The following is a 57,671-nucleotide window of genomic DNA, read 5'->3' as shown; positions in this document are numbered from 1 at the left end:
AGGAATCATTGACCTGATCGTTATACGAGACCGTCAGGCCGGTATGGCTTCCATTATTGAAATCTTTTACGGCCTTGAAGTCATAATGAAACTTCTCCGCCTGCCCTGCTCCGCGATACTGGTTCGCTTTTGTATGGCTGAAAGCGAACATGGCCCGAATACCGCTGTTTCCGATATAGCCGGAATTCAGGCGTAGAAATTCGCGGAACGTATCGAACGATCCGAAAGAGACATCCAGAAGTCCTCCCGCACGCGTCGTCGGATTTGTCATGACCATACTGGTCAGACCGGCGGACGCATTCACCACGGGGCTGTTAAGATCAACCGAACCCGGCTGGAGCGAAACACTTTCCAGATCTTCGGATTCCAGCACTTCGTTCGCATAGAACTGGCCGCCGCCAATATCGTTCAGAGGCGCGCCGTCGAGCATCCAGCCCACTTCGCTCTGGTCAAATCCCCGGACATTGACCTGCCCGGAATACAGTCCCGCCGGATCCTGCTGTGCAACATTCACGCTCGGCAGCATGGCAATCAGCTGCTGAACATTCGCAGAAGGCATCTGCTTGGCAATAAAATCGCGCGTGACCGTCTGAACGGCCTTTGCCGCTGTCTCGACCCGCATCAGACCGCCGCCGGGAGAACGCGTCCGCGTGCTGCGTCCGGCAACGCTGATTTCCTCAACCCGCCCGGACGCCGTCATGTCGTGTGCAGGGCTTTTCGCGGCTGGTGCGGGCGAGGTTGCGGCCTTGACCGTCCCCGATGTCGGCCTGCTACCGGAAGGCGCGGCACGAGACGGCGTATGAGACTTATGGCCTGAAGACGCCGCATGGGCGGCCACGCTGGCCAATGCTGTACCCGCCAGAAGCGTTACATAACAGGTTCGGATAAAAGGAAGCGACATGGAAACGCGTTTTCCTTCAAAGGACATATCCTGCAACGTTCTGCTGCGGATGAACGGAACTGAAACATTACGAAGCTGACTAAACAGTCAAATTAGTAGCAAGCCTGACGGCAGGACACAATGATTCGAGTCCGCAACAGATAATTTTTACACCAAATTGTCACACAACACGGTTCAGACCCAGATACAGCCCGAACCCGATCAAAACCCCTGCAAACCAGGACACATCTCCCAATGCATGCAGGGCCGGGACCACCTGCCCTGCAGATGCGACAGCGCCCCCAACCGCCAGAGTGATAAGTGCCGGCACATGCCAGCCCGCCCGACCATCATAAACATCGCCATGTCGGTACAGCGCACCAACATCCAAAGCCTGCCGCCGGACAATATAATAATCAGCCAACATAATGCCCGTCACGGGCCCCAAAGTTCCACCGATAATATCAAGCATCCGGTAAATATTGTCCGCATGATCGAACCAGAGCCAAGGCATGAAGAAAACGCCCAACCCAAGAACAAGCCGACTGGCCCGATTGAAATCGAGATACCGGGGAAAGAGATTGATCAGATCGTAAGACGCGGGAAGAATATTAGCGACTACATTGACAGACAATGTCGCCAGAATGAGCGTCGCCCCGCCAATTACCGTCACAAGCGGCTGATTGAGCGCAAGAAGAAGCTCCGTCGGATTCCAGATCGGCCGCCCGAACAGCAAAACCGTCGCCGATGTGGTGATGATGGCCATCGGTGTGAAAACAAGCGCCGTCAGAGGCAGCCCGATGGCCTGCCCGACAACCTGATCGCGCTGCGACCGGACAAACCGCGAGAGATCTGGAATATTCACGGCAAACGTCGCCCACATCCCGATCATCCCCGTTACGCCCAGCGCAAACGTCGCCAGAAAGGCCAACCCGTGGAGCCGGGAGGGAACGGAAAACAGCGGCCCCAAACCGTGCCCCACCCGTAGTCCCCAGACCGTCGCCACAAGCCCTACGACAATGACCAGCGGCCCCGCGACCAGTTCGAAATTCTTGATACGATGAACCCCATGGCTCGAAATCCAGGCATGGAACGCCCAGATAATCGCCATCGCTGCCCAGCGCTTTTCCGGCATTCCCAGAACAAGCGTGCTGAAAGACGCCCATGTCGTACTTAACGTGGAGAGGATGGCATCCATCGCCTGTGTCGCGGCATAAGCCTGAACGGAAAACCAGAAAATCGCGCAGAACCCCCGTAAAACAACCGGAATCTGCGCCCCTTTCGGCCCGAAGGCGGAACGGATCAGAACACAGAACGGAATCCCGTATTGTGTTCCGGGCCGCGCATTGAACCACATCGTGACAAACAGGATCGCATAAGCAACGGCCACGACCTCCAGACATTCCCATGCCGAAAGGCCAAGCGCCATAAGACCCGCCGCCGCTTCGTAGGCCACGATGTTATGGACCATCCCCATCCAGACCGTGGCCATGTTCAGCCACGACCAGGTCCGTTTCTCCGGCGCAACCGGGGCGAGTTCCTCATTATAGAGATCTGCTGCAAAACCCGCCGTCATCAACGCTCCTCTCCCAGTCTGAAAAATCCGCCCCCGCGCCTGTCAGAGACGGCTATCCGTCTCCAGCACAGCCCGAAGAAGCACATTTGCCCCCGCCGTCACATCGTCAGGCTCAGCGCTTTCCTCTTCGTTATGGCTCAGCCCTCCGGCGCACGGTACAAAGATCATCGCGGTCGGGGCAACCTGCGCCATATAGGTCGCATCATGCCCCGCCCCCGAAACAATCTGCTGCGCCGGATAACCCAGCGTCTCCGCCGCACGCACAACAGACCCAATGCATTCGGGGTCGAACTGAACCGCAGGCGTATCCCACACCCGCACGATCTCCAACGTCAGTCCGGCCTTTTCCGCCAGCTCCGACGCCTGTGCGTAAAACGCCTCTTCCATTTTCTGAACGATGCGATCATCAGGGTCGCGGAAATCGACCGTAAAAAACACTTCTCCCGGAATGACGTTACGACTGTCCGGCCTGTTCTCGATCAGACCGACCGTCCCCACTGCATCCGGCCCATGCGCCAGCGCGATTGTCTGTATAGCATCAATCATGCGCGCAGCCGTCACCAGAGCATCAGCCCGCAATCGCATGGGCGTGCTCCCGGCATGGGCGTCCTGCCCCTTGAGCGTGACTTCATACCAGCGCATGCCCTGCACCCCCGTCACGATCCCGATCGTTTTATGCTCGACCTCAAGGATCGGCCCCTGCTCGATATGCAGTTCAAAATACGCCGCCACAGGATGTGCGCCACAGGATTCCGCCCCGCGATACCCGATGCCCTCAAGCGCGTCCCCAAAGCGCACGCCCTCCCGATCCTTCGTATCGAGCGCCTCCTGCTCCGTAAACACACCTGCAAACACACCGGACGACAGCATGGCGGGCGCAAAGCGCGACCCCTCCTCGTTCGTCCAGTTGATCAGTTCGATCGGATGACGGGTCTCCCGCCCCGTTTCATGCAACGTACGCAGAACCGCCAGACCACCGAGAACACCAACGATTCCGTCAAATTTCCCACCCGTCGGCTGCGTGTCGAGATGACTTCCCATCGTTATGGGCGGCAGCGTGTTCTCCATTCCCGGACGCCGCGCAAACTGGTTCCCCATGGAATCATGAGACACCGTACATCCCAACGCCTCACAGGCCCGGACAAACCAGTCCCGGACCTGACGGTCCTCCTCCGTCAGGGCAAGGCGCCTGATCCCGCCCTTCGGTGTCCCCCCAAACCGGGCCGTCTCCAGAATATCGTCCCAGAGCTTCGTGCCATTCACGGTAACATTGCCAACCGCGCCAGATGCATCCTGTGTGCTCATTGTCGTTCTCCGTTTTCGGGTTTTTGCGTACCGTGGCGATCAGCCCGCTTTTGCGGGGATCTTGCGCATTGGATTGTTGGGATGCTCGTTCCATGTCTGCACAGCTTCGACAGGCTGCGGCACCATCGTGATGCAGTCGTCAACCGGACAGACATGCGCGCAGAGGTTACACCCCACACACTCCTCATCAATGACTTCATAATGACGCTCACCATTCAGCAGCGTCTTGGAAATGGCCTGATGGGACGTATCCTCACACGCGATATGGCAAAGGCCACATTTGATGCAGGCCTCCTGATCAATCGCCGCAAGCGTTCTGAACTTCAGATTGAGCTGGTTCCAGTTGACGAAATTCGGAACTGCACGTCCCGTCACATCCGCGATCGTCTCAAAGCCCTTCTCGTCCATCCAGTTGGACAGACCATCGATCATGTCTTCCACGATCCGGAATCCGTAGTGCATCGCAGCCGTACACACCTGAAGGGACGTCGCCCCCATCACCAGAAATTCGGCAGCATCCCGCCAGTTCGAAATCCCCCCAATCCCTGAAATCGGCAGAACGGACGTATCGGGCGTCCGGGCAATCTCCCCCAGCATCCGCAAAGCGATCGGCTTCACCGCAGGCCCGCAATAGCCGCCATGCGTGCCCCGCCCGTCCACAACGGGCATAGGCGCCATCGCATCCAGATCGACCCCAACCACGGACTGGATGGTGTTGATCAGCGAAACCGCATCAGCCCCCCCACGCAGGGCCGCCCGAGCCGGATTGAGAATATTCGTGATATTGGGCGTCAGTTTCACAATCACCGGCATCCGCGTGTACTGCTTGCACCACCGCGTCACCATTTCCACATATTCCGGCACCTGCCCAACCGCAGAGCCCATGTTCCGTTCGGACATGCCGTGCGGACAGCCGAAGTTCAGCTCAATGCCATCCGCCCCCGTTTCCTCGACCAGCGGCAGAATGCGCTTCCAGCTTTCCTCCACACACGGAACCATGATGCTGACGATGATAGCCCGGTCAGGATAGTCCTTCTTGACAGCTTTGATCTCCGCCAGATTGACCGCCAACGGACGATCCGTGATGAGCTCAATGTTATTCAGCCCAGCCATACGCTGACCGTTATAACGCGTGGCCCCATAACGACTGCTGACATTCACAACCGGCGGGTCCTCGCCCAGCGTCTTCCACACCACGCCACCCCAGCCAGCTTCCAGCGCCCGGCGGACATTATATTCCTTGTCAGTCGGCGGCGCCGAGGCCAGCCAGAACGGATTAGGAGAACGGATACCAGCGAAATTGATGCTTAGATCGGCCATGTCTCAGTTCCCTGCCTTCATCAGATCCGCCGTGATGGCTTCAGCCGCATTGCGACCATCGCGAACAGCCGCCACAGTCAGATCCTCGCCCGCCGTGCAGTCTCCACCGGCATAAACGCCTTTCATGCTTGTCCGCCCCTCGGCATCCACCTTGATGCGTCCAGCTTCGATCACGATGTCGTCCCCCGCCAGAGGGTCCGGCAGGAATAGTTGTCCCACCGCCTTGAGAACCATGTCCGCCTCAAGCGTATAGTTTCCCTGATCGTAAGCCGCCCGCCCATCCTTCACGAAACCACGGGCGAAAGTGACGGACGCAACGCCGTCCTGAGTTCCATCAATTCGCACAGGGGCCGACCAGTACCGGATCGTAACGTCGTTCGTCTGCGCCCATTCCTGCTCCACCGTCGTCGCAGACATGTTTTCCGCAGCCCGACGATAAACCAGCGTAACCTCCTCTGCGCCCAGACGTTTTGCCTGCACAGCGGCATCAATGGCGGTGTTCCCACCCCCGATCACAACCACACGCCGCCCGACGGCAACATCCGATTTCGTTGGAGACGCCCGCAACTCTTCAATGAATGCCACGGCATTGTGCACGCCCGGAAAATACTCCCCGACAATCCCCAACGCCCTGACACCGGCATGACCAATCCCGAGGAACACGGCATCATACTCCGCCCCCAGAGTCGCCAGCGTCATATCCCGACCAAGCAGCATCCCGGTTTCGATCGTGATCCCACCGATGGACAGAACGAATGCCACTTCCTGCTGCGCAAATTCATCCGCCAGCTTGTAAGCCGCAACACCATATTCGTTCAGACCACCGGCTCTGGCGCGCGCATCGAACACCACAACATCATGCCCCTGCATCGCCAGCCGATGCGCGCAGGCCAGCCCCGCAGGCCCCGCCCCCACAACAGCAATCCGCCTGCCTGTCAGGGACGCCCGGCTGAACGGCTGCTTGCCCGTCCGCATCTGCCAGTCCGTGGCATAACGCTGAAGCGCCCCGATCTGGATTGGCCGGTCTTCCTGCGTATTACGGACACATTTGCCCTCACACAGGATTTCCGTCGGACATACCCGCGCACAGGCTCCGCCGAAAATATTCGACTCCAGAATGGTCCGTGCTGATCCTGGAATATTCCCTGTTGAAATCTTTTTGATAAACCCCGGAATATCAATCCCGGTCGGACACGCCTCAATACAGGGCGCGTCGTAACAGAAGTAGCACCGATCGGATTCGATGGTAGCCTGTCCCGCCGTCAAAGGCGGATGCGCGTCCGAGAAATTCCGTGCCAGCATGTCCGGAGGCAGGCGGTTTGCAGCGATATTCGGAGTCTGATCCACGAAGAAAACTCTCCATCATGTGCATTTCGTGACACACCATGACTGAATTCAGACCGATTCCGCAACGTAAACTTGACCACACGGTCAGGAAATTACACTCTCCTCAGGCAACATTCATTTCCCGACCGCCAAACAGGGAGACATTTCCTTGCTGAAATCACCCCAGATCCTCAATATCGTTGCAGAACCCCAGAATCAGGCGCAGGATCGTCTGCAAACCCGCCTCGAAATCGGCATCACGCAACACTACATGTCCCGTCAAAGCCGTCATCTGCGCGCTCATGTCCGCATAGGCCTGCGTCATTGACCAGATGGCAAACATCAGATGGGTCGGATCAATGGCTGGCATCTGGCGCTCCGTGTGCCAGACGTCAAATGTCCGTGCCCGTCTCGCCACATGCTCTCGCAGGGTTGTAGACAGATAATGGTGGATATTGCCCGCGCCCTGCAAAAGCTCGTAGGCAAAAATCCGCGATGCATCCGGGCGCTCGCGGGAAAACGCCATCTTGGCCCGGATATATCCTTCAAATCCTTCCCGCGCCCGCCGTTCGGGCACCAGCCAGTAATCAGCGTCCTGCAGCCAGAACGTCATGATATTTTCGAGAACGCTGCGATAAAGCTCCTCTTTCGTCCCGAAATAGTAATGGATATTCGGCTTGGGAACGCCAGCTTCGCGGGCAATTTCATTCATGCTCGCCCCGCGAAAACCATGTCGGCCAAACACACGCTCAGCGGCTGCGAGAATGGCCGCTTCAGCGGCCTGCCGCGGCGCGCCCGGTCCGGCCCTGTGAGGAGGAGAAAGAGTCTCTGTCATACCGACATCGTTCTCCCCTTTCCGCCCGCTGACAAGACCAGGCGCGTCCTGATGACAGGAAATTCCGCCCTCCCCTGTTCCGCAAAAGGATAAATCATGCTCCTCATCCGTGGTGGCACCGTCGTAACGGCCGAAACCTCCCACAGGGCGGATGTCCTGTGCGACGATACACGCAAGATCGTCGCCATCGGCCCTGATCTGGAAGCGCCCTCAGGCTGCGACATTCTGGATGCAGGAGGCCTGCTGGTCATGCCCGGCGGGATCGACCCGCACACCCATATGGAAATGCCCTTCATGGGCTCCATCGCAAGCGAAGATTTCTATACAGGCACCTCCGCAGGCGTCGCCGGTGGCACGACGACCATCATCGATTTCGTCATCCCTGAACCCGGACATTCCCTACTCGGCGCCTGGAAAGACTGGCGGCGCAAAGCGGAGAAATCAGTCTCCGATTACTCATTCCACGTTGCGGTGACGCATTGGGACGAGAAAGTCCACGAAGACATGGCTACCTTGACCCGGGACTGTGGCGTCAATTCCTTCAAGCACTTCATGGCCTATAAAAACGCCTTGATGGTAGACGATGACGTCCTGCTGCGCTCCATCAGCCGCGCACTCGAACTCGGCGCCTTATGCAACATCCATGCGGAAAACGGTGACGCCGTCGCCTATCTTCAGGCCGATCTCCTCAATCGCGGCATCACCGGCCCGCAGGCACATCCCCTCTCCCGACCGCCCGCCGTGGAAGGAGAAGCCGCCCAGCGCGTTATCGCCATCGCAGGACTGCTCGGCGCCCCGATCTACATCGTGCATGTCTCAACAGAAGAAGCCACCGCCGCCATTGCCGCGGCCCGCGCCCGCGGTCAGCGTGTCTATGGCGAAGTTCTGGCCCAGCATCTCGTAATCGACGACAGCGTCTATGAAAACCCGAACTGGCTCGGCGCGGCTCAACATGTCATGAGTCCGCCCTTCCGCCCCAAACACCATCAGAAAGCCCTCTGGGCCGGGCTGGCTTCCGGCCAGCTTCAGACCACTGCCACCGATCACTGCTGCTTTTGTGCAGGACAGAAGGAACAGGGTCTGAACGATTTTACGAAAATTCCGAATGGCACCCCCGGCATCGAAGACCGGATGAGCGTCCTGTGGCACCACGGCGTGCGGACCGGAAAACTGACCCCGCAGGAATTCGTGGCCATCACCTCCACCAACACGGCGAAGATCTTCAACATCCACCCCCGCAAGGGCAGCGTCTCCGTAGGCGCGGACGCCGATCTCGTCCTGTGGGACCCCCAAGCCAGCCGGACGGTCTCGGCAAAAACCCATCACCAGAATGTCGATTACAACATCTATGAGGGCATGACCCTGACCGGTCTGGCCCGATACACCATCAGCGGCGGCAAAATCGTCTGGGCCGATAACGACCTGCGCGTCACACGCGGCGCAGGCCAGTATGTGGAGCGGCCATGTTTCAGCCCGGACATGCAGGCCGCCCTCCACCGCAAAGAGACGCCCTGATCTCAAACCCGGATCAGGGTTTCCCTGATCCGGAAACGCCAAAGTCTCAGACGCTCAGTCAGGCTTCTTTCCGCCCAGTTCACCCGTCAGAAACTGGGCGCGGCCATAACCGAAAGACCAGTGGGCATCTTCGTTTTCAACAACGGAGATCATCACGTCTGAAGGCGCAATTCCACACTCTGCCTCCAGCCGCTTCACCAGCAGTCGATAAAACAGCGCATTGGCCTCTTCCCCGCGCGGCCGACTGAACACCTGCAACAGCACGACGTTTCCGGTCCTCGGAATATCCAGTCCCGTATCCTCCACAATCATGCGCGACGGCTTGTGCTCCGAAACGATCTGATAGCGGTCTCCCCGCGGCACCTTGAACGCCTCCAGCATGGCCTCATGGGCCGCATCGAGAAGCGTCTTGATTTCACCGTCGGAACGGCCTTCGACAAGATGGAAATGCAGAAGTGGCATGTCATGTCCTCACTGGGTATGGTGTTCAGGAAACGGACTGGATCAGACGGCGAACACCATCAATCATTCCGCGAAGCTGCTCTGGCGTCGAAATAAACGGCGGTCCAAAGGAAATCGTATCGCCCGTGCAGCGCAGAAGCAGCCCTTCGCGCAGACCGCGCTCGAAAATGGCCAGTCCCCGCGCACCGGGCGCACCCTCGGTAGGAAACAGATCCACCCCCGCCGTCAGCCCTATGTTGCGGATGTCCTTGACGGCAGGCAGATCGCGCAACCCATGCACGGCCTCTTCCAGAACCGGCTCCAGCGCACGGACCCGCGCGAAAAGGGACTCTTCTTCCATGACATCCAAAACCGCATGGGCCACCGCCGTCGCCATCGGATGGCCGGAATAGGTATAGCCATGTGCGAACTCGATGGCATTTTGCGGGCCGGTCATGAACGTGTTGTAGATTTCATCCGTCACAATCACGCCCCCCATAGGGATAATGCCGTTCGTGACCGCTTTGGCGAACGTGATCATATCCGGCTTCACGTCGAAACGCTGCGCTGCGAAGTTTTCGCCCATACGGCCAAAACCCGTAATGACCTCGTCGAAAATCAGCAGGATGCCGTGTTTCGTGCAGATATCACGCAGCTTTCGCAGATATCCCACAGGCGGCACGATCACCCCCGTCGATCCCTGCACTGGCTCCACGATCACCGCCGCAATCGTCGACGCATCATGCAGCCCGACCAGACGCTCCAGATCCTCGGCATGATCCGCACCCCATTCCGGCTGCCCGCGCGAAAACGCCATGTGTTCGGGATTGTAGGTATGCCGCAGATGATCCACCCCCGGCATCATACCCGACGCGAACATCTTGCGGTTCGGGACAATTCCGCCAACGGACATGCCGCCAAAACCAACACCATGATACCCGCGCTCACGCCCGATCATGCGAAAACGCTGTCCCTCCTGACGCAGCCGATGACACCCCAGCGCAATCTTCAGCGCCGTATCCACTGCCTCGGAACCGGAATTGGCGAAAAAGACATGATCCATTCCATCCGGCGCAAGGCCCGCGATCCGCTCCGCCAGATGCACCGTCTGCGGGTTCGTCAGTTGAAACGGCGGAGCATAATCCAGCGTCTCGGCCTGCGTCTTCAGCGCCTCCACGATCCGGGGATGTGCATGCCCCAGCGGAGAACACCACAGGCCGGAAAGCGTATCAAAAAGCTCCGTGCCATCCGGCGTATAATAATAAGGCCCCTTCGCAGACGTCAGAAGCCGCGCCTGCGGATCGGCCCGGACCCGGCGATTGGCCGTAAAGGGCATCCAGTACGTGCCCTTGCGGAGGGTCTCGATACAGTCAAATTCATTGGTCAGTTTCGACACGATACGCCTCGCAGACTGATGATGGATGCATCCATGACCGGCCCTGATGCGCCAGCCCCGTCACATCTGAAAAAAGCTATCCTGAATAGGACCGGAACTGAATATATACAGTCAGGGAAATATGAGCCTAATCTGTACTGCCAGAACGACCGGTACAGACAGCCCCATGATCCAGCCCCTGATTCAGACAGACCCCCATTCCCCCACCCCGCTCGTTACCCAGATCGTCCAGCAGGTCAAAGCCCTCGTCCGCAGCCACGACTGGACACCCGGCACTCGTCTGCCCTCCATCCGTCACCTTGCCAGACAGTGCAGTATCAGTCCCCTTACCGTTTCCAATGCCTATAACCGCCTTGTCGCCGATGGTGTTCTGGAGGCCCGACGCGCCAGCGGGTTTTTCGTACTCAGCCAGGAGCATCCACCGACTGATGGGCTCGTCGCGCTTGCGGACATCACGCCATCTATCGACTCCTCATGGATGCTCCAGCGGGCTTATGAAAACAACGCCTCCATCGTGCAGGCGGGATGTGGATGGTTGCCTGACAGCTATCTTTTCCGTGAGGGAATTCGCCATGCCCTGACGGCTCTGGGGCGTCGTCCCGATCCGGAGATGTCGGGCTACGGTAATCCTTATGGACATACCGGTCTTCGGGAGTTGATCCGCTTGCTCCTGATGCGGCAGGGTATCAGATGTGACCTGTCGGCGCTCATCCTCACACATGGTGCCAGTCAGGCTCTGGAGTTGAGCATCAGATGTCTGACCCAGGCGGGAGATACCGTTCTGGTGGAAGACCCCGGTTACTGCAACCTCTTCCCAGCTCTTGAAGCCCTTGGCCTCCGGACGATCGGCATTCCGCGGCTTCACGATGGTCCCTGCCTGGCGACACTCGAGCGCATTGCCAGAACGGAGCAGCCGAAAGCCTTTATCCTCAACACCCGGCTGCATAACCCGACCGGTACGAGTTGCAGCCCCTCTGTCACGCATCACGTTCTCAGTCTGGCCGAGCGTCATGATTTCATGATTATTGAAGATGACATTTTCGGCGGTCTCGCGGATGAGAATACCCCCACTCTGGCGCATCTGGACCAGTTGCAACGGGTCATCTTCATCAGCAGTTTCTCAAAAACGATTTCGCCGGGACTGCGAGTGGGATTTCTGGCCTGTCCTCCGACAATCTCAGCCCGAATCCTGCGCCTCAAGATGGCCAGCAGTCTGACAAGCAGCTCCATGAACGAAGCCATCGTCCATACCATTCTTGCAGACGGACGATACCGGCTGCATTTGGAGAAATTGCGGGAAAAGCTGACCAACGCTCGAAAAGCAGCCATATCGTCGCTGGAAACTGCCGGCCTCGAAATTTTCTCATACCCCGACGATGGCATGTTCCTGTGGGCCCGCTTTCGCACAGGGCTGGATCCTGTCCCAGTTGCCCGGAAAGCTGCAGAACAGGCCATCATGCTCGCCCCAGGTTTTCTATTCAGTCCAGATCAGAATCACACTCCATGGCTCCGTTTTAATGCCAGCCAGATGCATGCCCCACAGCTTTTCCACTTCCTGAAACGGCACTGCATCATCCGGTGATTGTCTTGGATAAATACTTTTCTGTGTTTTTTAAATTAATGAGAAGTTCAGCTTCTACGAAATCTGGCACAATAAAATGAAGCACGACGATCCAAAAAGTCGTCCATGTCTTTACATTTTCCCGCAGCATTAAGGACAGCCTGAACACTACGCTCGGAGACACTGTCTCATCTGCAGCGTCGCTGAGATCGTTAACCGTGATCTCGCACTTCCTCGCCAAATCCTGTTGAGAGTCGTGGAGACAGAGTACAAGGCATCCCCACAATTGAGTGGCAGATCAGATCTTTATTATCTCATTGAATTCAAGACACAAAAAGAGAAATTCTTCCTTTCGGCAGTAAAAAAGAGCGCACATCTTCCGTCAAGAACGGACCGATAACACTACAGGCCCGACATAGAAAACCAACATTATCGTTAAATAGTTATTAAAGTAACCATGATCACGATAATAAATTGACACCTATCTTCAACGAATTTAAATTATAAAATAATTATGTATTAATCCTTTCCAAGGAAAATCACATTGTCACTATCTTTCTGTGTTGTCGGAGCAGGTTTTAGCGGAGCCGTCATAGCCCGCCATCTTGCAGAACAGGGGTATAAAGTCACTCTTGTTGACGAACGCTCGCATATCGGTGGCAACTGTCATACAGAACGCGATGCAGAAACTGGCATAATGGTGCATCGGTATGGCCCGCACATTTTCCATACTTCCGATCAGCGCGTTTGGGATTATGTGAGACGATTTGGAACATTTCATCCCTATATCAATCGCGTTAAAGTCATTTCACAGGGAAGCGTCTATTCTCTCCCGGTCAATCTACTCACCATCAACCAATTTTTTAGAACTATTATGGGCCCCAAAGAGGCCAGAGAGTTTATCGCCGGGAAGGCTGACAAGTCTATTGTAGACCCTCAATCCTTTGAAGAACAAGCGTTAAGCATGATAGGACCAGAACTTTACCATGCCTTTTTCTATGGATATACACGCAAGCAATGGGGCTTAGACCCCAAGGAATTGCCAGCATCCATCCTTAAAAGACTTCCATTGCGTTTCAACTATGACGATAATTATTTTAATCACACGTATCAAGGAATGCCGAAAGAGGGATATACCTCAATAATACAGAATATTCTTAACGTTGACGGTATTGAAATCAGAACCTCCTGTTCTTTTGAAGAAATTGATGAGAAATTTTCCCACGTTTTTTATACGGGGCCGATTGATCGTTATTTTAAGTTTGAATTAGGTCGTCTTGGGTACAGGACGCTCGATTTTGAACGTTTTACTGTCGACGGAGACTATCAGGGGACTGCCGTTATCAATTATTGTGACGAGCAGGTTCCTTTTACGCGAATCTCTGAGCACAAACATTTTGCACCATGGGAGCAAAATAAATTTTCAAAGACGGTGTGCTTTAGAGAATATAGCAGACTTTCTGAAAAAAATGACGTTCCTTATTATCCGATCCGGCAAGTCAATGAGAAACGTATGTTAAACAGTTATATAGAGCTTGCCCAACAACAAAAGGGCGTCTCTTTTCTTGGCCGTTTAGGAACTTATCGTTATCTTGATATGGATGTTACTATCAACGAGGCCCTGATGGCTTGCGATCAAATCGATAGTGCTTTAAAAACTTCACCTTCAGACATTCCTTCTTTCTTTATCGATCCTCGGTGAGGAATATTCGAAACTTCTGGTTGCCAAAGCCATGGCCAGAGCTCCTTTATAAAAGTTTTTACTGAAGTCTAGAGAGTAAAACTTTGGAATCCACTGTTCTTTTTCCAAAATCTATCAAAAATAGAGGTAAGTAATGATCAGAGTTTTTGTCCAGATGAGCTATGGATATGGCGCCGAAAACTGGAATAACAGATTCCGTCAGGGAAAGATTCTCGGCACCAATGAGCCTTATGCTTATGGATACCACCGAGCCAATTCAGATAAAATTAAAGTAACCTACTCTGAAGATATCGTAAAAGAAAACCCGATTCAAAAATCTGTTCGCTATGCTGCACGGTTAATACTTGGCTTCGATTTTATACAGGTCTGGAGAAACCGCAAAGAAATCGCAAACGGAACAGATGTGGTTTGGACCTACAATGAATCGCAGACACTTGGAGTTATGCTCTTAAAAAAATTATTCTCTCTGAATAAGATTAAAGTTATCGGACAAAGCGTATGGCTGATTGATAAGTGGCCTAAAAATAAAATTAGGCAAATGCTTTATCGATGGCTCTTGAAGGATGTTGATGTCCTGACTTTTAATAGCAAAGTAAACTCTGACATTGCAAAAAGAATGTTCCCGAATAACAGAATTGAATTTACAAAATTCGGAATACGCTGCGACGAAATGATCCCGTATTCTGAAAAAAATACGGGAAATATTATAGCTGTCGGTAACGATCGTTCACGAGACTGGAATACGCTCGCTGTTTGCGCCTCTCATATGAAAGATGAGAAATTTTTCCTCGCTACACAAAGTGCCTCCGCAATTGCCATTGCGGGCAAGCACCCCAACATGATCATTGCCGGTTTAAAGACTAATGATGACATGGCTTCTTTCTATGATAAAGCTATTCTAGTTATCGTTCCATTGGAACGTAATAACTATGTAAGCGGCCTGACGGTTGTAGAGGAATCTGGAGTTATGGGTGTTCCATGTATTGTAACCGATACTGGAGGCCTTAGAGACTACTTTAATGATGACATGGTCTATTTTGTTCCTCCCAACGATCCAGAAGCGCTACATAATGCTATAAAATTTCTTTTGGACAACCAGGATAAACGTGCGCAGATGGTAAAAAATATACAAGATTATATGAAAAATTCTCTCAACAGTGAAACCTATGCAAAAGAATATGTTGATATCACCATGGACCTGAATAGATCATATCATTGGATATAAGTTTATCTTTAAATAATAAGAATATTACTTTTATATTTGAAATAGCTGGACGGCATGGCTCTTTCGTGAACGTCTGACGCAGTGTGGCATTGGAAGGCTCTTCGGGTACTCAATGCCATACTGCTCAACGCCGGTTATTTGCCGATATCGGGCGGGTCAATATCGTCTATACTATGCGCCACTTTCTCTCTTTGGAGAGGATTCATGTCATCGCGTAACAATCCAGAACCAAGGCTCTACATTTTGCAACAGATCCACGACAAAAGCACCATCGATTAATAGTTTTTCAGTCCCTCCATTTTGTGAAATAGGTTCCTGATTTCCATAATTTTTCCAGACATCATTCATGAGACTATGACCTTCCGGGTAAAGTCTTGCCGGGATTCAAAATCCCTTTGGGATCAAAGGCCGTCTTGATGGCCAGCATCATGTCCAGAGCTGAAACGTTTTTATGCCGCGCCATGGAAGGCAGTTTGCAAAGGCCGATACCGTGCTCCGCCGAAAATGTTCCACCCATTTCAACTGCGAGTGCATCAATAGCCGCGCGTAAAGCTGCTTCAACGATAGGATCGTTTTTTGAAGGCCACACCGTATAATGGATATTTCCGTCTCCAAAATGCGCGACAGCAATATCACTAAATCCTGGATCAATAGCCGTCATTATTTCTGGAATGCGGTCCATATATTCAGCGATGCGTTCCAGCGGGACGGCAATATCGGTGTCAATTACCGGGTGCCTGTGAAAAGCGAGTTCAGCAGCAGCCTCTCGAAGCGCCCACATCTCCTGACGTTGCATATCGCTTTGTGCGATAACGGCATCCGCCAGTATCCCCCGCTCCAGGGCGTCAGCCAGCACTGTTTCCAGAAGTTCTTCCAGTGCTTCATTTCGCACGGTTGCAAGCTCCACCAGTAGCACCGCAGGATAGGCGGTATCGAAAAACCGGCGCGCTGTCGGCATAAATTTCTCATATCCGGCAACATAGTTGCGAGACATGAATTCGTAAGCCGCCACTGCGTTTCCCGACGCATCCTGAAAAGCATTCAGCAATGCAGGTGCTACTCTCAGATCCTCAAGCGCAACGAGTGCCGTCGCGTGATAGGCCGGACGAGGATGCAGCTTCATGATGGCCGCGGTGATGATTCCGAGTTGCCCTTCCGCTCCGATGACAAGATCACGCAGATCAAAGCCGGAATTGTCCTTTTTCAGGGCTGTCATAAGATCGAGAATGCGTCCATCCGGCAACACGACTTCAAGCCCAAGACAGAGATCGCGCACATTTCCATAGCGCAGGACATTGCTTCCTCCCGCATTGGTGGAGAGCACCCCTCCTATCATCGCCGAACCCGCAGCACCGAATGCGAGGGGGAAGGTCAGCCCATCTTGTTCGACAGCCGAATCCAGTGCTGCGACAATCACACCCGCATCGACAACGGCCACGCGGGCATCGCGCCTGATTTCGCGAATTCTGTTCATTCGTTCAACGGAAACCAGAATGGACCCCGGACCGTAAGCGCCTCCATTGAGGCCCGTATTTCCGGCAATCGGAACGACAGGAATACGGTATTGATTGGCAAGACGAAGGACGGCCGCAACTTCCTCGCACGTTCCGGGACGAACGACGGCAAAAGGTCTGCCTTCGAACTGTCCTGTCCAGTCCTTCGCCCAGCGATCCGTTTCGTTGCCCGTAAAGATCTGCTCTGACCCGACAATCGCCTGCAATCTCGCATGAAGCGCCTGTATGCGGTCATCCATTTCCATCATCATTCCCGTCCTGAACTCATATTTCGATCCATACGCCCCTCAGTCCTCACCACATCCGTCGAATATTTGTTCCGAAAACCGGAGATCATACGGACGGGCGAACTGCATTCCGCAAAGCTCGTGCCACTACATATTCCAGAGATTCTTTATGCCTGATCGTTTCGATCAAAACTTTTTTCAAACACCTCATACAGGCGGTCAAGGGGTATAAGCTGAATAAATACTGAGAGGTCCAATTCTGATTATACCAGTGGATTTAGAGCGAGATTCTGCTGTTTGTATCCCTTATCGTTTCAGCATCACACCAAATTCCCTGGCTGGAACGGAACTGCCGATATGCTGACGAAAAACGGTTATAAAATCCTTCTTCTGTCGGGTTGTGCGCTGTACTTTCAGCCGTCGCTCGCGGCATCGAGCACAAAAAGCGGGAAACCTGCTTTCATACACAATGCTCCGCGAGCCAAAGCCACTCTCCCCCAGACCAAGAAAGCTGCGCCTCCTCATAAAGACGAATATATCTCGGTCCATAAACAGGTGGTTGGCGCCAACGGTGTTACGAACACGACACCGGGCGGAGGCCTCATGCCTGTCCAGACGGCCGCAAAATCAGTCAGCGGCGTCTCGCGTGACTATATCGCCAAACAGTCCCCAACAGCCAACGCCGTCACCCTGCTTGCGATGAGCCCCGGTGTGGTTGTTTCGACGAATGATCCTCTTGGCCTCAGTGACCGGATGAACGTCTCCATTCGTGGTCTGAACCAGACCGAACTGGGCACGACTTACGAAGGTATGCCCGCAGGCGACCGCCTTTATTACACGCCCTTTGCCACCGAATGGTCCGATACGGAAAACATCAGCCATCTCGACGTTTCTCAGGGCTCTCCTGATATTGATGCACCTGTCTACAACTCGGTAGGCGGGCAGATCCGGGCTTCGGCGCGGCAGCCTTCCCGCAAAGCTGGCGGATATATCGACCTCAGTGGTGGTAACAAATCTCTCAACCGGCAGTTTATCCGCCTCGACAGCGGCGAAATCGGACATACCGGGATCCGGAACTACACATCCTTTTCCCATACGGAAGTGAACAACTGGCGCGGGTCAGGCAATACGAAGCGCTACCATGTTGATAGCCACTTCCTGAAGGAATGGGGCCATAACAGCATCGCCCCGTTCTTCGCATGGAACTGGATGCGCACGGACGTCTACACCAATCCGACCCTCAGCCAGTGGAAGCAGTACGGTATTTCCTACAATTATGCCGGAAAATACTCTTACGGAACCTCTAATTACTACAAGCTGCGCTTCAACCAGCGGCAGAACGTCATCGCCGCCATACCGACAGAGTTCGAACTCCTGCCGGACCTGACATTCAAGATCACGCCGTACATCATGTATACGCGTGGCTTTATCAACAGCGGCGCGAACGTTAACGGGAATTCGATGTTCGTCGGAGACCAGTCGGTCGGCACGGTACAACTCCCCTACAGCGTCAACAATGTCGCCACGGTGGAAAACGTCGATGCCTATACTCAAACCGCGGGAGGCCAGAACGCGACCCTGACCTGGAAGCATAAATTCAACACGCTTCAGGTCGGTTACTGGTACGATTACTTCGACCACAACGAAAACACCTCGTACACGCCGGTCGAACCGAACGGCAACGTGATGAACGAGTATGGCGGCAATCCGATCAAATCGTCTTCAGGAACGGTTATCGGGACCTATAACGGTCATCTCATCCAGCAGACAAACGCCATTTTCATCAACGATACGATGAAATTTTTCAACGATCGCCTCGTGCTGAATGCCGGGTTCAAGGAAGTCATGGTCTCCCGCCATGCGACCAGCGCGCTGCCTGGGCCGACTTATGCCGTCAATAAAAACGATGCCGAACCGCTGCCGCAGCTTTCGGTCAGCTATCGCATTACGCCGCATGACCAAGTGTATTTCAGCACCTCGACGGCTTTCAAGGAACCGGCCGCACTGAGCGCCTATGTCGACATCTACAGCGCCACAACGGGGAAAAAGACCAGCAGCCATTCGAGTAATCTCAAACCGGAATATTCGATTTCCGAAGAGATTGGATACCGCCATTACGGCGCAGTCAATTTCTCGGCGGCAGCGTTCAATTACAATCTGACCAATCGCCAGATTTCCAGCATTACATACGTCAACAACAGCCCGCAGTCCTTCTCGGTCAATGGTGGCGGCCAGACGATCCGTGGCGTACAGGCGGAACTGAGCCTTCCGGCATGGCATCATTTTTCTCCGTATATTTCGGGTCAGTACCTCCATTCCGAAATGGGTAACAATATTCAGGTCGGAAACGACTACCTGCCAACCAAGGGGAAAGCTTCGGTTCTTGCCCCGAAATTCACTGGCTCCATCGGTCTGAGCTATGACGACACCCGTTTCTTCGGGAACTTCACATTCAACTATGTGGATTCACAATACAGCACCTTCATGAATGACCAGAGCATTCCGGCATTCAAAACGGCCAATCTTTCGGCTGGCTATCGTTTCCAGAAAATCGGCCCGGCCCAGCATCCGCAGATCCAGCTTAACCTGATGAATATCGGTGACGAGCATTATCTGTCCGGCGTCAACGGCATTGCCACAAATGCCCATGCGACAAAGGGGATTTTCGGGACGGCGATTGCCGCAGGTACGCCGACCTATTACGTCGGGGGCGATTTTGCGGTCGCATTCTCCCTGAGTTCCGACTTCTAACGACGATGCACATTTCAGAGGCTCCCCTGCCCGTTCGGCGTGGCATGGTGCAGGCAGGGCGACACTGGAATAATCCCTGGCTTGTTCTTGGACTGGTGCTGCTCCCGGCAACATTTCTGATGGCCATCGACAAACAGGCGATGGTCGTCATGGCGCCCCGCATCCAGAGCAGTCTCGGTTGCAGTCTGGGGCAGATCAGCAACATCATTTCTGCTTACTCCTTCACCTATGCCCTGTGTCAGCTTCCGGCCGGGTGGGTATGCGGCAGGCTGGGAGCGGCCCGGACTTATGCACTGGCGTGCCTATTCTGGTCCTTCGCTCTGCTCGCCACGGCATTTGCAAGCACGATCTGGGAGTTGGTGCTGTGCCGCGCCCTTCTCGGCATGGGTCAGGCGCCGGACTGGACCGCCGCACTCATGACCGTGCAGCAACGCTTTCGCACCACTCATCGCTCTTCTGTCATTGCGATTCTTCTGGCTGTACTGTCTTTGGGGGCAGTCGTCGGCGCACCGCTTTCGGTTTTTCTCATGACGTCGTTGTCATGGCAGCTATGTTTTGCGATCTACGGAATAACCGGGGTCCTGCTCTTCGGCATCCTTCTGGCCTATGCCCTGAAAGCAGAAGACCCTTCCATACAACAACAGCTGGCAGCTCCGGTGGAGCCGTTCGCTCTGTCCCGCCTGTATACAATCGGGGGGGCCTATTTCTGCCTGATGGGGGTCGAAGGATTCTTTCTGGCACTGTTTCCCCTCTATCTGCGGAATATGTTCCATTTGAACATGAGCCATGTCGGGTGGTATGTTTCCGCCTCATACCTCGTCATCCTGCTCTCAAAGCTTCTGGGGGGCTTTGCCTCGGACCAGCTGCTCCGCGCGGGCCTTTCGCAATGGAGCGCCCGTGTCCCGCTCGGAATTGCTGGTCTTGGCGGGGGAACCGCCTTTCTTGCTGTAGCCCTGATGACATCACGCAGCGCCGCTATGCTTCCGCTCGCACTTGTGGCCGCAGCCTTTCTGGGGCTGGGTCAGATTTCGATCTGGGCCTGCGTGCAGGAATTTGGAGGATCATCCACGGCGCGGCTGTCGTCGTGGACGCAGTTCTTGGGAAACCTGTCCGTTGCCGTGGTGCCGCTCGCCATGTCCTGGAGCGTTACGATCCTGGGAAACTGGAGGATGGCTGACGGATTTCTGATCTTTCTGGGACTGGCAGGAATTGGAGCTCTGGCCTGTGTCCGAGCGCCCATCAGGGCCTGAGGGTGAGGTCTCCGATCAGGAGAGCAACGGCGGCGCGGGTGGGTTCGATCACGGGGCGCTGGCAGATGTCTTCAAGATGCGGCTGGAAATGCGCCATGCCTGCGCAGCCCATGAGGATCGTGTCCGCGCCCTGATCGACGAGACGTTTTGCCGCATCAACCATCCTGTCGAGCAGCGCATGATCCGTGGCTCCGGCGGCTGTGGTGCCGATACCGAGACTGCCGACATAGCGCTCGCTCACGCCCATCCCGCGCACCAGACGACGCTGACGGAAGACCGATTTTTCGGACAGTGCGATAATGCCGAAGCGGTCTGCGCGGGTCAGGGCATGCAGGATCGCGCTTTCCCCGATTCCACGGACCGGAGCGCCCGGCGTGTTTTCACGCGCACCCGCAACGCCCGGGTCGCTGAAACAGGCAACAGCGTAAGCCTCGGCCGGATTGGCGCGGATGGCACGCTGGACCATGGGTGCCACTTCGTCCGCATCGCTCTGCAATGCAACACCGGGCGGGGCGTCGGGAAGATCGATCACATCGATCCGAAAAGGCGTCCGACTGCGCATCGGGGCAAGCGCCGCATCAATCGCACGCGTCACCTGAGACGAGGAATTGGGATTGATGACGAGAATACGGTCAGGGAGCATGATCGGTACACGCCTTGAGAATGGGTTGTGTGGGAAGGGCCGCACTTTCGGGCAGGTGCCATTTATGGATCAGGGCAAGATAGGTGCCGTCCTGCTGCAGGGCTGAAAACGCTTTTGAGACGCGGCAGGTGAAGTCGGCGTCTCCTTTGGGCAGCCCGATCCCCAGCGGGGACAGATGGAACGGCTCGCCTAGCGCCTGAAGCGTGTGGCCGCTGATTTCAACCGTCCAGGGAAGTGTCAGGCTGTCCTGCAGGGCCGCGACCACGCGGCCTTCGCGGAGTTGAAGCCGCGCATCCGCCGAATTTTCGGTCGCGAACAGGAGGACAGGCGGACGTTTTTTGGCCACGCAGTTGCGGTCGCTCCAGGCCAGAAGCTCGGCCGGGACGGAGGTCACGCGGCTGGCGGCCACCCGGCGGCCGCAGAGTTCGGGAAGGCTGGAGGGGGCGTGAGCATCGCCGGAGAGCGTTACAAACTGGAAACCAGATTGCAGGTAATCGACGAAAGACACGCTCTCCCGCCTTAAGGGCGTATCCACCATGCCGTTGAAAAACATCCTGATCCGGCCCGTTAGAAGGGACGGAATGAGCTGTGCGAAGCCCGTCTCGACCATCCGGGGTGTCATGCCCATCCGCTGGCTCAGGGCCGTTGCGAGATCGACATCGAAGCCTTCGAGGTCGCCCGTTGTGGTGTCGCGCATATCGAGCGGTGGATAACTGGGATACAGCCCCAGCGGGAGATCAGGGGTCTCGGCTCTTGCGGAACCGAGACCCACCAGCGCGGTGACCGCGAAGGCGCGACGCATGAAGCGCGCCACAGACGGGGGCATCGCGCAGCACGTCATCGGCGGGTCGGAAAGGTCGGCGGCACGAGCGTGTCTACCGAACGGCCCAGTCGGTCACGCTGGGCGACGGAGCCCACGATCCGCGCCTGCTCCTCGACCAGACGGGCGGTCGCGCCTTCATAATCCATGGTGAGCACCCTCCCCTTCTCCACGACCTTGCGGCCCGCCACATAGACGGAGTGGATGACGCGGTCGTCAGCGGAGAAAATGAGCGAGCGCACCGGGTCGATCGAGGGGCGCATCATCGGATGCGACAGATCGACCAGCACCAGATCGGCCGGACCACCGGTTTTCAGGCGGCCGATATCATCCCGTCCGAGCAGCGAGGCACCGACGCAGGTCGCGGCATCGAACACGTCTCGCGTGGAGACGGCTTCGGGGCTCTGTTCCTGTATGCGGCCCAGATAGGCCGTCAGACGCAGATCATCGAGCATAGTGTGCGGGTAGGTGTCCGTTCCCAATCCGATGCGGATTCCGGCACGTTTGTAACGTCCGAAATCCTTCAGGACGTAACCGCGACGGGCGAAAACCGTGGCGCAATGGGCGACGGCTGCATCCCGGCTGGCGAGGATGTCGAGGTCGCGTTTCGTGTGCCAGGGCGTGGAGGGATGGTCATCCAGAAAGATCGCATGGCCGACAATGCTGCGGCGGGAGAGCACGTCCAGACTGTCGAGCCACTGGACGGGCGTCATGCCGTGACGGCGGGTGATTTCCTGAAACTCGACAATCGACTGCGCCGCATGGGTCTGCCACGGCAGGTCGCGCTTTTCTGCGGCCGCGAATGAGGCTTTCAGGATTTCGGGCGAGCAGGTGTCGATCTGGGCCGGGACGATCATGCCGGACAGACGGCCCGATGCGTGGGCCTCGGCTGCGTCCACGGTTTCCAGCGCTTCGTCCATCGAACGCTGGCCGCCGTCCTCGCTCCAGCTGTAATCGACGGTATAGCCGTTCGTGGTTTTCCATGCCGCCGAACGGAACATCGGCCCCAGACAGACACGCAATCCACTTTCCGTCGCCGCATCGAGCCAGCCGGCCCATGGGGTGGAGAGATCCACGACCGTGGTGACGCCCGAGAGCAGCATTTCGCTATAGGCTACGCGTGCGCAGTCCGGCTTGCTGGCGGCATCGGCACGGAAGACCGGCATGTATTCGTACAGAGACGAATAGAACAGGCCGGGCGAGCCGAGTTCGTCGAACATGCCCCGGCTCATGGGTTCCGTCGCCGGATGGGAATGGACATCTACCAGACCGGGCATGGCCATGAGATCGCGCCCGTCCACATCGACCGGAAGAGCCGTGTACACATCCGGCATTTCCGATGCGGGGCCAGCGAAAACGATCCTACCGCCTTCGATCACGAGGTCGGTGTCGGGCGCATAGACATGCCCCGCACTACGCTCGTCCCACAGAACGGCCTGTCGCAGTCCGGAAATGCGGATCGGACGGGCGGTCATGGTGCGGTCGATCCGGCCGCTTCGCACGCCTCGAAATGGCGGGCGATCTGCTCTCCGGTGGCGATCCAAACGTCACGGCATTCAATCGTGTAGAGCAGGAAATTGCGCAGCAGACGCAGGCGCATCGGACGGCCGCTGACCAGCGGGTGCAAGACGGTGCCGACCATGGCGCCCCAGGCGCGTGTTTCGTCCAGCTCGTCCTTCCACATGGACAGGACATGTTCTTTCGGGAAGATCGAGCGCGCGCCAAAACGGGTGCTAAGACCGTGCATCCAGTCATCGAAACAGGAGGACGGCGGGAGTTCGACGACGCCCGGCGTAAGATCCGGCAGGACCTGACGGTAGGGGCGCACATCGTCGCGCCACGAACTGGAATAGAGCATGCCTTCGCGCTTGAGCGCCGTGCGCAGCTCGTCGCAGCTTTCGCCATAGGGCGCCCTGTAGCCCACAGGGCGGACACCATGCTTGGCCAGCGCCTCGAAACCGCGCGCCAGTTCGTCCTCGATATGCGCCGATCCGGGATCGGGCAGCAGGTGATGATAGCCGTGATGGCCGACTTCATGGCCGTCGCGCAGGACGCTTTCCACCATCGACGGATAGGCATCCGCTGCCCAGCCGGTCGTGAAGAACGTGGCCTTGAGGTCCAGTTCGCGCAGCAGTTCGAGGACCTTGGGCAGTCCGACGCGGGCTTCATAACCGCCATAGGACATCGAAACGAGTTTGTCCGCGTGGGACGGGTCCTTGCTGGTGATGGCGCTTTCGGCGTCGATGTCGAAAGACAGCATCATCGCGGCCCGCATCCCGTGCGGCCATGGGAATTCCGGCGCTGGACCCGCGAGGTTCGAGGGGCGGATCGGAACATCATCGTAGCTGCGAATCATGGGAGTATCTCCGCTTGGAAAGTATCAGGCTGTTGATTTCTGGCCGAGAACGGCGGCGAGGAACGCGCGTGTGCGGTCTTCGCGTGGGGTTCCGAAGAAGTCGGCGGTCGGGGCGTCTTCCAGAATAACGCCGCCATCCATGAACAGGATGCGATCGGCGACCTCCCGGGCGAAGGAGAGTTCATGGGTGACGACCAACATCGTCACGCCGCTGGCCGCGACGCTTTTCATGACGGCCAGCACATCGCCTACGGATTCCGGGTCGAGCGCGCTGGTCGGCTCGTCGAACAGCATGACGGCAGGCTTCAGCGCCAGCGCGCGGGCAATGGCGACGCGCTGCTGCTGGCCGCCGGAAAGCTGCGCGGGATAATGATCCGCGCGATGTTCCAGCCCGACGCTGCGCAGAAGCTCCAGCGCTTCGGACCGGACTTCCGCAGCCGCACGCTTCTGCACGCGGAGCGGCCCTTCCATGACGTTTTCAAGCGCCGTCATGTGCGGGAACAGATTGAAGCGCTGGAAAACCATACCGGCCAGACGTCTCTGACGGGCAATGTCGTACGCGCTTCGGGGGACCAGTCGTCCGTTCCGCTCCCACAGGCCGAGCAGTTCACCGTTCATGACGATCAGGCCGCCTTCCGCTGTTTCAAGCTGGGCAATGCAGCGCAGCATCGTCGTCTTGCCTGACCCGGAACCGCCGAGGACGCACACGACCTGTCCCGGCGGAATATCGAGCGACACGCCGCGCAGAACAGGGTTCGCGCCGAAGGATTTGTGCAGGTTCCTGATCCAGATCGCAGGTTCGGTCATGAGGATTTTCCTCGCGAAAAGCGGCGTTCCAGCAGGTGTTGCAACGGCGAGAGGACGGTCACGGCCGTGAGGTACCAGAAACCTGCGACGATCAGCAGTTCGATCACGCGCGTGTTGGCGTAATAGATCGTCTCCGCATTGTGCAGGACTTCGGGATACTGGATGAGGCTGGCGAGTGAGGTCAGCTTGATCATGTTAATGAATTCGTTACCAAGCGGCGGGATGACCGTCCGGAAAGCCTGCGGGAAAATGATGCGTCGCATGGCCATCAGGCGCGTCATGCCGATGGCGGAGGCGGCTTCATACTGCCCGCGATCCACGCTCTGGAAACCGGCGCGGAAGATTTCGGCGATATAGGCAGCCTGATTGAGGCCCAGCCCGAACAGCGCCGAGAGGAACGGCGTCATGAGATCGACCGTCCGGTACGAGCCGACGCCCGGCAGGGTGACATGCGGGAAGATCAGCGCAAGGTTGAACCAGATCAGCAGTTGCAGGATGACCGGCACGCCCCGGAACAGCCAGACATATAGTCCCGAGACGATGCGGGGCAGCCACGCGGTGGACAGCCGGCCCAGTGCCAGAACAATACCCGCGACCATGCCCAGCGCCATGGCGCATATCGCCATCAGCAGCGTGGCGCCAACACCGCGCAGGATGGACGGCACGAACAGGAACTGACCGACATAGCGCCATTCGATCTGCCCGACGGCAAAGGCATGGATAATCCAGGCGCAGAGAGCGAGCAGCACGACGCCCGAGGCGATCTGCGTCCATGCGATACGCCCTCCGCGCGGCAGGGCAAGAAGCCGGGAAGCCTCTGTCGTTCTGGTCATGGTATGGATCCGTCTGAGTCTGTAGCGGGGAGAGCGGCATCTTCAAGGGACCAGCGCTGGAGAAGGCGCGCATAGGTTCCGTCTGCCCTAAGATCGGCAAAAGCGTGAGAGACCTGCGCCTTAAGTTCAGCGTGTCCTTTGGGAAAGGCCATCGACAGCAGCATGTTCGACAGGGGATTTCCGAGTCTGCGAAAGGCGTGATGGGTGATGTCGATGAAATATCCGACCGTCTCGCCCCCCTGCACCATGGCCGCGACGCGCCCCTGAAGGAGCTGTATCCGGGCGTCGGCCCCGCTTTCGGACGGGTAGAACACCATCGCGGAACGTCCCTGCGCCTCGCAGTGGTCGTGACTCCACTGCCGGATCATGGACGGGAAGGACGTGGCTCGGCTGGCGGCGACCTTTCGGCCGCACAGCATCTCGGGGCTCTGGACGTCGCCCTGTGACAGGACGAGGACCTGTGCGCCGGATTTGAGATAGTCCAGAAAATCCAGAAAGGCGCGGCGTTCGGGACGGTCGGAAAATCCGCTAAGGATCATGTCGGTACGGCCGCTCTGGACCGAGGGGATCATTTGCGGGAAGGCCGTCTCGACCCATTCGGCCTTCACGCCCATGCGGGCCGCAAGGGCATTTCCGAAATCGATGTCGAAACCGGTCAGGCGGTCCGTGACCGGATCGCGGAATTCAAGGGGCGGATAAATCGGATTGACGGAAATCCGGAGCACTCCGGAAGACGCCTGTGCGTCCCCCACATGCCCCCAGAGGAGACAGGCCGTCAGAGACAGGAGTGTCCGGAATGTCGACGTCATCAGCCGATTGCGTCCTCCGGGTAGACGACGCCCGTCTGGCTTGTGATGCGGGTATACCATTGTGGCCGCCGATGTGCCTCGAAGTTGAACATCTTGGTCTTGCCCTGCTGGCAGAGATCAAGATCACAGTCCGCGACAATCACTTCATCGGCAAGGGTCGTGGTCTGGGCCACGATCTGACCGTTCGGATCAACGATGCAGCTTCCACCGATCAGGCAGGACCCGTCTTCGTCTCCCGCCTTGGCCACAGCCACGGCCCAGCAGGCATTCATGTAAGCATTCGCCTGCGCAACGAGCTGGGCATGGAAGGTGCGCAGATCAGCGCTTTCGGTATCGCCACCGTTTGGATCATAGGCGGCGGAATTATAGCCGACGCAAAGCAGTTCCATCCCTTGCAGAGCGAGCGTGCGCCAGGCTTCCGGCCAGCGGCGGTCATTACAGATCAGCATGCCGATAAGGGCATCGGACCATTCCGCTCCAGCCCGATAAACCGGAAAACCGAGGTCACCATATTCGAAATAGCGTTTTTCAAGCTGCTGGAATTTCGCGCCAGCCCGGGGTTCGACCGAACCCGGCAGATGGACCTTGCGATACTTGCCAAGAATTGTGCCATCACAGGCAACAATAATACTGGTATTGAAACGTTCCCCTTCCGGAGTCAGTTCCGCATAACCAACATAAAAGCCGATACCAAGCTCTTTCGCCCGATCGAACAGAGGCTGGACCTCAGGATTCGGCATGGAACGTTCATATTCCTTCAGCAGCTCCGCTCCTTCGAGCAGCCACCGCGGAAAGAATGTCGTAAACGCGAGTTCGGGATAGACAACGAGTGTGGCGCCTTTTGAGGCGGCCTCTTCCAGCAGGGCGATCATGCGCTGGACCGTTTGGTCTCGCGTATCGGCTTTCTGTGTCGGCCCCATTTGGGCTGCGGCAATCCGAATGATCCGTCCCATAGTCATTTTCCCTCGTCCGGGTCTCATTTATGGCACGATGGCGAACTTTTCCGCGCATCTGCCGGTCACAAATTCATTGCCATTTTGTTTCGGTTCGCTCAATAATCCGGCTAATCAGATATCCCTCTCTCATATTCAAAAAACTTATAGATGAACCTGCGCCAGATCGAGATTCTCCGGGCAATCATTCGCCATAATACGACCGTTGCAGCCGCGCGCGTTCTCGGGTTGTCACAGCCTGCGATCAGCAATGCGATCCGGACGATGGAGGATCAGGTCGGGTTTGCCCTGTTCCAGAGGGTCAACAACCGGATTTACCCCACACCTGAAGCCACGATCATCGTGGATGACGCGGAGGCAATCTTCGATCTGCATGAACGGCTCGAAGGCCGGATTCAGGATCTTCGGGACAGCCGCGCGGGGCAGCTCCGGCTCGTGGCCACGCCGCCGATCGGCTACGGCATGCTCGCAACGGCGATCCAGCGCACGCAGTCCCTTCGGCCGAAAATCCGGACGTATTTCGATGTCCGGCGCTATGAAGGCGTCGTCAACAGTGTGGAAAGCCACAAGGCCGAACTCGGATTTGCGCTCGGCTTCAGCGGCAAGCCGGGTCTGGCGTCGGAAGTTCTGTATCGCGGCGAGATGGTCTGCGTCATGCCGCCGGGCCACCCACTCACCGAAAAGCGGCAGATCCGGCCGTGGGACCTACGGGACTATCATTTCATCGCCTTGGAATCCGGCACCAAGCTCGGGGAAGCCACACGGGCCGCGTTCGATCAGGAAGACGAGGGTTTCACCTTCTCTGCCGAAGTCCGCTACGCCAATACAGCCTGTACGCTTGCGGAGGCCAATGCGGGGGTCGCAATCGTGGACCCGCTGACGGCCTCGTCGGGGCGCTTCAAACTCGTCAGCCGCCCCTTTGCACCGGCCATTCCCGTTGCCGCGTATGCAATATGGTCCGAGAACCGCTCTCTTTCGCGGCTTGGACGCTTTTTTCTGGAGCGCGTCCGCGAGGTTGTGACCGATCTTCCCAAAGAGCCCTGAGGGTCAGAAAAAGGACACGACCGCACCGCGGGGCGATCCGATGATTTCGTCCTCGCGCATGACCGCCTGACCGCGAATGACCGTCATGACAGGCCAGCCGGTGCAGGGCATCCCTGCAAACGGGGTCCAACCACATGGCGACGTGATCCAGCTCTCCTCAATCGTCCGGCGATGCGCAAGGTCGACGATCGTGAAGTCCGCGTCATAGCCCGGAGCAATATGCCCCTTCCCGACCGCCCCATAAACGCGCGCGGGACCGGCCGACATCAGCGACACCATCCGCTCAAGCGACAGACGGCCGGCATTCACGTGATCCAGCATGATGGAGACAAGCGTCTGCACGCCCGTCAGGCCCGCCGAGGTCAGCGGCCAAGGACGTTCCTTGGCTTCACGGGAATGGGGCGCGTGATCGGAGCCGATGCAGTCCACATCACCTGCATTAACGGCTGCCCAAGACGCGTCGTAGTGGCGCTGTTCACGAATGGGCGGGTTCATGATCGCGTAACCCCCAAGGCGATCGTAAACATCCGGCCCAACCTGCGTAAGGTGATTGACCAGAACCTCGACCGTTCCGATATCCTTGAAATCGCGCATATAGGCGAGTTCTTCCGCGGTGGAGACATGCAGGATATGCGTCTTGCGCCCCGTTTTCCGCGCCAGCGACATCAGGCGGCGGGTGCCAAGAAACGCACATTCGACGTCCCGCCATTCCATGTGCATGCGATAAGGCTGGCCGACAGAAAAGAGTTTTTTGCGTTCCTGAAGACGCGTTTCGTCCTCTGAGTGATAGCAGACGCGGCGGGTTCCGTTCCGCATCAGAGCTTCGAGGCTGGCATCGTCTTCCACAAGAAGATCGCCCGTCGATGACCCGGCGAAAACCTTGATGGCACAGACATTGTCCTGAACTTCGAGCGTATCCAGTGTCTCGATATTCTTCTTTGTCGCGCCAACATAAAGCCCGATGTCGCACCAGCTTTTGCCCGGGATCATGGCGCGTTTGCGATCCAGAACTTCTTTGGAAACGACCGACTCAGCCGTATTGGGCATGTCGAAAACCGCCGTGACGCCGCCAAGAATGGCACCTTTCGTGCCATCATGGATGGTTTCGACACTGGCATCTCCCGGCTCGCGCAGATGGACATGGGGGTCAATGACACCCGGCAATACGTGCAGGCCGGTACAATCGATGACTTCGGTTGCCTCTGCGCGGCCGAGATTTCCGATGGCGACGATCCTGCCGTTTCGACAGCCGATATCGGCACGTTCCTGCGAGGAAGTAACGACAGTCCCGTTTTTCAGAATGAGATCAAAATGCTCCATGAGGGTCGCCTGCCTGTTCTACGAGTGATATCGGGTCGAAAAATACTCCATGGCATGCGCTGGTGCGTCCAGTGTCTGCTCTATCGGCAGTTGCGGGGCAGTATCACACCGCTGAATAGCAGGTCCGGATATCCAATATGCCAGTGCAGGAAACTTCTTTTATACAGGACCTCAACAGACCGGCTTGCAATGGAGGGATCGTGTCGACTGTCGACAACCGTATCGGGTTCGTACGGGGGGAATTCGTTCCTCTTCGGGATGCCGTCATTCCAGTCATGGATCGCGGGTTTCTTTTCGGTGATGGCGTCTATGAAGTGACGGCTGTCATCGAGGGGCGTCTTGTGGATAACGACCATCATCTCCAGCGTCTGGAGCGCTCTTTGGCAGAGATCGGAATTGCCAATCCGTTTAGCATTGAAGCATGGACCGGGATTGAAACCGAACTGATGCGGCGCAATGAACTGCGCAACGGGCTGATCTATATTCAGGTCAGTCGCGGCGTGGCGGAGCGAGCTTTCCAATATGCCGAGGGCCTTGAACCGACCGTTGTGATGTTTCCACAATTCTCACGGGTTCAGTCCAATCCGGTCATCGAAACCGGTGGGCGGATCATTACCGTGCCCGATCTGCGCTGGGCGCGGCGGGACATCAAATCCACATCGCTTCTGGCGCAGGTCATGGCCAAACACGCCGTGAAGCAGGCTAGGGTCAACGAAGCCTGGATGCTGGATGGCGACGAGATCACCGAAGGCGCTTCCTCGACCGCATTCATCGTCAGTGCGAGCAACGAACTGATTACGCGCAATCTTTCCCAGGATATCCTGCCGGGCATTACGCGCCGGACAATCATTGAAATTGCCAAACGTCATGGTCTGACAATCGCGGAGCGGCCGTTTTCAAAGGCGGACGTTCTGGGCGCGACGGAAGTCTTTTACACAAGTGCCTCGACGATCGCCGTTCCCGTTATCGAAATGGATGGCGTGAGCGTCGGCAATGGGATTCCCGGACCAGTCTTTCGCAGTCTTTATGACGCCTATTTGCAGGACGTCATGACGCTACCAGCAATCATTTTCTAAAAACCCTTTTCCCTGAATATAAGGATTATCAGCAATGTCGATCACACGTCTGGATCCTCACGAGCGCCTCAGCGGCGCCGTCATCTGCAATGGCATGATCCATTTCGCGGGTCAGGTGACCACGGACGAAACCCTGGACACGGAAGGGCAGACTGCCAACGTCCTCCATCAGATTGATAGTCTTCTGGCACAGGCCGGCAGCCGGAAAAGCGACATCGTCTCCGTACAGATCTTCCTGACGGATATTTCCGAGATTGGCGCGATGAACAGGGCATGGGACGCATGGTTCGATCAGAGTGCCAAGCCTGCCCGTGCCACGGTAGAGGCACGTCTGGCGGACCCGGCCTGGAAAGTTGAAATGACACTGGTCGCACGCCTCGGATCCTGAAAGAGAATTCTGATTTCCTGACACCGTTCCGGAGCTTCCATGCGCATTCTTTCAGCCGATGAAACACGACAGGCTCTCCCCTTTCAACCGCTGATCACAGCGCTCAGGACAGCCATCACAGAATACCGGGACGGGACAATCATCTGCCCGGAACGCCTCGTCGTTCCAACAGCCGATCAACGCGGAAGCGTGCTGTCGATGGTGGCCTGTGGCCCTGATCTAATCGCCCACAAGCTGTTGACCATTTTCCCGGAGAATACAGATCTGCCAACCCTTCAGGGGCAGGTAACGGGCCTGGATGCCCAGGACGGACATTTTCTGTTCGCCATGGATGGCATTACCGCGACTGAACGACGTACAGCCGCAATTTCGATGCTCGGCCTGTCCTGTTTTCGCCCCAAACGCCTCGAAAACATTTTACTTATCGGAACCGGCGCACAGGCGCGGGTTCATCTTGAAGCGCTGAATGAATTTTACCCGGGCCTTTCAGTCACAATACGGGGGAGAAACGCGCAGCGCATCATGTCGTTGATAGAAGGCCCATATCCCGCCCTTCGAATTCAGGCCGAACGCGACACTGAAAATCAGTATGATGCTGTTATTTCCGTCACCAGCAGCCAGAAAATCCTGTTCGATGGGCAGGCTTCGCCGGAGACACTGGTTATCGGTGTGGGCGCGTATCGACCGGATATGATCGAGATTGGCCCCAATATTGTCCTGAACAGTCTCTGCGTCGTCGATGATCCTGTTGGAGCGCCCCATGAAGCAGGGGATATTATTCAGGCTGGAAAAAACTGGCCAGACGTTGTTGCTCTTGCCGATTGTCTGCGGGGAAAGCAACCGCTAGGCCAGCCAATCTTCTTCAAAAGCGTCGGCTGTGCCGCATGGGATCTCGCAGCCTGTCGGCTTGCCTTGCAGTTCCTGCCGAAGTTCGCATAACGGATTTTTTGCCTGTCATACTCTAACGGTTTTCGACGTCCTCCTTTTTGATCCACCAACACGAAGCAGTATCTGATGGATCAAAAAGCTCTTCATCATCGGCCGTGGGCAAATAAAAACAAACGACAGAGGGTTGCCGATAGATTGACCACCCTTCCACCGCCTGATCAAAACGTATTCACTACTCTTCATTAAGAGAAGTTTGGAACCATACGAAAGCTCATCTAAATAGAATTTTTGTCAATAAAGCCTAGTGTGCAGCAACAGCGCCATCATCACTGCGCCAAGTATTTTTATTATCCATGAAAATCCATCGACCACTCCCACCACCGGCCGCTTGGTCAACATTAAGGCAATCATTGCACCAAACACGATCACTTACCTCATGTGAGGAATTTTTAATATCGTCTAAGGACTGATTAGTGCCCGTCCGTATTAGCGATACACCTTCAATATACGGAACCTGAAGAACGGTACCAAAATACGTATTAACACCTTTAATATTTCCCCCGCCCGAAACCTGGGTTCCAACGTTCCAATTTCCTGAATCGTCGGGAGCCAGGGTTGCGCCAATGCCATTATTTCCAGAAGAACTGGCCCCCATCAACGGACTATTGTTGGCGAGACGGAATGCCCCCGCGCTCCAGACATCTCCATTACCACGCACACACAAGCCGGGTGCATTGGAGTCTCCACTAGCTGTATTATTGCCAATCAGGCAAACGCCTCCAAGATTGGCACTATTGAAATTAAATGAAATCATACCCATATTTGTACCAGTATTTGCGCTGCTATCCCATTGCTTTCCGTCGATTACCAGACCCAAATTAACTTGGTAATCTGACCATATTGGAGACGTAGCAGCATCATTCTGTGTTACCCAAGAACGGGTTACGAGCACATTTGTGCCGATCGATGTGGGTGTTCTCGTTTCGAAAGAAGTATGGGAATTATTTTTTCCAAGAGACGGCGCTTCAGACCCCGGAATGTAGAAATTATATCCTTTGTACTCGTTGGCCCATCCGGAAACTGTGTTTTTGATACCGTTAGGCAGATTATTTCCGTTAATTTCCAACCCTACGCTATCGTAAGTAGGATGATAGCACACTCCAGAACTCGGCGCAGCGGAGCCTTCACAGTCAAAAGCTATAACGATACCACGCATAGTCGCTTCGTTAGATTTATCTCCGTTGTAGTGAAGATCCAGTTCGTCGCCATTAAGGTAGTCTATAAGACTATCAGGATTGGCAACAGGATCAAAAGTCATGTAAAGATTTCTGCCGCCAGTCTGTGTCGGGGATCCGATCATAGCAACCGCTTGGCCAAAATTATTCCGTACAGTGTCATAATTCGATGTTGGAATATCATTAGTTTTCCAAGGATGGCCGGTATTATTACCATTCATGATTCCCCAGCCATTGACTGTAATCGATTTTCCATCAGGGGAAACTGACGAAACAGTCGAAACAAAATAATTATGATTATTTATAGAACCACCGACAGAAGGATTTTGTAAACCGCTATCTGTAGTTGTGTTGTTTTGTTGTGAAACATCATTTGAAATGGAATTGGTGGTTATGTACATATTGGGGTGAATTCGGGCAATCTGCTGAGTATCTAGCGGCGATCCCGATGGTAAAAAGATATGCGTCGCGTCATAGGTTACACCCTTTACCACGATTACAGGCTCGTCATTTCCCGTTTGATCATAATGAACGACCGTATCGAAAGATGGATCATTCGCAATGTTTGATGCACTTGTGAGGTTTGTAGATAAACCTGCGCGAGTATCAAATACGCTTTTATTAGTAGTAACCGTACACGTCAGGCAACCAAGGTCCATAAACCCATCAGGACGCCCACGCAGAACAATAGATGAGCCCGTACCAAGATTGTCTGTTGCAACAGACGATGTACTCGCTCCAGCTCGTTGAGATCCCAGCCAAAGTGCGTGAGGAGGAACGTAAGGATCAGAATTTTGTCCCGGCAAAGCGTAAGAAGATTGTTTGCCACCAATTGAAAGAATTGGGGTATTTACTCCCGTGCTTGTAAGGTTTGCGACCGTACTATTCACCATAGGCGAGTATATTGGAGAATTTATATTACCAGAACTATCAACCCCATCAGACCCACAAGCTATTGGATGAGAATTTTCATCTAGACCACAAATTTGCTGAGTAATTAATACTTCTTTCCATTTTCCATTATTGTCTTTGTAATTCTCCACAACGGGCACATTGGATGAATCCAATTTTGCTTCCATGGTTATGGGACGTATTTTCCCATTGGAATCTTTATAATTTTCAATAATATTATCACTTGTAGCAGCATTGGCTTTTGTTACTCCCAAAGGGACACTCGATAAAAATATAATTATGAAAGCGTGCTTAAATATGCGATTGCTCACAATAAAATATCCAATTTTGTTTTTTGATTTTATAGCTTGCGCTCGGCTGGTTTATACTTATACGTAAATACCAGTATATCAAACATAGCATATATGGCGAATTTTCTCAATAGCTAAGCGTTTCTTTTCCCACAATTGGAAATTAGGTATGCCGTCGAAATGTCGATATTTTTAGCGTTCGCTATATTGAGTATTTTGCGCCCAAACCAGTATCGAGAATGGTGTAAAATCATTGAGATAACGGTTAAAATGACGCACCCGTACCCGCAAAAATTTCGTTGATTTATTTACGGAAACCACTTCAGAATCAATAAAGCGGTTGGAGATAAGCAATCACTCTTGGCAACTGATTGGTGGATGGAGAGTCTGCGCGCACTCTTTCCCGAGAATCATGGCCACTCTCAGCTTGATGACGACTAAGTGTTGGGCGAGACTATTTTTTGAACCGTAATAGTCAGCGCGGGTGTAACTAGACAATACACAACTACAGGAAGCAACGTCGAGAATTCATAAAATACAACAAGAGAAAAATATCAACGACGCAACCGGTCGGAATTATGTTCGGGGGTATAAAGGACTGACGACGGCAGCAACCAGCTACGACAGATGCTCAGCCCTCTATTCCCCAGTCCACTCTCATGCTTTGGTTATGAAGCGCAAGCCTACGACATGCGTCTTAAAGTCGATATAAATGGCGGGGTAATTTCTTTTCTTGTTCCAAATTCAAACCCTGATGAAATAAAAAGTTTCCTGCAAGAAAGCTTTATAAAATAAACCACCCACCTTACATACGTTCCAATCTGGATTTTCATTAAATTTAGTACAGATTTTTTATAAAATCCATTTTTTATTAAATCAATTGAATGTTTCAAAAGATAAGATTGATATTTTGCATTTATAGTAAATTTAATTTTTCTATCAATTACTATATTTTTCAATACACAAAATTCCATTATTTTTTTTGGTATTTTCATCAACTGTAGTGCGGGCAGATTTATATTTGAGAGAGATCCATCTCTAACTGTATAAAAATAAAGCGCATCTGGAATAACCATGAATTTTGCTCCAGCTACAACCATACATGAATAAAACAGAGAGTCTTCGCCAATGCTCAATTCTTTATCGTAAAAAATATTCTCTTTTAAAATAAATTCCTTACGGAAAACGGGCTTCATATAACATAAAGGCATAGTTTTCTGTAAACCTGGCCAATCCATAGACATATAATGAAATATATTTATGTCTTTATTGTATTTCATCCATTCTGGAGAAAATGCATTCTCTCGCGAATTTTCGGTTAAAACAACAAGCTGATCCGCAAGCATATCAAGATTATTTTTTTCCATATGCTCGATCATTATTGATAGTCTGTCCTCTCTCCATAAATCATCTGAATCGAGTATTGCTATATATTTTGCTTTAGATTTTCTGATTCCGAAATTTCTTGACTCTGAAACCCCGAGATTTTTATCGTTCTCAAAATATGTGATACGCTCATCAAGCTCACAAAGCTTTAATGATTTTTCTCTAGTTTTATCACGGGATGCATCGTTAACAATAATTATCTCAAAATTACTCATCGTCTGCTTCAGAACAGAATGAACAGCATGCTCGATAAAATCTTCAGCATTATATGCTGGGATAATGACTGAAACAACACAATCGATTTTGCCCACAAAACACCTAAATATGCTAAATCCATACACTAGGATACTATAATATACAATTTAAATAGAAAATCCACTTTTGATGAAAATGTGAACGGTATCATAACACTCGGCTTCAGATACTCTGGAAGAGAAAGATATAGAATTCTACCTGTCGGGACGGAGATTTTGCGGGAAGCCTGTCAGGTACAATAGGCCGATATACAAACACCACACTCGCATTGAGAGTCATATGAGAAGCTCAAAAGACGTCGCGCCTTAGCGCATTGTCCAATGTTGTCTTAATCAGAGGACATCAACTTTTGTATCGACAGTAATATTTCCCAAACATGTTTTAAGTCACTCTGGACCAGACGATTATGGATACATAATTCTCCAAACACGGTTATTCTTTACTGGAATTACGCTTTTTGTACAGAATAACCATTAGGCTCACAAAAACCAAAACGGCCATGATGCTTACGCCGCCTATGGCAGCAATCTGGGCATATCGAACAAGGAGAGGCTTGGCTCCCCCCTCCTTAAGAAGCGTGACGTCCGCTGCATTGACGTGGATCGCGTCATTTCCAAAGCGCTGAAGAACATAATTCGCTACGGATGCCACCTGCGCGTCGTTGAGCTGTTTTTCAAACGCAGGCATCGTGACGGTACCGTTATTCGTCGCACGGTTCACGCCTTTGAGGATTGCCATCACCAGATTTTGGGCCGTTGGGCCACCCACTGCGGTATTTGAGGTCAATGACGGGTAGAACTGGTCATGTGTCCCTTGGCCGTTAAATTGATGACATGAAGCACAGGCTCCCGTGTAAAGCTCCGCGCCATTGATGCTGGAAGCGTTCGTCAGGGCATCGGGACTACGGTTTATAGGAGCATCAAGAACAGCCAGATCGACAGGTTTCCCAGTTGTAACGCTGAAGCCGGGACGGCTCTGGTTCGGGTTTCTGACAGGCTTGACGGTCCGAAGATACCGGACAATCGCATCAAGATCCGCATCGGTAAGATGCCGTAGGCTGTGTTCAACCGCTTCGGCCATTCCCCCGGCCGCTTGGCTTTTACCGTGAGCAGCGCCGTCTCGAAGATAAGACTTGAGTTCGTCGTCGCTCCAGCCGCCAAGGCCACTTATGGCGTCGGATGTGAGGTTGGGCGCATGCCAGCCACCAAGATCGGCGCCAGCGAGAAAACGGCTCTGATCTTCCGACATGCCGATGTTTCGCGGTGTATGGCAGGTTGAACAATGGGCCAGTACCTTAACCAGATACTCTCCCCGCTGTGTGCCGCCTGCTGCTGTTGTAGCGGCTGACATAGGTTTACCGGTTGAGTACAGAAGATTCCACCCGGCCATCAACCAACGTTGATTGAAGGGAAATGGCAAAGCGGTGTGCCTTTCCGGAGGTAAATCAACAGGCTTGGTGCCCTTCGTGAAATAGAGATACAGGGCATGAATATCAGCATCGCTGATCCCCGAATATGCCGTATAGGGCATGGCCGGATAAAGATGACCTTCAGGCGCGACACCTTCGCGCACAGCCCTGGAAAACTGGGTTTCCGTCCAGTTTCCGATTCCGTACTGCCGGGACGGCGAAATATTGGTCGCGATGATGTCCCCGAGCGGAGAGGAGATGACATAGCCACCGCCATAGGATTTGCCGCCAGGATTGGTATGACAGGCCATACAATCCGCAGCGCGGGCGATATACGCCCCCTGCCTGACGAGATCTTCCGTACTGGCCTGCGCCATAGCCAGACTGGGAATCGCTGTAAGGATGACAAGACCGAGACCAGGTGCAAGATAGCGAGGCATGGCTCAGACTTCCTTTGCGATAATGTCTGCTGACCTGATGGCCAGAGCGACACCAGCCAGTGTGGGGTTCACAACGCCGCAGGCCGGAATCACGCCGGTGGTTGCCATAAACAGATTGCTGTGGTCCCAACTCCGACATTCGCCGTTTACGACAGATGTTTTCGCATCGTCCCCCATCAGGACAGTACCCATGATGTGGTCCCGGTTCTGCCAGCCGGTATTGTTGTTGATAACAGTACCTCCCATGCCCGCAACGAATTTCGCGTAGTCTGCCTTGGCGACAACAGCGCCTTTCTCAATATAGTCGTCTGTGTCGTAGTGAATGGTCATGGTGGGAATACCGAGGGCATCCCTGCGGGTTGTGGACGGCTGAATCCGGTTGGATGGGCTCGGCAGGAGTTCGAAGACCGTTGAAATATCGACCCATCGTGCAGCCCAGTCCTTGATTTTTTCATCCAGTTCGGGCCCTACGATGCCTTGGGACAACAAGTGCTGCGTAATGGCCCGATTAGGCACTGTGTTTGTCAACGCATGCTTGATGGCTGAGTGTTCACGTCGGAAATCACCATCACGCCAGTTGAAAATTCCCCCTTGCTGCACCTGGCCACGTCCTGGCCATAGGGGTTCATCTGCCAGAAACTGTAGCCCCATCCCTGTGTGGTCCATAAGGTTGCGGCCTACCTGATCGGAAGCGTTGGCAACGTCGGACATGAGTAGGAGCTTGGGTGTTTCAAGTCCGTTACTGGCAATGATGAAGTAACGCGCTGTCAGACGGACATCCTTGTGTTCGGACGTTCTGTAGTGAGCCGCCACGATCTTACCGTCAGGCCTCTTCTCAAGCTTGAAGACCGTTGCATTTTCAATAATTTTTCCCCCGAGCGCCTGAACATGTCTGGCATGCACATCTCCAGAGTACATGGCGCCAATGGGGCAGACAGGCATGCAGTTGTTGTTCCCTGAACATCCAGGGCGCCCATCCCATGGCTGGTTGGTCCGGGCGTTGGGTTCATGGATGAAATTGAAACCTTCAGGCGTCAGACGGGCCTTGAGCCGCTGAAAGTAATAGGTTTCGGCTTCCGGCGGAACGGGATAGGGCGTTGATCGTGCCGGAAACTGGTGGTTGCTGCCCTGACCGGACTGATCCTGAGTATCACTGCCTGCAACGCCAAGGTTGAACTCGGCACGTCCATAGTAGGGTTCGAGGTCTTCATAAGAGATCGGCCAATCGCGCCCCACACCGTAAAGGGTTTTGAGTTTCATATCGTTGGGCAGGAACCGCCATGTTGCTCCGGCCCAATGCCAGGTAGTTCCTCCAACCAAACGCAACATTCCTGGAAGAAATTTAAAGTTCCCAGTGTTCTCGATATAGCCCGGGGAGAAAGAAGTCGGAGCCCAAGGCTGATTGGGATACGGGTCGTTATGATTGCCCTTACGGGGAGAAGAGCGGAAATTTTCGACGATTTTCCAGCGCGGTATTGATTGTCCGGATTCCAGAACAATAACCGATTTGCCATGTTTCAGAAGTTCATAGGCAGCATTGCTTCCAAGCGCCCCTGAACCAACGACAATAACATCTGCATCATACTGAATGGTCATTTTTACATTTACCTGAAACAGAAGTTAGCCGGCATTCTGGGCAGACGGAGGATTCACCCAATAATTTGTGCGTCCTCTGGCATAGCTTGGAATAACGGTCGTATCTTTTGTAGGCGCATACATCAGCGCACCGACATAGGTAATGAATGTTGCATCATCTACGGGATGACCGACGGCCGGAGTTGCGTCCATTGCCGGCGTACCGGTGTAACCAAGATAACAGGCGGAAATAATGCTCAGCGCCACAGAGGCGAGGTCTTTATTCTGTTGGGCATAACTAGCGAAATTCGACATATCCGTGAGGTCGGCGGCTTTCAGGGACTCTCTCAAATCGTTCGCTCTAACAGGGAAGTTACTGTCTTTTTGGGTAAGGGCTTTCAGTATCCGCCTGGAAAATTCAGGATTGAAATTGTCCCTTCCCGTCAGAACCACGCAAAGCTGATGGAAATCAGTAGACGTCAGAAGCCCTGCGGCACGCGCGATACCCGGAAGACTTCCTATGACGGGAAGTGCAAGGGAGGCTGCCAAAAGCTGGCGACGAGAGAGGCCGTTTTGTGTGGAACGCACGATGTTTCCCTCCTCAGGTAACAACCCGCCATATGACAGAAAATAATGGTTCGACAGGATCAAGCATCAGTGAATGTGCTTTGAAGGCCATGCTCCTGCCTGCCTGACAAATCCTGAATATCGTCACAATGCACTGGCAGCAGCGTGCGCTACAGCAATATCTTTCTCGCCATCAGGGGTACTGATTGCGATAGAACCAACAATCGTCTTGCCGACATAAAGCGGAAGACCACCAGGGTTAGAGGATAAATCGGGAACTGCCAGATTATGCACTTCACCTTTCAGAAGGCTCTGATAAGCAGTATTTGTGTCCGTTTTGAAAAAAGCTGCTGATTTTGCTTTTGCCAAAGCGGATGCAAGGCAGTTTGGGGTCGCGTCGACCTGACGCTGGACATAGAGGGGCATGCCGTCAGGATCGGCAATCACGATGCAACCTTCAATATGCTGTCGTGCGAGAGCGTCTCGCGCAGCTGAAGCCATTTTCAATATGTCTTTATCCTCAAGAGCCGGACGCTGTCCGACCGCAGAAGCGGGCACGAAAAAAGAAGACGTCTCCAAAATAGAAAAGAATAAAACCGGTATTATTTTTGTCATAACGTCTCTCTTATCTGGTTTTATGGGAGTGATGATCTAACCTGCATTCCACTTCCTCCCGAAAGTACCTCCGATGCGGACGTCGTGCGGAACGGAAATCGGCTCTTTCCACACAGCTTTGTCTCAATACAGGCACGTTACCTGATTGCACGATCTAAAACCGGTCAGGACAGGTTCAATTTATTTTGAGGATAACGACACCACTGTCTGCTGGACGTGTTTTCTTCCGTAGCGTCTTGACCTCTGCTGCAGTGACAGAAGCACCACGATTCCCCCACGACGAACGGACAAAGGTCAGCACATCTGCAATGTCCCTGTCGGAAAGCTGCTCGCGATATGACGGCATCCGATAGGAATCCGGCACCCCGGCCGCGACGACACGGCCAGATCCATTGAGTGTGACGTTGATGGAAGAGGAACTGTCCGGCACCAGAGACGAAGCTGCTCCTGCCAGCGGCGGAACCCACTGCCACTGCCCGCGCCCATCCGTGCCATGACAGAAACTGCACTTCGCCATGTAGGTCTGCGCACCGGGAGTGCCCTGCCGTCCGGCGGGTTGGAGTGCCTTGGCCTGTGTCGGCTCATACTGCCACGGCGTTCCGTCACGTTGCGCGTTGCCAGGCAGAGACTTGAGATAGTGTGCCACAGCCCGTAGATCATCATCCGAGAAAAACTGCGTCGAGTTGTTGAAAGCCTCTGTCATGGAGCCGAACACGACGGCATGGTCGTTTCGGCCGGTCTTGAGAAAACGGAAGACATCGTCCTCGCTCCACCGGCCCAGACCCGTGTTTGCATCGTTGCGCAGGCTGGGCGCAAACCAGCCATCGATCAGAGCGCCGGAGACAAAGGCCGCACTATGCCTGTCTGTCCCCTTTTCGTTGAAGGCCAGACTTCGCGGCGTATGACAGGCCCCGCAGTGCCCCGCCCCTTCAACAAGATAGGCCCCCCGGTTCCATTGGGCATCTTTCGACCTGTCCGGGCGATAAACGTCTGACGGGGCAAAAACCACATTCCAGAAAGCCAGAGGCCAGCGCATGTTCAGCGGCCAGGGGATCGTGCTTTTCCGGTTTTCCAGATGAACGGCCGGGACGCCCTTCATGAAATAGGCATAAAGCGCTTTGATATCATCGTCAGAAAGTCTGGCATAGGACGGATAGGGCATGGCCGGATAAAGACGGTGCCCATCCTTTGCCACACCGGAACGAAGCGCCCTGTCGAAATCGGCCAGCGTATAGGCACCGATCCCCGTCTCTCGATCAGGCGTGATGTTCGTAGAGAAAATTGCGCCCATCGGCGTCACCATCTTCAGGCCCCCGGTATAGGCTGCCCCACCCGGCACACTGTGACAGGCGACGCAATCTGTCAGACGGGAGACATACTCCCCTCGCGCCAGGAGCTGCGCCGACGGTTCCCCCTGAGAACCGGTTTTCTCAAAGGACGACGCAGGGAGACGGGTCACGAACCATGCTGTTCCCGCAGCCAGAACAGCCGATGCAGGGATCACGACTGCGAAAATTTTCTTCAGGCGGTTAGTCATCTTCAGTTCCGCACTCTTTCTGCTGCACGCGAGACGTGCCAGACGACGATCAACGTCTCAGCTTGCAAAGTCATGACGTGACAGCGGCATGCTTCGGATCCGCCGCCCGGTCAGGGTCGAAACCGCGTTAGCCACCGCGGGCGGGATGGCAGGCAGCGGAGGCTCCCCGACGCCACCCATCTTCTCGCCACTCTCGACAATCTTCACATGCACACGAGGCATCTGATTCAAAGCGAGAATTGGGTAGCCATCATAGTTCCGCGCGCGTGGCATGCCGTTCTCGTAAACAGTCTCTTCCAAAAGCACCTGAGACAGTCCGAGAGCTATCGCGCCGTTGACCTGCGCTTCCACAATCGCGGGGTTTACAACCTTCCCAGGGTCGATTGCTTCCCAGACCTCGTGAACCCTCACACGCCCGTTTTCGATCGACACTTCCGCAATCGCGGCCGCTTCAGACCCGAAAGGGGACGCCATGCCAATCCCGCGCGCACGGCGTGAACCATCTGCCGCCGTAAACGGGCCACGCTTCCAGCCACCGGACAGGTCTGCAACCGACTTGAGCAAAGTCGTCAGACGCCTGTTGTCCCGCAGCAGGTGTAACCGAAGCTCGTAGGGGTCCTGATGCCCCTTGTCCGCAAGCTCGTCCAGAAATGTTTCATAGAGAAAATCATTCATGGAGTTCCCGACGGAACGCCAGTAACCGAGCATCACGGGGTTTTTGACAAAATTCTGGGCAATCCGTCGGTCAGGGATGTCGTACGACTTTCCGGTCAGACCTTCGAGAGCGCTGTCATCCAGCCTGTCGCCGCGCTTGTTGTTGAGGCCTTCTGTTGGACCTTCAGTCGCACTGACGGCCTCAAGAGCTACCGGAATGCCGTTCCTATCCAGTCCGCCGCGAAACCGTACTGCTGCCATCGGTCGCAGCGTATCGCGCAGAAATTCTTCCTCACGGCTCCAGATCAGCTTAACAGGACGGCCGGTTTCCTTTGCCAGCGTAATCGCCTGTGGATAGGGACTGGCTGTCTCGTAAAGGAAATGACGACCGAAAAATCCGCCCAGCATCTGGGAATGAATGATAATTTTTTCGACGGGCAGGCCCGTGCGTTTGGCAATGTCCGCACGGAACATGTCCGGCGCCTGATTGGGCACCCAGACCTCCAGCGCGCCATCAGGATTGAAACGGGCTAACGCGGACGGCGGTTCGAGCTGTGCATGATTCACATACTGGCTTGCATAGGTCGCCTCCACGACCGTATGGGCATTTTTCAGCCCCCGGACCACATCGCCTCTGGTTTCCGCATCCTCACCGGGGCCACGTGTATCAGCCAGTTCCTTCCGGAAGGCTTCCGTCGAAAAGTCAGTGGGCATGACCCGCATCGTCGTGTCCGGTCCAGGCTCTTGCCAGTCTATCAGAGCGGCCTCGGCCGCTCGCTTTGCGTCCCACCAGCGTTCGGCCACCACCGCAAATGCGCCCGGAAGACGATGCGTGGAATGCACCCCTTTCATCGCCCGAACCTGGTCTTCATTACGGACTGTCTGGATGGTCATGCCAAGCCGGGGCGCGTGCTGAACGGCCGCATGAAGCATATCATCCACGCTGACATCGACCGTATAGACCACCTTGCCCGTCGATTTGTCGTGGACATCCACGCGCGGGACCGGCGCACCGATCCAGCGAAATTCTCCCGGCTCCCTGAGCCTGACAGTGGCGGGATCCGGCACCGGCAAGCTCATTGCTGCGTGAGCCAGCTCCCCATAGGCAATCGAGCGTTCGGACGGCTTATGAATCACCCGGCCAGGCTGCGTCGTCAGTTCCTCTACAGGTACGTCAAACTGCCGTGCGGCTGCCTGTAGCAGCATCTCGCGAGCCAATGCCCCGAGCCGGCGCATCGCGGAATAACCGTTCCGAATGGACATGCTGCCACCGGTGATGCGCATGCCGTTGTCCATGACAACATACGCGTCACCCGGAGGAGCGTTCTCGACGACAAAGGTGGCGGGATCGGCATCCAGTTCCTCACCAACAATCTGGGCCATGGCCGTGAATGTACCCTGCCCCCCTTCAACAAAGGGGCTCTGAAGCCGCACCGTACTGTCAGGCCGTATTTCCAGAAACGCCGGAACCTTGGTACCACGCAGTTTCGTTGCCTCGGCACGCGCACCGCGCTGGGGCACGCCCAGCCCGAGAACAAAAGCTCCTGCCGCGATGCCCGCCGAAGACAGCATAAAGCGACGCCGGGAGAGATTGACCGGAACGTCACTCATTGCCATCGCATCGAATGGAGCGTTCCTCACTTCTTCGCTCCTTCCTGCGCTGTCTCTCCTGCCAGGTCATGGATCGCGGCACTGATCGCATTATAGGTTCCACAGCGACAGAGATTGACCATGACGGCCCTGATATCGTCGTCCGTAGGATGCGGGGTCTGTTTGAGCAGCGATGTCGCCGCCATGACCTGTCCGGATTGGCAATAACCGCATTGAGGCACCTGATGCCTGATCCATGCGGCAACAACCCGCTGGCCGATCTCGTCCTGCTCGATCGCTTCAATGGTCGTGATTGCCGCAGAACCCAACTCACCGACCGGAGTGACGCAGGATCGGGCGGCATTCCCGTTGATGAGAACCGTGCAGGCACCGCATTGCGCGAGGCCGCATCCGTATTTGGTACCCGTCATTTTCAGGTCGTCACGCAGTACCCAAAGCAAAGGGGTATCCGGCTCGACATCGATGTGGTGCTGCACACCATTGATCGTCAGTTCCATCAGCCCCTCATTATCAGGCACAGTTAATCAGATTTCTGTTTTCAGGACGCAATGAAGCCGACACTCGCTTTTCTTCCCCTGGCAGGCATCAGCCGGAATTCTTGAGTCAATAAAAAAAACCCTATGGACGGTTCTCAGGATAGATCCTTCCCACTCAGAGAATAATCCCGAAAAAACATCTTATGGTCATGAAAATCATTCATGGATCGGCGTCATACACCGTCCAAACATCCCGGCCTTCAAACCTGCACGTCAGAATACGTCAGGAGTCCGACAAGGCCCCGTTGTTATATTCGTTGTCAGAAACATGTTCGAGCCAGTCGACGGGAGAACCGTTCTGCTTTTCCTGAATGGCAATATGGCTCATCGCCGTAGTCGCTGCCGCGCCATGCCAGTGCTTCTCGCCCGGCGCAAACCAGATCGTATCGCCAGGATGGACTTCCTCGACAGGACCGCCTTCGCGCTGCACCCAACCACATCCAGTCGTAACGATCAGGGTCTGCCCGAGCGGGTGGGTGTGCCATGCGGTTCGAGCACCAGGCTCGAACGTTACAAGTGCTGTCGTCACCTGCGCGGGCTCGGGTGGATTGAACAGGGGATCGATGCGAACCGTCCCGGTAAACCAGTCGGCGGGGCCCTTCACAGAGGGTTGCGATCCAATGCGCTTGATATCCATGGTCACTGTTCCTGTATGTCGTTCGAAAATGTTGGGCTTGGCCAGTTTCCCGGCCTGAATGCCCGCAAAATTATGGTTGGCGGCCCAGCCTCATCGTCAACAAAGCCAGCAGGGCTGCGAGCACAAGCACACACGCACTGACTGCAAAGGTCGCCTGATATCCAATCCCGTCGAACAGGACCCCTCCACAGGTTGCTCCCAGCGTTATGGCCAGCTGGACGACAGCGACCATCAAGCCGCCTCCTGCTTCCGCATCCTGCGGGAGCGTCCGGGCGAGCCAGGTCCACCATCCCACAGGGGCGGATGTCGCAAACAGGCCCCATATCGCCAGTATTACGGCAGAGACAACAATCCATTGTCCCAAAACAAGAAGTCCAAGCGCCAGAAGCGCCATGAGAAGAGGAGTAACAATCAGAACGGGGTAGACACTCTTCTTCAGCACGCTTCCGATCAGCACGGTGCCAATAAAGCCGGAAATTCCCATCAGCAAAAGGATTAGAGACAGCGTGGACACATCGACATGAGCCACATCTTCAAGGAACGGCCGGACATAGGTGAAGAGCGTAAACTGTCCCATGAAGAAGAGGCTGACGGCAATCATCCCCATTCTTACAACCGGGCGCGTCAATAGAGCGAATACACTTGCAGATTGGTGATGGCGTTCACTGGGCATCGACGGAAGGCTGAGAAGCTGCCAGACGAAAACCACGACAGCCACAGGCACCACGCAGAAAAAAGCGCCACGCCAGCCAATCAGACCACCAAGAAAGCTGCCAGCAGGTGCTGCAATAACTGTGGCAAGGGCATTGCCACCATTCAGGATCGCAAGCGCGCGAGGAACATGATGATCTTCGACAAGACGCATCGCCGTTGCGGCGGACATTGACCAGAAGCCCCCTATCACCACGCCGATCATCGCCCGTCCGAGCATGAAGATGACGTAATTCGGCGCCAGAGAAACAACTATTCCTGAAACAATCATCATCCCGATCAGGGTCAACAGCAGTGTTTTGCGATTGATCCCCTTTGCCAATGCGGAAATGAAAAGGCTGGTAAGGACCGCAAATGCGCCGGAGACCGAAATGGCCTGACCCGCCTGCCCTTCGCTGATATGTAGATCAGCTGCAATCGGTGTCAGAAGACTGACAGGCATAAACTCCGATGCGACCAGCGCGAAAGCGCCAAGAGACATGGCGAGCACAGCCTCCCAGGATCCTGAGGGGGTGTCAGAAGCCTGGCTCGTTTCAGAAAATGTTTGAGAGAGAGTATCCATTAGACCTCAAGACCAAGACGATCCACCAGCACGGTTATTTTGAAAAATAACGCGCAAAATCCGCAAACCACTGCCGCCTGAAACATGATTCTCGTGCGTCCACGAACGTTGCTCATGGTGACCGGCAGAGTTGATAAGGGAATTTAGGCAATAGAGAACATTCAGACTAGACACTATAAAACGAGCATAGTCATGAATAATATTCATGAATGAACGTTGCGTACCGGCCGATTAAAAGCGCATAGAGGTCAGCCCCGTCCCGATAGAAGACTGTTTTATTGGTTTTTCTTGAATGCATATAAAAGGCCGTGCCCTTTTCAGGACACGGCCCATCTGAATTGTGATCCGCGCTGTCAGCGCTATGTTATATCTGCTGCTTTGTGGGACGGAAAAGAATTTCGTTGATATCCACATCTTCCGGCTGGCTGATCGCAAAAGCGACACACCGGGCAAATGAGTCTGCACTGATCGCAATACCAGGAACAAAATTCCTGAGTTGCTCCGCAGTCACCTCATCATGAACGCCATTGAGCAACTCAGACTGAACCGCTCCCGGCGAAATGACCGTCGTACGCAGGTTGTAGGGTTTCACTTCAGCCCGCAATCCCTCGGACAGCGCACGAACCGCGAATTTCGTGGCCGAGTAAACTGCACTATTTTCCAGAACGCGATGGCCTGCAACTGAAGATACATTAATGATATGGCCGCTTTTCTGCGCTTTCATGTGTGGAAGCGCGCCTGCAATACCATAGAGAACGCCTTTGATATTGACATCAATCATCAGATCCCACTCGTCAACGCGCAGTTTTTCGAGCGGGGATAAAGGCATAACACCTGCATTATTGAGCAGAACGTCGATTCGACCGTAAGTCTTGACAGCCGTATCAATCAGGTTCTGAACCGAAGCTCGGTCCGTCACATCCGTTTCGATCGCCAAAGCTTTGCCGCCTTTGGCCACAATATCGTCAGCAAGGACTTTGATCCGGCTTTCACGCCGTGCTCCCAGAACGACAGTCGCCCCCAATGTCGCAAGATGCCGGGCGGCTTCTGCTCCGAGACCACTGCTGGCCCCCGTAATGACAACGATCTTGTTTGCAACATTATTGTTCATGGATAGTCTCCGGATTTTTAACGGTCGATTTTCTGAAATTTCAGGACGAAGTTATCCCCCTCCCCGATGGCGGCATATTTGGCGTGATCCTTGTCCCCTAACGCGAAGGTCGGCGGTAATGTCCACACGCCCTTCGGCCAGTTGGCGGTATCACGCGGATTGGCGTTGATCTCCGACGATCCCACCAGCCTGAAACCTGCTTTTTCAATTAACGCGATCGCATAAGACTGACGGACATATCCATCTTCCGCACGCGGATCCTGCGACGCATTTGTATGGCCGCGATGGTCTTCGACACCAAATATACCACCCGGCTTCAAAGCCCGATAAATAGCTGCAAGCATTTGCGGCGCATTACCGGCTTCCATCCAGTTGTGCAGATTGCGAAAAGTCAGGACAAAATCGACACTGGCTGGCGCGACAAAATCGAGATGGCCGCTGTCAAACTGCGTTGCCCTGAATGTTTCCTTGAGTTCAGGGTGAGCGGCCACCATCTTGCTGAAGGCGGAACTTTTTCCATCTTCCGGACCAAGAGCCAGCGTATAGACGCCTTGACCATGCAGATATGGCCCCAGGATCTGCGTCCAGTACCCTCCGCCCGGCCATATTTCGACAACGCTGGCATTCGGACGCAAACCGAAAAACTGTAATTCCTCCAGAGGATGCCGAATGGGATCACGCGCCACAAACCGGGCATCGCGTGTGGGAGAATGGATTGCCTGTTCAAGCGTCGGTGCTGCCACTGCCTGACCTGCCGCGGTCATGGCAACAGCACATACGAGAGGATAAATCGCTTTCATGATATTTTCCCGTTCATATTTGACACACATGTGGCCGCACATTCCTAATGTAAGGGCTCTTTACCGGCACGATTAGCCCTTCATATCTGCATATGATCTTCGATTTTACTCATGAAACCGAAGGGGTGCCTGCCTCATAACGCATTTCCTCGACAAAGAGCGAAAATGGCATGGAATTTTGATGATTGTGGGGAAAGCAGAGATGATATCCGGTCCAGTATGGACACCAATCCTGAAGCACTTTTACCAGACGCCCATCGGCAATATATTTCTCCGCAACCATTTCCGGCATATGCGCCAGACCCAGCCCGTCCAGACAGGCATCCCGCACAGGAAAGATGCTGTTAAATATCAGAGGACCATCAACGCGGACCCTGACGTCCCGACCGTCCTTTTCAAACTCCCATGCATAGATCCCGCCATGTGTTGGCAGACGCATCGTGATGCATCGATGTTTCAGAAGATCATGTGGAACCTTCGGTTTGGGATTTTTCCTGAAATAGGATTTCGTTCCGACAACAACAAAACGAATATCCGGCGTGAGAGGCACCGAAGTCATCTCCTTGGTCACCTGCTCGCCCAGTCTAATTCCGGCGTCGAAGCGCTCGGCGACAATATCCACAAGCTTCAGATCTGCATGGATCTCGATTTTTATGTCAGGATATTTTTTAAGAAACTGCTCCATTTTTGGTCTGAGGAGATAGGCAATGACATCGTCAGTCGCGGTGACACGGATCATACCGCTTGGCGCGTCACGCAATTCGGCCAAAGAGGCAATCTGGCTTTCAATCTGATCGAAATGCGGGCCAATGTTGCGGATAAGATAATCACCCGCGTTCGTAGGCGTCACACTTCGCGTGGTCCGTGTCAGCAGTCGCAAACCAAGGCGCTCTTCCAATAGCCGGATCGTGTGGCTCAACGCGGACTGCGAAACACCCAGCTTAGCAGCAGCGCGCGTAAAGCTTTTTTCGCGCGCTACGGCCAGAAACGCGATCAGATCATTAAAATTCTCGCGAGACATATATGAGCCTTTTTCATGAGCATGATCATATTGTTTAGGGATAACTTCAGTTTCCGTCGAGGTGTAGCAACTGCATCCCCATATCGGGCTTCTCCCCGAGAGTCTCTCGCCCAGGCCGCTCCCTCGACTGAATTGATAGATTCAATCTGGCCTCATAGAGGCCTCGTAAGCCAGTTGTCGGCAGCGTCGTCATGTGTGCCCCAAAGAGCGTTTCGGCCCGCACCAATAATACCGATACGCAACGGATAAAACTCTTGATGCAAAACCGTCTCTGACGATTAATGAACGGAATTCATAATCATGTTTTGAATATAACGTCTATTCGAAAGAATGCGCCATAAACTATGATGCCCATTAGCACATGGGCGCTGGCATGACGTGACATTCCGGAACGCATCAATCGTCACTGAAAAATTAAAATTCAATGCCAGATGAAAAAGAGGGAATTGCCAGTTTATGGGGATAATTGGCTTAGCTCTTCGGAAGCCTTATACTTTTATAGTCGGAGCAATTTTAGTTCTTTTTCTTGGTGTTTCTGCCATCTTCAGGACACCAACCGATATTTTCCCAAATATTGATATTCCAGTCATTACCGTCGTCTGGTATTACGATGGTCTCTCAGCGCCCGAAACCGAAAAACGCATTAGTACCTATACAGAGTTTTCTCACAGCTTTTTCGTCAATAATCTGCGGACGATTGAAAGCCAGACCACACCCGGTCTTGTGCTTCAAAAGCTGTATTTCCAGCCGGGAGTGGATATCGGGGTCGCTCTCGGGCAGACCGTTGCAGCTACCCAATCCATCCGTGCCCAGCTGCCACCGGGCGTGCAGCCCCCCATTATCATGCAGTATAGCGCTTCCAGCGTGGCGGTTCTTCAGCTTTCCCTGTCTTCTGACAAGCTGACGGAAAGCGAATTGTACGATTATGGCGTGTATCGTCTGCGGCAGCAGATGGCGCCTGTTCCCGGCACGCTCCTGCCCCCACCGCATGGCGGCAAGATCCGCCAGATCATGGTCGATATTGACCCGACCAAGTTGCAGGCGATGAAAATCAGCCCGCTGGATGTGTCCAACGCCATCAACGCCCAGAACCTCACACTTCCGGGTGGAACGGTGAAATTCGGTCCGTCTCAATACAACATCCAGATGAACGGCATTCCGTATTTTTCAAAGCAACTGAACGATCTTCCGCTACGAAAAGATCCGAACACAGGTGCCATCATCCGTATCCGCGATGTCGCGCAGGTCCGTGATGGCTGGGAGGTGCAGCATAACGTGGTGCGCCGCGAGGGACACCGCTCGGTTCTTTTGCGGATCATGAAAGCCGGGAACGCGTCCACTCTGGCGGTTGTGAACGCCATGCGTGACACCGTGTTGCCTATCTCACGCGCCGCAGCGCCCCCGGGCATGAAGATTGACGAACTGTTCGATCAATCATTGTTCGTAAAAGCCGCTATAAAGGGCGTGGCGTCTGAAGCCGTGATTGCCGGTCTGCTGACAGCAGCCATGATCCTTGCCTTTCTGGCAAGCTGGCGGTCTACGCTGATTGTGGCGGTTTCCATCCCACTTGCGATCCTGTCGTCGATTGCTGTTCTTTCAGCAACCGGAGAGACTCTTAATCTCATGACGTTGGGCGGCCTCGCGCTCGCCGTGGGCATCCTGGTCGATGATGCGACAGTCACGATCGAGAATATCCACCGCCTGCATCATGACGGGGCTGAACTGCGCAAAGCCGTGCTGGATGGTGCCGCGGGCATTGCCCTGCCGACACTGGTGTCCACGCTGGCGATTTCCTGTGTGTTTGTGTCTGTGGAATTCCTGACCGGACCATCACGCTTCCTGTTCACACCTATGGCGCTGGCCGTTGTGTATGCGATGCTGGCCTCCTACGTCATTAGCCGGACTCTGGTGCCGATCTTCGCGGCGCTGCTTCTGCGCTCGGAAGAACAGGCCAAGAAGCGCCGTGAAGAGGCTGGAAAGCCCCCCACAATTTTTGAACGGTTCGGCGCGAAATTTGATGCCCGGTTCGAGCGTCTGCGGAATGGTTATGAAAAGACGCTGTCCGGCCTTCTGAACAGCGCGTGGAAAGTTCCGGCTCTGGGCGGCATCTTTCTTGTGGGCGCGGTGCTTCTCGCAACGCAGGTGGGGCAGGACTTTTTCCCAGTTATTGATGCTGGCGAGTTCAAACTTCATGTTCGCGCACCTGCAGGCACACGGATTGAGACCACCGAACGGATTTTCGATCAGGTTGAAGATACCATTCGCGAAGTTGTTCCCAAGGATGAGCGCGAACTGGTGCTTGACGATATCGGCATCCCCTTTCGTTATTCCATGCCCTTTGATGATGGCTCGACCATCGGCCCGAATGACGGGCAGATCATGGTGGCACTGAAGGAAAAGCACCGCCCGACAGCGCAGTATATCAGCCGCCTGCGCACAGTTCTGGCCAAGCGTTTCCCCGATGTCGTGTTCTATTTCCAGCCTGCGGACATGGTGACGCAGATCCTGAACTTCGGCCTCACATCCCAGATCGATGTGCGGATCACGGGCTACGATCAGGCCAATAACCGCGTGGTTATGGGCAAGATCATGGAGGACATGCGTCATGTGCGCGGTCTGGTGGATGTACATCTGCATCAGCAGCTTGCAGCACCTGCCCTGAACGTGTCGATCGACCGCGAACGGACACAGGACCTCAATCTCGTGCTGAACGATGTGGCCCGTAGTGTCATGGTTTCGCAGGCCTCCTCCAACACGGTCACGCCGAACTTCTGGCCCGACCCGCAGATGGGAACGCTTTACCCGGTTGCCGTGCAGACGCCGCAATATCAGGTCAACACTGTTGATGATCTGGGCAAGCTGGTGGTGGCAGGGAATGCATCACAGGCGGCCGCGATCCCGACCTTGCTGAGGAACGTGGCGACCATTGAACGCACGGTGGCACCTGACGTGATTTCACACAGCAACATCCAGCCGGTTCTGGATATCGATGCCAGCGCCGAGGATCGTGACCTCGGGAGCATTGCGCGCGATATCGGTCGGATCGTGGACCGGCATAAAGCCGACCTGAAACCCGGTAACAGCATTGAGGTGGCAGGACAGATTGACAGCATGAACACGTCCTTCACGCGGCTCGAACTGGGTCTGCTGGTGGCTGCCGTTGCGGTCTATCTGCTGATGGTTGTGAACTTCCAGTCCTTCATGGACCCCCTGGTTGTCATACTGGGTCTGCCGGGCGCCATGTGCGGCATCGTGCTCATGCTTTTCGTCACGGGAACGACCTTCTCCGTACCTTCACTCATGGGGGCTATCATGAGCGTGGGGGTGGCGAGCGCCAACTCCATCCTGCTGGTCACCTTCGCCAAGGAAAGTCGTGCCCATGGCATGAATGCCATGGAGGCTGCCATGGAAGCAGGCCGGGAACGCCTCAGACCGATCCTTATGACCTCCCTTGCGATGGTGATCGGCATGCTGCCGATGTCGCTCGGTCTGGGAGACGGCGGCGAGCAGAACGCGCCACTGGGCCGCGCCGTAATCGGCGGTCTGATGATTGGCACCTGCACCACGCTTTTTGTTGTCCCCTGGCTCTACAGCCGTCTGCGCCGTCGTGAATCCCGCCTACTTGAGGAATATGAGAATGTCGTCTGAGCCTGTCATGTCCCACTCCGACCAAGAACGCAGGCGGTTCTCCCCCGGCATTCTTGCCGGACTGGGTGTCATCGTCGCAGTTGGCTATGGCGTTTATACCCATGTCGAGCGTGCGCACGCGGTCACGGCAACGGCCAGAGAACGCGACCAGCAGGTTCCGGATGTGAGGACCCTGATCGCGCGTGCTTCGACACAACCTTTGTCGCTAGACCTGCCGGGCGAAACCGTGGGAATTGAGACAACACCCATTGGGGCCCGCGCCTCGGGCTATATCGACAAGCGGTTTGTCGATATTGGAACCCCCGTGCAGGCCGGACAGGTTCTGGCAATTATCCGTGCGCCGGAACTCGATCACCGCGTTGAGCAGGCGCAGGCGACACTGGCGCAGGCCCGTGCCAATCTGGCTCTGGCGCAGATTACCGCGCGCCGGTCCGGCGGGCTTGTCGGCGGTGGAGCTGTCAGCAAACAGAATTTCGATGTGGATCGCTTAACCCAGAATGCCCGGCAAGCCGAACAGAAAGCCGCTGATGCCGTGCTCGCTGAAACCGCGCAACGTCAGGCCTACACGACGGTGACCGCCCCTTATGACGGCGTTGTCACCGGCAGAAACGTGGAAGCCGGAGATCTGGTGAGTGCAGACAGTACTACGCGTCCGCTCTTTATCGTGACCCGCACGGACCGTCTAAGGGTTCGGGTGCATGTTCCACAGGATGCCGCGCTCACAGTCAAAACAGGCGAACCGGCCTCAATCGTGGTTCCGGAGCGCCCCGGCCAGAGCTTCAGCGGAACAGTGACGCGCACGGGGCATGCCTTGGAACAGGGGAGCCGGATGCTCCCCGTCGAGATCGAGATCGACAATCACGACAGCCGCCTGACCGCAGGGCTCTATACGACGGTCCATTTCGATTTTCCACGCGCAGCACCTGTCATCATGATTCCCTCCGAGGCTCTGAACTATGAGGCGGACGGCCTCTCGGTCGAAACGATCGGAGTTGATAACAAGGTGACGGTCCGCAAGGTCAAGATCGGTCGGGACTACGGCGATCACCTGGAAATTCTGGATGGCCTGCCCGATGGAAGCCAACTTGTGGTCCATCCGCCCTCAGCTTTGCATGAAGGCAGTGTGGTCGCGCCGCAACTCGACAAATCCCTGAAGGTACTCTGATCGTGCGGACTTCCTCTGCATACGGCATGGTGCTCGTCACACTTCTGGGCGGCTGCACCATGATTCCGAACTATCACAAGCCCGATGCTCCTGTTGCGTCGGCCTGGCCTCAGGACAAAAAGAAGGAGACTGCCGGACAGGATGCGCGCGCGCTCCTGCAGGACTGGCGGTCCTTCTATCGGGATCCGGTCATGCAGACCCTCATCGCCACAGCGCTGGAGAATAACCGTGATCTACGCATTGCCCAGCAGCAGACGCTGGCCGCCAGCTCGCAATTCGACATCGAGAACGCCGCTCTTTTCCCGACTTTGAATGGCACCGCCGGTGCCAGCGTCCAGAAAATGAACTCACATATCTGGAGCCTGTCACGCACGGACGAACCGATCTACATGCGGCAATATGCCGTAGGATTTGGTGTTTCCGCCTATGAGGTCGATCTGTGGGGCCGCATACGCAGCGCCTCCCGGGCCTCGTTCGACCGCTATATGGCCAGCGCACTCAATCAGCAGGCCATGCGATTGAGCATTATCTCCAGCGTCGCCACAGCCATGCTGAACTGGGTCGCCAATACTCAGGCACTTACGATCACACAGAACGTTCTGCAAAACCGACGCCAGACTTACAACCTTGTCAAACAGACAGCAGATGTCGGGACGGGTACACAACTGGACCTGGCAGAAGCCGAAGCCGCCCTGCACGACGCCGAAACCAGTCTGCAAATCTACACGCGACAACGTGCGCAGGCTTTCGACCAGTTGACATTGCTGGTGGGTACCCCCGTTCCAGAAGCCACCATTCAGTCCATGAACGCCAAAACATCCCTCAATGCCGTCGCGGCGTTTCCGGACGTTCCAGCGGGTCTGCCGTCCGATATGATCGCCCGAAGACCGGACATAGCAGCTTCTGAAAGAGAATTACGGGCTGCAAATGACGACATTGGTGCCGCCCGAGCCGAATTCTTCCCCAAAATCCAGATCACAGCCGCCAATGGTACGGCAAGCAACAATATCACCCGCCTCTTTCAAAGCGGCATGGGTGCCTGGAACGTCGCACCGCAGATTACCTTGCCGCTTTTTGATGCAGGCCGCCTGACCGCCCAGCTCCATCAGGCCCATGCCCGCAAACGAGAAGAAATCGCGCGCTATGAACGAACGATCCAGTCCGCATTCCGCGAAGTCGCGGATGCGCTGGCCGGGCGGGAAACCTATCTGGGGCAGATGGAAGCCCAGCAAAAAGCTGTTGCAGCCCATGAGAGGCAATATACCCTCGCCCTGCAAAGATTCAGGGCGGGTTATGATCCTTATCTTGCAACACTCATCGCGCAGAGAGCGCTTTATACAGCACAATTAAGCGCAATTACGACACAGCTTCAGACGCTCTCTAACAACGTCACTCTTTACAAGGCTCTCGGCGGAGGATGGGACAATGGAATACCGCCCCGCAAGGCTTCGCCTGCTGAGCATATTCTGTAAAAACTCAAAAGGGACACTGCTCTGCGGAACGACCGTCCCGGAAAAAATATTTTCAAAGGCTGGACATCTGTTGTGGCGTTTCAAGACACGCCACCGATCCTCATGGGTTGCCGTCTATCCTTTACAAAGCAGGCTTTGATGCGCCACGAAGTTCCAGCCAACTCCCCGCAATATCCACCGAAATCGTCGCTGGTTTATAGGCGTCTTTAGGCGCGAGCATAATATTTTTCACATAGGTCTGGGGATTGCGATCATAAAGCGGGAACCAGCTCGACTGGATCTGTATCATGATCCGATGCCCCGGCAGGAAAGTATGATTCACGATCGGTAAACGCACCGGATAAACCTGCTGCACATTTGCAGGGATTGCTTCAGGATGCTCGAAACTCTTCCAGTATCGCCCACGGAGAATATTCCCGGAAACCATCAGTTGATACCCCCCCATTGCAGGTTCCTGGGCCACTTCATCAGGATAAACATCAATCAGTTTTACGACAAAGTCTCCATCTGTCCCTGTCGTAGACGCTGTAAGATGCATGAGCGGCTCGCTTGTGACGGTAAAAGGCTTCGTCAGCACGTCAGGGACAGAACATCTGGACGGGCCGCAGCGTTACGTTGATCCGCTGCCAACCACCAGCGCCACCCCGAACCGGCCTGCCCTTTTGAAATGACAGGACGAGAAACATAGGCTCAGGACCTATTAATTTATTGAACTGAGCGAGAGGTTGTGATTCACAGGCTTACCGATGGAGGGTAGGCCTG

Annotated in this window: 48 protein-coding genes (1 of these 48 running past the window's edge); 14 read left to right on the top strand and 34 right to left on the bottom strand. The window is 54.9% G+C overall.

Features of this window, described 5'->3' with window-relative positions; translation table 11 throughout:
• The 6 genes from JK208_RS10045 to JK208_RS10020 all read right to left on the bottom strand — a co-directional run.
• A protein-coding gene (locus tag JK208_RS10045) for a TonB-dependent receptor (RefSeq protein ID WP_211576019.1) crosses the window boundary here: on the bottom strand, nucleotides 1–901 show its beginning. Its footprint begins 1,541 nt before the window's first position; the window shows 901 of its 2,442 coding nt (coding positions 1–901); the start codon lies at nucleotides 899–901; the stop codon falls past the left edge of the window.
• Nucleotides 902–1,061: 160 nt separating this feature from the next.
• The gene (locus JK208_RS10040) at nucleotides 1,062–2,456 is read right to left on the bottom strand and encodes an NCS1 family nucleobase:cation symporter-1 (protein ID WP_211576018.1); all 1,395 of its coding nucleotides are present in this window, start codon (nucleotides 2,454–2,456) and stop codon (nucleotides 1,062–1,064) included.
• Between the two features lie 42 nt (nucleotides 2,457–2,498).
• Nucleotides 2,499–3,761, bottom strand: coding sequence for a Zn-dependent hydrolase (locus JK208_RS10035; RefSeq protein ID WP_211576016.1), 1,263 nt, complete (start codon nucleotides 3,759–3,761; stop codon nucleotides 2,499–2,501).
• Nucleotides 3,762–3,800: 39 nt separating this feature from the next.
• Nucleotides 3,801–5,081, bottom strand: coding sequence for an NAD-dependent dihydropyrimidine dehydrogenase subunit PreA (gene preA / locus JK208_RS10030; protein ID WP_211576014.1), 1,281 nt, complete (start codon nucleotides 5,079–5,081; stop codon nucleotides 3,801–3,803).
• 3 nt (nucleotides 5,082–5,084) lie between these two features.
• Nucleotides 5,085–6,383 (bottom strand): NAD(P)-dependent oxidoreductase, encoded by a 1,299-nt coding sequence (locus tag JK208_RS10025; protein ID WP_211576141.1) that lies wholly within the window; start codon nucleotides 6,381–6,383, stop codon nucleotides 5,085–5,087.
• A 202-nt stretch (nucleotides 6,384–6,585) separates the two neighbouring features.
• On the bottom strand, nucleotides 6,586–7,242 hold the full coding sequence (locus JK208_RS10020) for a TetR/AcrR family transcriptional regulator (RefSeq protein ID WP_211576013.1): 657 nt from the start codon (nucleotides 7,240–7,242) through the stop codon (nucleotides 6,586–6,588).
• 96 nt (nucleotides 7,243–7,338) lie between these two features.
• Between JK208_RS10020 and hydA the strand changes: the two genes are divergently transcribed.
• Complete coding sequence (gene hydA, locus JK208_RS10015; protein WP_211576011.1) at nucleotides 7,339–8,757, top strand: dihydropyrimidinase; 1,419 nt, start codon at nucleotides 7,339–7,341, stop codon at nucleotides 8,755–8,757.
• 54 nt (nucleotides 8,758–8,811) lie between these two features.
• Here the strand turns inward: hydA and JK208_RS10010 are convergent, their stop codons facing one another.
• Complete coding sequence (locus tag JK208_RS10010; RefSeq protein ID WP_211576009.1) at nucleotides 8,812–9,219, bottom strand: tautomerase family protein; 408 nt, start codon at nucleotides 9,217–9,219, stop codon at nucleotides 8,812–8,814.
• Between the two features lie 25 nt (nucleotides 9,220–9,244).
• Nucleotides 9,245–10,534 (bottom strand): aspartate aminotransferase family protein, encoded by a 1,290-nt coding sequence (locus JK208_RS10005; protein ID WP_249202101.1) that lies wholly within the window; start codon nucleotides 10,532–10,534, stop codon nucleotides 9,245–9,247.
• A gap of 226 nt (nucleotides 10,535–10,760) precedes the next feature.
• On the opposite strand from JK208_RS10005, the gene JK208_RS10000 reads away from it, so the two are divergent.
• The 3 genes from JK208_RS10000 (at nucleotide 10,761) to JK208_RS09990 (ending at nucleotide 15,082) form a co-directional block, all read left to right on the top strand.
• Nucleotides 10,761–12,176 carry a PLP-dependent aminotransferase family protein gene (locus JK208_RS10000; protein ID WP_211576005.1) on the top strand — a complete coding sequence of 472 codons (1,416 nt, stop codon included), beginning with the start codon at nucleotides 10,761–10,763 and terminating at the stop codon, nucleotides 12,174–12,176.
• Nucleotides 12,177–12,699: 523 nt separating this feature from the next.
• Nucleotides 12,700–13,857: a UDP-galactopyranose mutase gene (gene glf, locus JK208_RS09995; protein WP_211576004.1), complete on the top strand. Its 1,158-nt coding sequence runs from the start codon at nucleotides 12,700–12,702 to the stop codon at nucleotides 13,855–13,857.
• 154 nt (nucleotides 13,858–14,011) lie between these two features.
• The gene (locus tag JK208_RS09990; protein WP_211576001.1) at nucleotides 14,012–15,082 is read left to right on the top strand and encodes a glycosyltransferase; all 1,071 of its coding nucleotides are present in this window, start codon (nucleotides 14,012–14,014) and stop codon (nucleotides 15,080–15,082) included.
• Between the two features lie 207 nt (nucleotides 15,083–15,289).
• On the opposite strand, the gene JK208_RS09985 is transcribed toward JK208_RS09990, so the two are convergent.
• Together JK208_RS09985 and JK208_RS09980 are read right to left on the bottom strand one after the other, a co-directional pair.
• Entirely contained in the window at nucleotides 15,290–15,430 is a 141-nt protein-coding gene (locus tag JK208_RS09985; RefSeq protein ID WP_194262621.1) for a hypothetical protein, read from the bottom strand.
• A 4-nt stretch (nucleotides 15,431–15,434) separates the two neighbouring features.
• Nucleotides 15,435–16,835 carry an FAD-binding oxidoreductase gene (locus JK208_RS09980; RefSeq protein ID WP_211575998.1) on the bottom strand — a complete coding sequence of 467 codons (1,401 nt, stop codon included), beginning with the start codon at nucleotides 16,833–16,835 and terminating at the stop codon, nucleotides 15,435–15,437.
• A gap of 591 nt (nucleotides 16,836–17,426) precedes the next feature.
• Between JK208_RS09980 and JK208_RS09975 the strand changes: the two genes are divergently transcribed.
• Both JK208_RS09975 and JK208_RS09970 read left to right on the top strand, forming a co-directional pair.
• Nucleotides 17,427–19,574: a TonB-dependent receptor gene (locus tag JK208_RS09975; protein ID WP_211575996.1), complete on the top strand. Its 2,148-nt coding sequence runs from the start codon at nucleotides 17,427–17,429 to the stop codon at nucleotides 19,572–19,574.
• Nucleotides 19,575–19,579: 5 nt separating this feature from the next.
• Entirely contained in the window at nucleotides 19,580–20,824 is a 1,245-nt protein-coding gene (locus JK208_RS09970) for an MFS transporter (protein WP_211575995.1), read from the top strand.
• Here the strand turns inward: JK208_RS09970 and JK208_RS09965 are convergent.
• From JK208_RS09965 to JK208_RS09930, 8 genes are read right to left on the bottom strand one after another with little or no spacing between them, the layout of a single operon-like run.
• Nucleotides 20,814–21,467: an aspartate/glutamate racemase family protein gene (locus tag JK208_RS09965; protein WP_211575994.1), complete on the bottom strand. Its 654-nt coding sequence runs from the start codon at nucleotides 21,465–21,467 to the stop codon at nucleotides 20,814–20,816. The genes JK208_RS09970 and JK208_RS09965 overlap by 11 nt on opposite strands.
• The gene (locus tag JK208_RS09960) at nucleotides 21,457–22,293 is read right to left on the bottom strand and encodes an ABC transporter substrate-binding protein (RefSeq protein WP_211575991.1); all 837 of its coding nucleotides are present in this window, start codon (nucleotides 22,291–22,293) and stop codon (nucleotides 21,457–21,459) included. Before JK208_RS09960 ends, JK208_RS09965 begins: the two co-directional genes overlap by 11 nt.
• An 11-nt stretch (nucleotides 22,294–22,304) precedes the next feature.
• Entirely contained in the window at nucleotides 22,305–23,762 is a 1,458-nt protein-coding gene (locus JK208_RS09955) for an amidohydrolase family protein (RefSeq protein WP_249202085.1), read from the bottom strand.
• Nucleotides 23,759–24,643, bottom strand: a complete 885-nt coding sequence (locus JK208_RS09950; protein WP_211575990.1) for a polysaccharide deacetylase family protein — start codon at nucleotides 24,641–24,643, stop codon at nucleotides 23,759–23,761. The genes JK208_RS09955 and JK208_RS09950 overlap by 4 nt, the downstream gene beginning before the upstream one ends.
• Before the next feature lie 24 nt (nucleotides 24,644–24,667).
• The gene (locus JK208_RS09945) at nucleotides 24,668–25,450 is read right to left on the bottom strand and encodes an amino acid ABC transporter ATP-binding protein (protein WP_211575985.1); all 783 of its coding nucleotides are present in this window, start codon (nucleotides 25,448–25,450) and stop codon (nucleotides 24,668–24,670) included.
• Nucleotides 25,447–26,283, bottom strand: a complete 837-nt coding sequence (locus tag JK208_RS09940; protein WP_211575983.1) for an amino acid ABC transporter permease — start codon at nucleotides 26,281–26,283, stop codon at nucleotides 25,447–25,449. Before JK208_RS09940 ends, JK208_RS09945 begins: the two co-directional genes overlap by 4 nt.
• Complete coding sequence (locus JK208_RS09935; RefSeq protein WP_211575982.1) at nucleotides 26,280–27,092, bottom strand: ABC transporter substrate-binding protein; 813 nt, start codon at nucleotides 27,090–27,092, stop codon at nucleotides 26,280–26,282. The genes JK208_RS09940 and JK208_RS09935 overlap by 4 nt, the downstream gene beginning before the upstream one ends.
• Nucleotides 27,092–28,045, bottom strand: a complete 954-nt coding sequence (locus JK208_RS09930; RefSeq protein ID WP_211575980.1) for an N-carbamoyl-D-amino-acid hydrolase — start codon at nucleotides 28,043–28,045, stop codon at nucleotides 27,092–27,094. The genes JK208_RS09935 and JK208_RS09930 overlap by 1 nt, the downstream gene beginning before the upstream one ends.
• 150 nt (nucleotides 28,046–28,195) lie before the next feature.
• Between JK208_RS09930 and JK208_RS09925 the strand changes: the two genes are divergently transcribed.
• A complete protein-coding gene (locus JK208_RS09925) occupies nucleotides 28,196–29,089 on the top strand; it encodes a LysR family transcriptional regulator (protein WP_194262609.1) in 894 nt (297 codons plus the stop codon).
• 3 nt (nucleotides 29,090–29,092) lie between these two features.
• Here the strand turns inward: JK208_RS09925 and JK208_RS09920 are convergent, their stop codons facing one another.
• The gene (locus JK208_RS09920) at nucleotides 29,093–30,409 is read right to left on the bottom strand and encodes a dihydroorotase (protein WP_211575979.1); all 1,317 of its coding nucleotides are present in this window, start codon (nucleotides 30,407–30,409) and stop codon (nucleotides 29,093–29,095) included.
• Nucleotides 30,410–30,609: 200 nt separating this feature from the next.
• On the opposite strand from JK208_RS09920, the gene JK208_RS09915 reads away from it, so the two are divergent.
• Genes JK208_RS09915 through JK208_RS09905 form a run of 3 tightly spaced genes read left to right on the top strand, consistent with a single transcriptional unit; the run spans nucleotide 30,610 to nucleotide 32,812 of the window.
• Nucleotides 30,610–31,485 carry a D-amino-acid transaminase gene (locus tag JK208_RS09915; RefSeq protein WP_211575978.1) on the top strand — a complete coding sequence of 292 codons (876 nt, stop codon included), beginning with the start codon at nucleotides 30,610–30,612 and terminating at the stop codon, nucleotides 31,483–31,485.
• Nucleotides 31,486–31,519: 34 nt separating this feature from the next.
• Nucleotides 31,520–31,873: a RidA family protein gene (locus tag JK208_RS09910; RefSeq protein WP_211575976.1), complete on the top strand. Its 354-nt coding sequence runs from the start codon at nucleotides 31,520–31,522 to the stop codon at nucleotides 31,871–31,873.
• Nucleotides 31,874–31,912: 39 nt separating this feature from the next.
• The gene (locus tag JK208_RS09905) at nucleotides 31,913–32,812 is read left to right on the top strand and encodes a delta(1)-pyrroline-2-carboxylate reductase family protein (RefSeq protein WP_211575974.1); all 900 of its coding nucleotides are present in this window, start codon (nucleotides 31,913–31,915) and stop codon (nucleotides 32,810–32,812) included.
• Nucleotides 32,813–33,062: 250 nt separating this feature from the next.
• On the opposite strand, the gene JK208_RS09900 is transcribed toward JK208_RS09905, so the two are convergent.
• From JK208_RS09900 to JK208_RS09835, 14 genes are all read right to left on the bottom strand, one after another.
• A complete protein-coding gene (locus JK208_RS09900; protein WP_211575973.1) occupies nucleotides 33,063–35,219 on the bottom strand; it encodes a hypothetical protein in 2,157 nt (718 codons plus the stop codon).
• A gap of 662 nt (nucleotides 35,220–35,881) precedes the next feature.
• Nucleotides 35,882–36,895 (bottom strand): glycosyltransferase family 2 protein, encoded by a 1,014-nt coding sequence (locus tag JK208_RS09895; RefSeq protein ID WP_211575970.1) that lies wholly within the window; start codon nucleotides 36,893–36,895, stop codon nucleotides 35,882–35,884.
• 376 nt (nucleotides 36,896–37,271) lie between these two features.
• Nucleotides 37,272–38,687, bottom strand: a complete 1,416-nt coding sequence (locus JK208_RS09890) for a c-type cytochrome (RefSeq protein WP_211575969.1) — start codon at nucleotides 38,685–38,687, stop codon at nucleotides 37,272–37,274.
• A gap of 3 nt (nucleotides 38,688–38,690) precedes the next feature.
• Nucleotides 38,691–40,283: a GMC family oxidoreductase gene (locus JK208_RS09885; protein ID WP_211575968.1), complete on the bottom strand. Its 1,593-nt coding sequence runs from the start codon at nucleotides 40,281–40,283 to the stop codon at nucleotides 38,691–38,693.
• Nucleotides 40,284–40,307: 24 nt separating this feature from the next.
• Nucleotides 40,308–40,850: a sugar dehydrogenase complex small subunit gene (locus JK208_RS09880; RefSeq protein ID WP_211575967.1), complete on the bottom strand. Its 543-nt coding sequence runs from the start codon at nucleotides 40,848–40,850 to the stop codon at nucleotides 40,308–40,310.
• Between the two features lie 123 nt (nucleotides 40,851–40,973).
• Entirely contained in the window at nucleotides 40,974–41,444 is a 471-nt protein-coding gene (locus JK208_RS09875) for a heme-binding protein (protein ID WP_211575966.1), read from the bottom strand.
• A gap of 175 nt (nucleotides 41,445–41,619) precedes the next feature.
• Entirely contained in the window at nucleotides 41,620–42,981 is a 1,362-nt protein-coding gene (locus JK208_RS09870; RefSeq protein ID WP_211575963.1) for a cytochrome c, read from the bottom strand.
• A gap of 57 nt (nucleotides 42,982–43,038) precedes the next feature.
• Nucleotides 43,039–45,276: a xanthine dehydrogenase family protein molybdopterin-binding subunit gene (locus tag JK208_RS09865; protein WP_211575962.1), complete on the bottom strand. Its 2,238-nt coding sequence runs from the start codon at nucleotides 45,274–45,276 to the stop codon at nucleotides 43,039–43,041.
• Nucleotides 45,273–45,746, bottom strand: coding sequence for a (2Fe-2S)-binding protein (locus tag JK208_RS09860; protein ID WP_211576138.1), 474 nt, complete (start codon nucleotides 45,744–45,746; stop codon nucleotides 45,273–45,275). Before JK208_RS09860 ends, JK208_RS09865 begins: the two co-directional genes overlap by 4 nt.
• Before the next feature lie 259 nt (nucleotides 45,747–46,005).
• Nucleotides 46,006–46,419, bottom strand: coding sequence for a cupin domain-containing protein (locus JK208_RS09855; protein WP_194262597.1), 414 nt, complete (start codon nucleotides 46,417–46,419; stop codon nucleotides 46,006–46,008).
• A 70-nt stretch (nucleotides 46,420–46,489) separates the two neighbouring features.
• Nucleotides 46,490–47,611: an MFS transporter gene (locus tag JK208_RS09850; RefSeq protein ID WP_211576137.1), complete on the bottom strand. Its 1,122-nt coding sequence runs from the start codon at nucleotides 47,609–47,611 to the stop codon at nucleotides 46,490–46,492.
• Between the two features lie 445 nt (nucleotides 47,612–48,056).
• Nucleotides 48,057–48,803, bottom strand: a complete 747-nt coding sequence (locus tag JK208_RS09845; RefSeq protein ID WP_211575960.1) for an SDR family oxidoreductase — start codon at nucleotides 48,801–48,803, stop codon at nucleotides 48,057–48,059.
• 17 nt (nucleotides 48,804–48,820) lie between these two features.
• Nucleotides 48,821–49,603: a class I SAM-dependent methyltransferase gene (locus tag JK208_RS09840; protein WP_211575957.1), complete on the bottom strand. Its 783-nt coding sequence runs from the start codon at nucleotides 49,601–49,603 to the stop codon at nucleotides 48,821–48,823.
• 109 nt (nucleotides 49,604–49,712) lie between these two features.
• A complete protein-coding gene (locus JK208_RS09835; protein ID WP_211575955.1) occupies nucleotides 49,713–50,624 on the bottom strand; it encodes a LysR family transcriptional regulator in 912 nt (303 codons plus the stop codon).
• 456 nt (nucleotides 50,625–51,080) lie between these two features.
• On the opposite strand from JK208_RS09835, the gene JK208_RS09830 reads away from it, so the two are divergent.
• Genes JK208_RS09830 through JK208_RS09820 form a run of 3 tightly spaced genes read left to right on the top strand, consistent with a single transcriptional unit; the run spans nucleotide 51,081 to nucleotide 56,909 of the window.
• Nucleotides 51,081–54,272 carry an efflux RND transporter permease subunit gene (locus JK208_RS09830; protein WP_211575954.1) on the top strand — a complete coding sequence of 1,064 codons (3,192 nt, stop codon included), beginning with the start codon at nucleotides 51,081–51,083 and terminating at the stop codon, nucleotides 54,270–54,272.
• A complete protein-coding gene (locus JK208_RS09825) occupies nucleotides 54,262–55,437 on the top strand; it encodes an efflux RND transporter periplasmic adaptor subunit (RefSeq protein ID WP_211575953.1) in 1,176 nt (391 codons plus the stop codon). Before JK208_RS09830 ends, JK208_RS09825 begins: the two co-directional genes overlap by 11 nt.
• Before the next feature lie 2 nt (nucleotides 55,438–55,439).
• Nucleotides 55,440–56,909 (top strand): efflux transporter outer membrane subunit, encoded by a 1,470-nt coding sequence (locus tag JK208_RS09820; RefSeq protein WP_349291979.1) that lies wholly within the window; start codon nucleotides 55,440–55,442, stop codon nucleotides 56,907–56,909.
• Between the two features lie 121 nt (nucleotides 56,910–57,030).
• On the opposite strand, the gene JK208_RS09815 is transcribed toward JK208_RS09820, so the two are convergent.
• Nucleotides 57,031–57,447 carry a CocE/NonD family hydrolase C-terminal non-catalytic domain-containing protein gene (locus tag JK208_RS09815; RefSeq protein ID WP_408872109.1) on the bottom strand — a complete coding sequence of 139 codons (417 nt, stop codon included), beginning with the start codon at nucleotides 57,445–57,447 and terminating at the stop codon, nucleotides 57,031–57,033.
• On the opposite strand from JK208_RS09815, the gene JK208_RS16210 reads away from it, so the two are divergent.
• Nucleotides 57,446–57,580, top strand: a complete 135-nt coding sequence (locus JK208_RS16210) for a hypothetical protein (protein ID WP_408872108.1) — start codon at nucleotides 57,446–57,448, stop codon at nucleotides 57,578–57,580. The two genes, JK208_RS09815 and JK208_RS16210, sit on opposite strands and share 2 nt — an antisense overlap.
• Nucleotides 57,581–57,671: the final 91 nt, after the last annotated feature.

The organism is Gluconobacter sp. Dm-74 (assembly GCF_018256135.1).
GTDB classification, from domain to species: domain Bacteria; phylum Pseudomonadota; class Alphaproteobacteria; order Acetobacterales; family Acetobacteraceae; genus Gluconobacter; species Gluconobacter cadivus.
Note: the sequence above shows the minus strand (reverse complement) of the source record. Positions and strands in the feature narration are given on the sequence as shown.

Bases quoted from the DNA above. Each gene is read 5' to 3' on its own strand.
- JK208_RS10040 (WP_211576018.1), bottom strand. From the start codon at position 2,456: ATGACGGCGGGTTTTGCAGCAGATCTCTATAATGAGGAACTCGCCCCG.
- JK208_RS10035 (WP_211576016.1), bottom strand. From the start codon at position 3,761: ATGAGCACACAGGATGCATCTGGCGCGGTTGGCAATGTTACCGTGAAT.
- preA (WP_211576014.1), bottom strand. From the start codon at position 5,081: ATGGCCGATCTAAGCATCAATTTCGCTGGTATCCGTTCTCCTAATCCG.
- JK208_RS10025 (WP_211576141.1), bottom strand. From the start codon at position 6,383: ATGCTGGCACGGAATTTCTCGGACGCGCATCCGCCTTTGACGGCGGGA.
- JK208_RS10020 (WP_211576013.1), bottom strand. From the start codon at position 7,242: ATGACAGAGACTCTTTCTCCTCCTCACAGGGCCGGACCGGGCGCGCCG.
- hydA (WP_211576011.1), top strand. From the start codon at position 7,339: ATGCTCCTCATCCGTGGTGGCACCGTCGTAACGGCCGAAACCTCCCAC.
- JK208_RS10010 (WP_211576009.1), bottom strand. From the start codon at position 9,219: ATGCCACTTCTGCATTTCCATCTTGTCGAAGGCCGTTCCGACGGTGAA.
- JK208_RS10005 (WP_249202101.1), bottom strand. From the start codon at position 10,534: ATGCCCTTTACGGCCAATCGCCGGGTCCGGGCCGATCCGCAGGCGCGG.
- JK208_RS10000 (WP_211576005.1), top strand. From the start codon at position 10,761: ATGATCCAGCCCCTGATTCAGACAGACCCCCATTCCCCCACCCCGCTC.
- JK208_RS09990 (WP_211576001.1), top strand. From the start codon at position 14,012: ATGAGCTATGGATATGGCGCCGAAAACTGGAATAACAGATTCCGTCAG.
- JK208_RS09985 (WP_194262621.1), bottom strand. From the start codon at position 15,430: ATGAATGATGTCTGGAAAAATTATGGAAATCAGGAACCTATTTCACAA.
- JK208_RS09980 (WP_211575998.1), bottom strand. From the start codon at position 16,835: ATGGATGACCGCATACAGGCGCTTCATGCGAGATTGCAGGCGATTGTC.
- JK208_RS09975 (WP_211575996.1), top strand. From the start codon at position 17,427: ATGCCTGTCCAGACGGCCGCAAAATCAGTCAGCGGCGTCTCGCGTGAC.
- JK208_RS09970 (WP_211575995.1), top strand. From the start codon at position 19,580: ATGCACATTTCAGAGGCTCCCCTGCCCGTTCGGCGTGGCATGGTGCAG.
- JK208_RS09965 (WP_211575994.1), bottom strand. From the start codon at position 21,467: ATGCTCCCTGACCGTATTCTCGTCATCAATCCCAATTCCTCGTCTCAG.
- JK208_RS09960 (WP_211575991.1), bottom strand. From the start codon at position 22,293: ATGCCCCCGTCTGTGGCGCGCTTCATGCGTCGCGCCTTCGCGGTCACC.
- JK208_RS09955 (WP_249202085.1), bottom strand. From the start codon at position 23,762: ATGACCGCCCGTCCGATCCGCATTTCCGGACTGCGACAGGCCGTTCTG.
- JK208_RS09950 (WP_211575990.1), bottom strand. From the start codon at position 24,643: ATGATTCGCAGCTACGATGATGTTCCGATCCGCCCCTCGAACCTCGCG.
- JK208_RS09945 (WP_211575985.1), bottom strand. From the start codon at position 25,450: ATGACCGAACCTGCGATCTGGATCAGGAACCTGCACAAATCCTTCGGC.
- JK208_RS09940 (WP_211575983.1), bottom strand. From the start codon at position 26,283: ATGACCAGAACGACAGAGGCTTCCCGGCTTCTTGCCCTGCCGCGCGGA.
- JK208_RS09935 (WP_211575982.1), bottom strand. From the start codon at position 27,092: ATGACGTCGACATTCCGGACACTCCTGTCTCTGACGGCCTGTCTCCTC.
- JK208_RS09930 (WP_211575980.1), bottom strand. From the start codon at position 28,045: ATGGGACGGATCATTCGGATTGCCGCAGCCCAAATGGGGCCGACACAG.
- JK208_RS09925 (WP_194262609.1), top strand. From the start codon at position 28,196: ATGAACCTGCGCCAGATCGAGATTCTCCGGGCAATCATTCGCCATAAT.
- JK208_RS09920 (WP_211575979.1), bottom strand. From the start codon at position 30,409: ATGGAGCATTTTGATCTCATTCTGAAAAACGGGACTGTCGTTACTTCC.
- JK208_RS09910 (WP_211575976.1), top strand. From the start codon at position 31,520: ATGTCGATCACACGTCTGGATCCTCACGAGCGCCTCAGCGGCGCCGTC.
- JK208_RS09905 (WP_211575974.1), top strand. From the start codon at position 31,913: ATGCGCATTCTTTCAGCCGATGAAACACGACAGGCTCTCCCCTTTCAA.
- JK208_RS09890 (WP_211575969.1), bottom strand. From the start codon at position 38,687: ATGCCTCGCTATCTTGCACCTGGTCTCGGTCTTGTCATCCTTACAGCG.
- JK208_RS09885 (WP_211575968.1), bottom strand. From the start codon at position 40,283: ATGACCATTCAGTATGATGCAGATGTTATTGTCGTTGGTTCAGGGGCG.
- JK208_RS09875 (WP_211575966.1), bottom strand. From the start codon at position 41,444: ATGACAAAAATAATACCGGTTTTATTCTTTTCTATTTTGGAGACGTCT.
- JK208_RS09870 (WP_211575963.1), bottom strand. From the start codon at position 42,981: ATGACTAACCGCCTGAAGAAAATTTTCGCAGTCGTGATCCCTGCATCG.
- JK208_RS09855 (WP_194262597.1), bottom strand. From the start codon at position 46,419: ATGGATATCAAGCGCATTGGATCGCAACCCTCTGTGAAGGGCCCCGCC.
- JK208_RS09850 (WP_211576137.1), bottom strand. From the start codon at position 47,611: ATGTCTCTTGGCGCTTTCGCGCTGGTCGCATCGGAGTTTATGCCTGTC.
- JK208_RS09845 (WP_211575960.1), bottom strand. From the start codon at position 48,803: ATGAACAATAATGTTGCAAACAAGATCGTTGTCATTACGGGGGCCAGC.
- JK208_RS09840 (WP_211575957.1), bottom strand. From the start codon at position 49,603: ATGAAAGCGATTTATCCTCTCGTATGTGCTGTTGCCATGACCGCGGCA.
- JK208_RS09835 (WP_211575955.1), bottom strand. From the start codon at position 50,624: ATGTCTCGCGAGAATTTTAATGATCTGATCGCGTTTCTGGCCGTAGCG.
- JK208_RS09830 (WP_211575954.1), top strand. From the start codon at position 51,081: ATGGGGATAATTGGCTTAGCTCTTCGGAAGCCTTATACTTTTATAGTC.
- JK208_RS09825 (WP_211575953.1), top strand. From the start codon at position 54,262: ATGTCGTCTGAGCCTGTCATGTCCCACTCCGACCAAGAACGCAGGCGG.
- JK208_RS16210 (WP_408872108.1), top strand. From the start codon at position 57,446: ATGAGCGGCTCGCTTGTGACGGTAAAAGGCTTCGTCAGCACGTCAGGG.
- JK208_RS09815 (WP_408872109.1), bottom strand. From the start codon at position 57,447: ATGCATCTTACAGCGTCTACGACAGGGACAGATGGAGACTTTGTCGTA.